A 57,671-nucleotide genomic window follows, 5' to 3' on the forward strand; every position below is an offset into this window, starting at 1 on the left:
ACACGCTCCTCCCGGAGCCCGATCATGTCCCACCCGACCAGAACCTGATCATTTACGGCGCTGTCGGGTAATCTGCCGAAATGGACGCCGACCCCCGGATCGACCACACGAAACCGCATTCCGCACGGGTCTGGAACTACCTGCTCGGCGGCTCCGACAACTTCCCGGCCGACCGCGAGGCCGGTGACGGGTTGCTGCACATGTTCCCCGACTTCGCGCAAGTGGCCGGGCTGCAACGCGAGTTCCTGCGGCGGGCCGTGACCTACCTCGTCGCCGAGGCCGGCGTACGCCAGTTCCTCGACCTCGGCTCGGGCCTGCCCACCGCGGACAACACCCACGAGGTCGCGCAGCGCCTGGCTCCCGAGTGCCGCGTCGTCTACGTCGACAACGATCCGCTGGTGCTCCCGCACGCCCGCGCCCTGCTGTCCGGCACGCCCGAGGGCAGGACCGACTACATCGAGGCCGACGTCCGCGACGTGGACGCCGTGCTCGGGCAGGCCGCCGCGACGCTCGACCTGTCGCGGCCGGTCGGCCTGATGATGCTGAGCATCGTCGGCCAGGTGCCGGGCACGGGACCGGCCACCGACCTCGTCCGCCGGTACGTGGCGGCGCTGGCGCCGGGCAGCCATCTGGCCCTGTCGGACGGCGTGAACGTCAATCCGGCGCTGGTGGAGGCGGTGAGCGCCTACAACGCGCGAGCCGCCTTCCCCTACACGCTGCGCACTCCCGGCCAGCTGGCCGGCCTGTTCGACGGGCTCGACCTCGTGCCGCCGGGCGTGGTGTCCACGCCGCTGTGGCGCCCGCCGCCCGGCCAGGACCCGCCGCCGGCGGTCAACGCGGTCTGCGGCGTGGCACGCAAGCCCTGATCGACACACCCGAGGGGTGGTCAGCGTCTGAAGGTGGACAGGAGCCGGGCGAGCGCCGGCCGGCGCGGTGCCAGCCAGTCGGCGATGCCGGCGACCACGGCCGCGTCGACGTGCTGGGGCCAGCCGTAGTCCGCGGGCTCGAACAGCCACCCTTCGACGCCGAGTCGTCCTGACCTGGGTACGCGACGCCGGGCCCTCGGCGGCCTCTATATACACGGGGTATATACCCCTGGTGTATAGTCCCGAGCCATGAGCGTTCCCCTTGCGCTGCTCGGCCTGCTGGAGCGCGAGCCCAGCCACGGTTACGACCTCAAGCGCGACTACGACACCTACTTCGGCCGGGGCAAGGCGCTGCCGTTCGGCCAGGTGTACTCCACGCTCGGCCGGCTGGCCAGAGACGGGAAGGTCACGGCGGGCATGAGCGAGCCGGGCGACGGGCCCGACCGCAAGCGCTACGCCATCACCCCCCTCGGTCAACAGCAGGTCGAGGAGTGGCTGTCGGAGCCGGTCGCGGCCGAGCCGTACCTGCAGACGGTGCTGTTCACCAAGGTCGTGCTGGCGCTGATGCTCGGGCGCGACGCGGCGGCCTACCTCGACCTGCAACGGGCCACGCACCTGCGGCGCATGCGGGAGTTCACCCAGATCAAGCGCACCGGCTCGCTGGCCGACGCGCTGCTCGCCGACCACGGCATGTTCCACCTGGAGGCCGACCTGCGCTGGATCGACGTCACGCAGGCGCGGCTCGGGGCGCTGGCCGACATGGTGCGCGAGTCATGATCATCGAAGCGCGCAGACTCAGCCGCTCGTACGGGAACACCCTGGCGCTGCGCGAGGCCGACCTGGCCGTGGAGGCCGGGGAGATCCTGGCCGTCATGGGGCCGAGCGGCTCGGGCAAGTCGACGCTGCTGCACTGCCTGGCCGGGATCTTCACCCCCGACAGCGGCGAGGTGTGGTTCGGCGGGCGGCGCCTGGACACGATGAGCGACGCCCGGCGCACCAAGCTGCGGCGCACCGCGTTCGGGTTCGTCTTCCAGTTCGGGCAGCTGGTGCCGGAGCTGACCGTGGCCGACAACGTCGCGCTGCCGCTGCTGCTGGGCCGGGTCAGGCGTAAGGAGGCCTACGCGCGGGCGGCCGGCTGGCTGGAGCGGCTGGGGCTGGGAGAGCTGGGCGGCCGGCGTACCGGGCAGTTGTCGGGCGGCCAGGCGCAGCGGGTGGCGATCGCCCGCGCGCTGGTGCTCGGGCCCCGGGTGCTGTTCGCCGACGAGCCGACCGGCGCGCTCGACTCGCTCACCGGCGAGCACGTCATGGAGCTGCTGGTCGGCCTGGCCCGCGAGGAGGGCACGACGGTGATCGTGGTGACCCATGACGCCCGCGTGGCCGCGTTCGCCGACCGGGAGGTCATCGTCCGCGACGGCCAGGTCACCAACCCGTTCGCCGGCCAGGCCGTACGATGATCGCCCTGGGCCTGCGCCTGTCGCTGCGCGGCGGCGGGGAGGCGGTGGCCAGGCTCGCGCTGATCGTGGCGGGGGTCGCGGCCGGCGTCACCGTGCTGCTGGTCACGCTCTCGCTCTTCAACGCCTTCCAGGCCACCTCCGCCCGCCCCTGCTGGGAGTGCACCACCGGCACCGCGCCCAGCGGCTGGGCCCTCGACGCCACCGCCGACGGCGCGCTGTGGAACTACCGCCTGGACTACTACGCCGGTCAGAGCATCAAGCGCCTGGACGCCGCCGCGCTCGGCCCGCGGGCGCCGGTCGTGCCAGGGCTGGCGCGCATGCCCGCCCCCGGCCAGTACTACGCCTCCCCCGCGCTGGCCAGACTGCTCGCCTCGGTGCCGCCCGAGCAGCTGGGCGACCGCTTCCCCGGCACGCTCGCGGGCACCGTCGGCCGGGCCGCCCTGTCCGGGCCCGACGAGCTGACCGTCGTGGTGGGGCGCACCCCGCTGGAGGTCGCCGCCATCACCGGGACGCGGCAGGTGGACACGGTGGAGACCGGCACCGGCTACGACGACTTCGGCGACCTCTACCGGTTCGGGTTCGCCGTCGCGGCCATCGGATTGTTCGTCCCGCTGCTCGTGCTCGTCGGCACCGCCACCCGGCTGGCCGCCGCCCGCCGCGAGGCGCGCTTCGCCGCGATCCGGCTCGTCGGCGCCACGTCCCGCCAGATCAGCGTGATCGCCGCGATGGACGCGGCGATCGGCGCCTTCCTGGGCGCGCTGCTCGGTCTCGCGCTCTTCCCGCTGGTACGCCCGGCCGTCGCGGACCTGCGCATCACCGGCGCCCGCTTCTACCCCGACCTGGTCACCCCCGAGCCCTGGCAGTACGCGGCCGTGCTCGTCGGCGTGCCCCTCCTGGCCGGTGGCACCGCCCTGTGGTCGCTGCGCCGGGTACGGGTCTCGCCGCTCGGCACCGTGAGGAAGGCCGCGCCGCGGCCGCCGCGGATCTGGCGGGTGATCCCGCTGCTGGCCGGGCTCGGGCTGTTCGCCGGGCCGGTGTTCCGTGACGAGGGCCACAAGGCCGACGAGGGGCTGGCCGCGGTGGCACTCGCGCTGGTCATGGTCGGACTGGTGCTGGCCGGTCCGTGGGTGACGATGCTGGCCGCGCGGCTCGCGGCCCGCGTGACCGGGGGCGCGGCCACCCTGCTCGCCTCGCAGCGGCTGGCGGCCGATCCCAGGGGCGCCTTCCGCTCGGTGAGCGGGCTCGTGCTGGCGGTCTTCCTGGGTACGGCCATCGCGGGCATCGTCCCGGCCGTCGTCTCCGGGCAGCAGGCCGTGGCCGGCGGCGCGCTGACCGGCGTGCTGCGTGCCCCGCTGGGCCTCGGCGGGCTGCCGCCGCGCGAGGGGGCCGAGCTGCTCGACCGGCTGCGCTCGTACCCGGGGGTCGGCGTGCTGCCCGTCTACGCGCTGGCGGAGCCGGCCGAGAACCACCTGATCAGCCCCGACGGGCCGCCGCCGAGGACGGCCGTCGGGTGCGCGGAGCTGGCCCGCCTTCCCGTCATCGGGACGTGCCCGGCGGGCGCGCGGGCCGTCATGGGCAACTTCGAGCGCCTGGTGGGAGCCGACAACCCCCTCACCGTCGACCGGATCCTGCCCCTCGCCGGCCCCTCCAGCCGCCCCGCCACCACCACCGGCCTCAGCCTCGCGGCGGTCCTGGTCCGCCTCGACGCCACGAACGGCGCCGACGCGAGCGGCACCGGGACGGGCGACGTGGAGCCGGGCGGAGAGCGTACCGGCGCGGACGGAGCCGCGACCTTGGAGCGGGTGCGGACGCTGCTGGCGCGTTACGGCGCCGACGCGCCGATGACCTTCGCCGAGGTCGCCCAGACCAGGGCGACGCTGTTCACCCAGATCGAGAACATCGCGCTGGGCATCGTGGCGCTGACCCTGCTGACCGGCGGGTGCAGTCTCGTCGTGGCGGTCGGCGGCGGGCTGATGGAGCGCAGGCAGCCGTTCACCCTGCTGCGCCTGGCGGGCACGCCCGCCCGCACCCTGGCCTCGGTGGTGCTGCTGGAGTCGGCGCTGCCGCTGGTCCTGGCCGCCGCCGTCGCCGCCGCGGCCGGTTTCGGCGTCGCGGGCCCGATGATCGACGGGCTCGCCATGAAGAACGCGTCACCGGCCATGCCGGGACCCGTCTACTTCGCCACCGTCGGCGCGGGACTGGCCGCGTCGCTGCTGGTCATCCTCATGGCGCTGCCGTTGCTGCGGCACATGACCGCGCCGGACAACGCGCGTTTCGAATAGGAGCCCCCTTGAAGTTCAGACCCTGGCCGGCCGCGGTGACGGCCCTGGCCCTGGCCGCCACCGTCACGGTGGCGGCCCCGGACACGCCGGCCGCCGCGACCTCGATCGGACTCACCGTCTCGGCCGCGGACGGACCCGTCCCCTCGGAGCAGGACGGGCCCGCCACGACGGAGGACCTGCCCGCCGCCGGTGGCTACGCGGCCGAGATCCGGCGCACCGAGTACGGCATCCCGCACATCTCCGCCAAGGACCACGGCGGGCTCGGCTTCGGCTACGGCTACGCGTTCGCCCAGGACAACCTGTGCGTCCTGGCCTCGTGGGTGACGACGCTGCGGGGCGAGCGGTCGATGTTCTTCGGCCCCGAGGCGGAGTCGGACGACCCGGTCCGCCCGGTCGCGAACCTCACCAGCGACATCTACTTCAAGAGCGTCGCCGACTCGGGCGTCGTACCGCGGCTGCTGGCCAGGCCCGCGCCGATCGGCCCCACCGAGGACATGCGCCGGCTCGTGGCCGGTTACGCCGCCGGCTACAACGCGTACCTGCGCGACACCGGAGTGGCGAACCTGCCCGATCCCACCTGCCGCGGCCAGGCATGGGTGCGGCCCATCACCGCCACCGACGTCTGGCACAACCTGCTCGACCTCAACCGCCTGGCGGGCGGCTCCGGCCTCAAGGAGGCCGTCGCCGGAGGCGGCGGGGCCGGGCCGGACGGGCCGGCCCCCGGCAGCAACGCCTGGGCGCTGGGCCGTCAGGCCACCAGGGACGGCCACGGCATGCTGCTGGCCGACCCGCACTTCCCGTGGAACGGCATCCGCCGCTTCTACCAGGTGCAGCTCACCATCCCCGGCGTGCTCGACGTGGCGGGCGCCAGCCTGTACGGCACTCCGGTCGTCCAGATCGGCCACAACGCGAGCATCGCCTGGACGCACACCGTCTCCCACGCCCACCGCTTCAGCGTCTACCGGCTGAAGCCGGCCGGCGGGCGCGGCGGCTACCTGGTGGACGGAAAGACCGAGCCGATGGGACGCCAGGAGATCGAGGTACGCCTGAAGGACGGCGGCATCGTCACCCGGGCCCTGCCCACCTCCCGCTACGGCCCGGTGCTGGCCGCCGGCCAGAGCGACGAGTACGCCTACGCGCTGGCCGACGTCAACGCCGCCAACCTGCGCTCGGCGGACACGTGGCTGGCGATGGCCAAGGCGCGAAACCTCAAGGAACTGCGCGCCGCCCAGGACACCTACCAGGGCCTGCCGTTCGTCTACACGCTGGCCACCGACATCGGCGGCACCACCACGTTCGCCGACGCCTCGGTGGTCCCCCACGTGACCGACGCCATGGCGCGCCGCTGCACCGTGCCGTCGCCGGATCCGTCGCTGGAGGCGTACGTGCTGGACGGCTCCACGTCGGCGTGCCAGTGGGGTGAGGACGGCGACGCCGTCGTGCCCGGCATCTTCGGTCCGGGCAGCCAGCCCCGGCTGACCAGGGCCGACTACGTCGCCAACAGCAACAACACCCCGTGGATGACGAACCCGGCGGCGCCGATGACCGGCTACGACGAGGTGTGGGGCAAGGTCCGCACCGACGTCGAGCCGCGGCCCCGGGTGAGCCTCGACATGATCGCCCGGCGGCTGGCCGGCACCGACGGGCTCGGCCCGCGCGGCTTCACCCTGGACACCCTGAGCGCCACCGTCCGCTCGAAGCGCAACTACACGTTCGAGCTGCTGCGCAAGGACGTGGCGGCGCTGTGCCGGGACCATCGCGTGCTGAAGACGGCCGCCGGCGAGCGGGTGGACGTGCGCGCGGCCTGCCGGACGCTGACGGCCTGGGACGGGCGCGCCACCCTGGACGGCGAGGGGGCGATCCTGTGGCGCGAGTTCTACACCGGGCTGGAGCGCCCGACGAAGCCGGGTGAGCCCATCTGGCGCTGGTGGCGGGTGCCGTTCGATCCCGATCATCCGCTCACCACGCCGCGCGGGCTCAAGCGGGACGCCCCGCAGGTGCGGCAGGCGCTGGCCGAGGCGGTGAAGTCGTTCGAGGACGGCGGCATGCCGCTCACCCTCACCCCCGGCCAAGCCCAGCGTTACGGCTCGCACCCGATCCCCGGCTGCACCGAGGCCGAGGGCTGCTTCGACCGGGTACGCATGCGCGGCAGGCTCAGCGGCGGGCGTTATCCGGACGTGGACACCGGCTCCACCTTCATGATGGCCGTCGAGCTCACCCCTGACGGACCGAGGACGCGGACGATCCTCACCTACTCGCTGTCCGCGAACCCCTCCTCGCCGCACCACGCCGACCAGACGGCCCTGTTCTCGCGCGGCGGATGGGTGACGGAGCGTTTCACCGAGGCGGAGATCAAGGCGGATCCGCGGCTGCGCGTCACCACCGTACGGGGATGAGAGAACGGCCCCGTACGGTTCGGCCGGCGATCTCCGGGTGGTTCAGCTGGTGATCTCCCGGATGAACGCCGGCCATCCGCCAATTAGCAATTAACCGCGCAGTTAAGGGACGCCGAATGGCGTGAGGTGCTCCCGGCAAGGCGTCGCCGAGGGCCGCGGCTAATGGCGAAGAAAGGAAGTCAGGCGAAACTCGTGGCCCGCGGGCGGGGCCCCGGCCGAATCAAGCCGGCCGAATCGGGGCGGCCGGTTGAACGCGCCGGGCGGGGCGGGACCCCGGACGCTCGCTCAGTGGGCCGCCTCGTACTGCTCCACGACCGTGGAGGCGATCCGGCCGCGCTCGCTCACCGGCAGCCCCTGCGCCTTGGCCCACCGCCTGATCTCGGTCGACTTCTCCCTGCTTACGGCCCTGGAGGAGACGGCGCCCGCACGACGGCCGCGCGCGCCCCTGTCGGCGCGGACGGCACGCGCCTTGGTGATGAAGGGGGCCAGGGCCCGCTCCAGCTTCTCCCGGTTGGAACCGGACAGGTCGATCTCGTAGTTGGTGCCGTCGAGGGAGAACCTCGTGGTCCCCTCGGCGTCACTGCCGTCGATGTCATCGAGAAAGGACTCAACAATACGCTTCGCCATAAGGGTGCTCCAATTTACGTCACGGTTGCACGTACTGTAGCCACCTTCAGCAGATCATGCACCTCTCGGGGGTGCCTTCGCGATGAAAAAGCACGGATGCGCCGCGGCCTTCGGGCATGAAAGACACTTGCGCAAAGGGGCCCGCGTCTGTACGGATCCGGCATGGCAGCACCGTGTTGAAGGGCAATTCAATGGCCGTTCCGGCCGCCGTCTCCGTCAGCCCGCGCGCCGGTTCTCGCTCAGGTCCTCACTCAGGTGCTCGCGCCGCTACTCGCGACGGTCCTCGCGGCGGTAATGGTAGTGGTGTGACGTCGTGAAGCCGAGCCCTTCGTAGAGCGCGCGGGCCGGGTGGTTGTCCTCCTCGACCTGAAGATAGAGGCGGGGCGCGTCCCGCTCCCGCGACCACCGGGCGAGCTCCGCCATGACGGCTCCGGCCACGCCCCGGCGCCGCCGATCGGGATGGGTGGCCATGCAGAACACGCCCGTCCAGCCGTCGTCCATGACCGCCAGCCCCAGACCGGCGCCGTCAGCGGCGACCAGCAGCATCGTCTCGGGCTCGATCCGCCGGACGACCGGCATGCTGTCCGCCGCACCGGTCACGGCCGCGAACAGCTCGGCCCAGCGCCCCCGATCGGCGACCCGCTCGACACCGCCGGCGCCGGCCGGGCCCGGCTCTCCCGCCGGACGTGGATCTCCCGTCGGACCGGTTGCCGGACCCCCGTCCAAGGCGGCGGGCTCGTTCTTCGTGGCGGCGGCGATGACCGTATCGGCGTCCGCGGTCATGACCAGTGTCTCGCCTGTCTTGGCGTAGCCGCGGGCGGCGAGGGCCGCGTCCAGTTCGGCGTGCTGCTCCGCCGGGCTGACCTGGACGATCGCGGGCAGTCCGCGGTCGGCGTAGAAGGTCTCCATGGCGGCGACGGACGGGGACGAGGTCGCGAGCGGGAGCGCCGAGTTGGAGCGCTTGCGGTCGACGCCGGGTGTGTGGCGCAGCAGCCAGCCGTCACGTTCCTCCGCGTGCGAGGCGGGCCAGGCCGCGACGGCCCGCCGCTCGATCTGCCGGGCGCCGGAGCCCGCGCACAGCCGGACCAGCTCGGGCACCAGCCACTTGAGCAGGTCCTCGTCGGCGGGGTCCGCGGGGGCGTACTCGGTGATGCCGAGCCCGACGACCTCGTGCCGGGCGGCCAGTTCGGCGACGGCCGCGATCAGGGCGTCGGGGCTCAGGCCGTCGGGCTCGGGATAGCCGACGGAGCTGAAGCCGTCGAGGACGTCGAGATCGACGTGGACGTAGACGAGAGCGCCGTCGGCGACGCCGGCCGGGCCGCCGATGCCGGCCAGGCGGATGTAGTCGGCCTCGGCGGGGTCCAGCGCCCGCGTTCCGGCGAGGGCGAGCCGGTCGGGGCGCAGCGCGGGTGAGGGGACCAGGTCCGGCGGGCCCTCGCCCAGCAGCGTACGGACGATCATGCCGTGGAAGGCGCCCGACGGGGAGGAATCCGGGGTGTTCAGGTCGCCGTGGGCGTCGAACCACACGACGTGCAGCCGGTCGCCGTACCGGCGCAGCGCGGCCGCGACCGGTTCGAGCTCGACGCCGCAGTCACCGCCGACCGTGACGGTGAAGCCGCCGGCCGGCAACGCGTGCCGGACCCGGGCGGCGGTCTCGGCCAGGGTGCCGCCCGTCTCCACCCGGACGTGCGCGTCGGCCGGGACCATCGCCGCCAGCCGGGCCGCGCCTTCGACCAGCTTCGGCGCCGTGGGCGAGCGCGAGCCCTGCCACTGGGGCACCTCGACGACGGTCCGCATCACGTTTCTCCTCGCCTCGATCTCCGGTGCAAGCCGGTGCTGGTGTCCCGTGCTGATTTTCCGGTGGTGCGACGACAGTCTCGCGTGGTCGAATCGGCAACGTCCACTTAGTAATCGTGCGCTGATCTGTAAGGATCGCTTGATGCTGGATCCCACCAGACTCCGCCTGCTGCGCGAGTTCGCCGAGCACGGCACGATGACGGCCGTGGGCGAGGTCTGCGGAATGACCTCCTCGGCCGTCTCCCAGCAACTGGCCACGCTCGAACGCGAGGCCGGGGTGCCGCTGTTCGAGCGTTCCGGGCGCCGGGTCCGGCTCACGGCGGAAGGACGGCGGCTCGTACGGCACGCGCACATCGTGCTCAACGCCCTGGACGCGGCGGAGGAGGACCTCCGCTCGGCCACGACCCCGCGCGGCCCCGTCCGCGTGGCCTGTTTCGCCACCGCCGCCGTGCACCGCCTGCTGCCCGCGATGGCCGTGGCCAGGACCCGTCATCCGGGCCTGCGGGTCATCATGGCCGAGCTCGAACCCCGCGAGACCGTCGAAGCGCTCCGCCGCGGCGCCTGCGACCTCGGGATCTCCTTCTCCTACAACCTCATCCCCGAGGATCTGCCACCGGGCATCTCCCGCTGGTTCGTCGGCGCCGAGCCGATCCTGCTCGCCCTTCCCGCCACCCATCCGGCGGCGGGCCCAGCGGACGACAGCTCGGTGGATCTGGGCACGCTGCGCGGCGACCCGTGGATCGCGGGCTCGCGGGGCACCACCGATCACGTGCTGCTCGGGCGGGCCTGCGCCATGGCGGGCTTCCATCCGGACGTCATCCACACCGCCGACGACTACGCGCTGGTCCTGCGCATGGTGCGCGAGGGCCTGGGCGTCGCGCTGGTGCCCGAGCTGGTCGCCTCCGTGGTCGGCGTGCCCGACGGCGTGGTGCTCAGGCCGATCGCCACGGTCGAGATCACCCGGACCACGTACGCGCTGGTCCGCACCGTGACGCCGGCCGTCACCGCCGTGCTCGACCTGCTCGGCGCCCACCCCGACGCCGAGCGTCCGTGACGGGCGGCCCGACGTTCAGACGGGCAGGCGGTAGACGGAGACGTGGGAGCGAGACTCCGCGGTGAACTCGGCTCGGGTCCAGTCGGCGTGCCTGCTCTCCAGCTCGAACCCGGCCAGCTGGGCCATGAGGTCGAGCTCGGCCGGCCAGATGTAGCGGTGCGGGCTGCGGAACAGCTCGGCCCGCCCGCTGTCGTCGAACCTGAAGTGGTGGGAGACGACGTGCTGGCGCAGCACGTCGACGGTGTCGAGCCCGATGTAGCCCGGCTCGGACGCGAACACGACCGCCTGCTGGCCCGGGGGCAGCTTACGCAGGTCGGGCACCCAGAGCTCGATCACGAAGCGTCCGCCCGGCACCAGGTGCCGGGCGGCGTTGCGGAAGCACTCGACCTGCTCGGCCTGCGTGAGCAGGTTGGAGATCGTGTTGTAGACGAGGTAGACGAGCGTGTGGTCGCCCGGCACGAAGACGGTCGCCATGTCGCCTTCGACCACGGGGATGACGGCTTCGCTCACCTTGGTCCGCAGCTGCGCGATCATCGCGGGTGACAGCTCGACGCCGGTGACGGGCACACCGCGCTCGGCCAGCGGCACGCCCACCCGTCCAGTGCCGATGGCGAACTCCAGCGCCCGCCCTCCCTCCGCGAGCTCGGCCAGGCGGTCCACGGCGGGGCCCAGCACCTCGGGCGCGAACATGCCGGTGCCCGGCGTGTCGTAGCCCTGGGCGACTTCGTCGTTCCAGATCTCCTGCTGTCGCATCCGCCCACCATGGTCATCCGGATGCGCGATGTCCACCGGATTTCACCGGCCGGGCGCGGCGTGGGCCAGATAGTCCCTGGTCGAGGTGGCGTAGGCGGAGCAGAGCACGCTGCCCACGCGGGTCGCCCGGCCGTCGCCGAAGCGCCGGGTGCGCACGCCCATGCCGTTCACGATCCGTTCCACGGCCACGCTGGAGACCGCGACGACCGTGTCGCCGTGCCGATCGACCCAGCGGAACGCCTCCCAGATCAGCGCGCGGGCGAAAGGTCCGAAACCCGCCGACACCGTACGCGACCAGCCCCGGCCGATGGCCAGCCGGCTCATCTCCCACGTGGCCGGATCACGCGGCGCGGGCCCGCCGCGCAGCGTCTCGGGGAAGACCTCGGGCAGCATGTACGGGCCGTCGGTGCGCAGCAGGCGGCAGCAGCCCGTGACCTCCCGGCGCTCCTCGGCGTAACCGATCGCGTAGACCGGGTCGCAGTCGTCGTAGCCGTCGCGTTCCCTGCCGTCCCTGCTGCCGACGTCCCAGCGCAGGCGTTCGCGGAACACCTCGTGACGGAGCCGGTACATGCCGTCGAGCAGCCATCCGGGCACGTCGTCCGCCCGGCCGACGACGATCTGCTGCGCGCGCTGATCCACGGACACCCCCAGGAAGGAATCGGCGTCTTCGCCGATCACTGGTTCGCCGGAACGGGGGCGCCGGATGACGCTCGACAGCACTGGGCGGCGGGATCAGTCGAACTCCTCGACGTACTCCTCCGGCGGACCCAGCTCCGGCCGGTCACGCAGTTCGAGGACGGCGCCGGGGCGTTCGAGTTCGAGCACGGTGACGACGTTGTCCCCCTCGCGCAGCAGCGGCGCGGGGCAGTACAGCGTGACCTGGGGGCCGATGTCCCAGTAGCGGCCGAGCAGGAAACCGTTCACCCAGACCAGGCCGCGGCCCGATCCCGGCAGGGCGAGGAAGGTGTCGGCGGGCGTCCCGACGCGCACGATCGCCTCGGCGAACCCGCCGCCGGCCGGCGCGAGCTCTCCGGCGGCGGGGCCGGCGGCAGCGGAGTCTCCGGCGGTGGAGTCTCCGGCAGCCAAGTCTTCTGCGGCGGCTTCTCCGGCGGCGGTCGCGGTGGCGAGGTCGGCAGGGGTCCACTCCTGGAGGGCGATCGGGGTGCTCTCCCAGCCCTGGACGATGCGCCGGTCGATGAGGACCGGGCCGAGCAGGCCCTTGTGCCGGCCGAGGCCGGGGCCGTAGTTCACCCGGCCGAGGCTCTCGACCAGAATCTCCAGCCGTACGACGGCGCCGGTCCCGCGTACGGACAGCTCAGGCAGGCCGGGAGCGGCCACGCCGAGGAACGTGCCGTCGCAGTAGACCATGGCCCGGTCGCGCACGTCGATGAGCGTGAGCCGATGCTCCCCCTCGGGGACGCGCGGATGCGCGGTGTGCAGGACCATGCCGGCGTCGAGCCCGAGCCGTTCGAACGAGGCCGGCCGCGGCTCGACCGTGGCGGGCGCGGACACGGCGCGCAGGCCGGGCAGCAGTCCGGCGCGGCGGACGAGCGGCACCCGCGCCGGCGGCAGCACCGGCGGGCGTTCGGACACCCGGACGGGCCCGCGGGCGCCGAGGGCCGCGCGCATGGCGTGGAACTTGGGGGTGAGGCTGCCGTCCTCGGCCACGGGCGCGTCGGAGTCGTAGCTGGTCACGGTGGGTTGCAGCCGGCCCTCGTGCTCGTTGGCACCGGCCCAGAGCCCGAAGTTGGTGCCGCCGTGGGCCATGTAGACGCTCACGCTGCCGCCGTCGGCGATGATCCCTTCGAGGGTGCGCACGGCGCTGTCCACGCCGCGCACGTGGTGCCGTTCGCCCCAGTGGTCGAACCAGCCGTTCCAGAACTCGGCGACGACGAACGGCTCGTCCGGCCGCCGCGCCGCCTGCAGCCGCCGGGCGGCGGCGGGTTTGGAGCCCAGGGTGACGGCGGCCAGCGTGCCGGGCAGGGTGCCGCCGTCCAGCATCAGCTCGGTGGGGCCGTCGGCGGTGAACAGCAGCTCACCGATGCCGCGTGAGGTGAGCGCCTCGCGGTTCCAGCGCAGGTAGGCCTGGTCGTCGCCGTAGCTGCCGAACTCGTTCTCGATCTGCACCGCCACGACGGGCCCGCCCGCGCCGGCCTGGAGCGCGGCCAGGCGCGGGATCAGCTCGTCGAACCAGCGGCCGACGGCCGCGGTGAAGGCGGGGTCGGAGCTGCGCAGCGCGACGTCGCGGGCGGTGAGCCAGCTCGGCAGGCCGCCGTTCGACCATTCGGCGCAGATGTACGGCCCCGGCCGCACGACGACGTCGAGCCCCTCCTCCCCCACCAGCCGGATGAACCGTTCGACGTCGCGCCAGCCGTCGAAGCGCGGAGCCGCGTCCTCGCGGGGCTGGTGGAAGTTCCACGCGACGTAGGTGTCGATGGTGTTGAGCCCGAGGTCGGCCAGGCGGCGGATGCGGTCCCGCCAGAGATCGGGGTGGACGCGGAAGTAGTGCAGCCCCCCGGACAGGATGCGGTGCGGGACCCCGTGCCGGTGCAGGCGCCGTCCGCGCCAGGTGAGCGCGCTCGTGGCCGATCCGGCCGGCCCGCCGGCCTTCACGCCGGCCTTCACGCCGGCCTCCGCGTTGGCCTCCGCGTCGGACGGCGCTTCAGCCGGGGCCGCGAATGCAGCGGACGCAGAAAACGCCGTGGACGCCGGAGGTGCCGTGGATGCCGTGGGTGCCGCGGAGGTCGTCGGGGTTCGCGTCGCAGGGAGCTCGATCACGAGGGGAGACCCTATGTTATCGATGCCATATGTAACAAGCGCGGTAGGATCCCCCTGACGAAGCCGCGAGAGAGGAGCGCCGTGACCAAAGCCACCGAGCGGCCGACGAGGCAGCCCAGCATGGCTGACGTGGCCAGGACCGCCGGGGTGTCGGCGCAGACCGTCTCGCGCGCGCTGCGCGATTCCCCCAACGTCAACCCGGAGACCAGGAAACGCGTGCTGGCCGCCGTGGAGCGGCTGGGCTACCGGTTCAACAACGCCGCGCGGGTGCTGTCGTCCGGCCGCAGCCACACCATCGGGCTCGTGCTGCTCCAGTCCGGCGGCTACTACTCGCGCTCGGCGGTGACCGCCGGCGTCGAGGCGGCCGCGGGCGAGGCGGGCTACGCGGTGAGCATCGCGACCATCGCCAGGCTCGACACGGGCCTGATGGAGCGCTCCCTGTCCAAGCTGGCCGACCAGGGCGTGGACGGCATCGTCATCGCCGTGCCGCTCATCTCCGTGACGCAGAAGATGGAGGACATCACCCGCGACATCCCCACGGTCACGCTCGACGGCTCCCGTACGGCCAGCGCCAGGGTGCTCGGCATCGACCAGAAGGAGGCGGGCCGCCTGGCCACCCAGCACCTGCTCGACCTGGGCCACCGCCAGGTGTGGCACGTCGCGGGCCCCGACGAGTGGATCGAGGCCCGCCAGCGCCGCCAGGGCTGGCAGGAGTGCCTGGCCGCGGCCGGGATCCCGGCGCCGCCCCCGCTGGAGGGCGACTGGTCGCCCGACTCCGGCTACCGGCAGGGCCAGGTCCTGGCGATGATCCCCGACGTGACCGCCGTCTTCGCGGCCAGCGACGAGATGGCCTTCGGCGTGATCCGCGCGCTGCGCGAGCGCGGCAGGAGCGTGCCCGATGACGTCTCCATCGTCAGCGTGGACGACATCGAGCTGGCCGCCTACTGCTCGCCGCCGCTGACCACCGTGCGGCAGGACTTCTACCGTTCCGGCGAGGCGGCGGTCGCCCTGCTACTGCGTGAGGACGGGGCCGAGTCGGAGGAATCCCTGGTCACGGCCACGCTCTCCGTGCGCGCGTCCACGGGCCCGCCCCGCGCCTCCTGAACCCCGGGTGAGCGGCACTTGGACAAGTGCCACTTGCGCCAGCCATGTTATCGATGCCACTGTAACAACGTCCGGCTCCGGACTCGTTCCTCCGCCCCAGTCAGGTGGGCAGAGTGCCCACGGAAGGATCCCAGAACCATGAGGAGATCACTCGTCCTCGCGACCGCCGCGGTCGCGACGCTCGGACTGCTCACCGGCTGCTCGGCCGAGGGGGACGGCTCGGACACCGGCGGCAAGACGACCCTCAACGTCGCCGCACTCGAAGGCGGCTACGGCCGCGACATGTACACGCAGGTCATCCAGGCCTACGAGAGCGCCCACCCGAATGTGGACGTGCAGCTGCAGATCTCGAAGAGCATCGAGGACGAGATCACGCCGAACATGAAGGCCGGGCGCTTCCCCGACGTGGTGGTGCTCGGCCAGGGCCGCAAGGCCGCGCTCACCGAGACCCTGATCAAGGACAAGGCGCTCGAAGACCTCACGCCCGTGCTGCGGGCGAAGGTGCCGGGTGAGGACAAGACGGTCGGCGACAAGCTGATCGACGGCATCGTCGGCAACCTCAACACCAACCCGTACGGTGACGGCAAGACGTACACGATGCCGATGTACTACGCGCCGACCGGCCTGTTCTACAACAAGGGCCTGTTCGACAAGAAGGGCTGGAAGGTCCCGGCCACCTGGGACGAGATGTTCGCGCTCGGCGAGACGGCCAAGAAGGACAAGATCTCGCTGTTCACCTACCCGACCGCGGGCTACCTCGACTCCTACTTCTTCGCGCTGCTGGCCGACGTGGGCGGGGAGCAGTTCTACACCGACGTGATGACGTACAAGCAGGGCGTGTGGCAGACGCCGCAGGCCAAGCAGGTGCTCGACCTCACCACCCGGCTGCTGAAGTACGCCGCGCCGACCACCGTCGGGTACGCCAACGAGCAGGACTTCACCAAGAACCAGCAGTCCATCCTGGACGACAAGGCCCTGTTCATGCCGAACGGCACCTGGATCGTCGGCGAGATGGCCGACGCCCCGCGCGCCGACGGCTTCGCCTGGGGCCTGACGCCGCTGCCCGCGGTCACCGAGGGCGGCAAGCGTTACATCACCACCTCGGTCGAGTCGGTCTGGGTGCCCGCCGCCGCCAAGAACAAGGACGCGGCCAAGGAGTTCGTCGCCTACCTCTACTCCGACGCGGCGGCCGCGATCTTCGCGAAGTCGGACGCGATCCAGCCGATCGACGGCATCGTGAGCAGCCTGACCGGGGAGAACGCCGAGTTCTACCGGGTCTACGAGGACCCGTCGGTCTCCGCGCTCGTCGGCGGCTTCGCCGGCACCGCGCCGGTCGAGGGCGTCGACATCAAGGGCACGCTCTTCGACACCGCCAACAGCATCATCAGCGGCGACAAGACCCAGGAGCAGTGGCAGGCCGCGCTGAACGACGCCAGCGAGAAGCTGCGCCAGGCGGGTAACTGAGGTGGCCGGTCCCGCGGCCCGCAGGCGGGGCAGCGGCCCGTTCGTGCTCGCCTGCCTCCTGCCCGCGCTCGTGCTCTTCGTGCTGTTCATGATCGTCCCGACCGTGAACGTGTTCCGGATGTCGTTCTACACGTGGAGCGGCTTCTCCCCGGACATGCGCTTCGTGGGGCTCGACAACTTCGTCCGCCTGCTCGACGACACCCAGTTCGTCCGCGCGTTCCAGAACACCGTGGCGCTCCTGGTCGTCGTGACCGTCGTGACGATGGGCATGGGCCTGTTCCTGGCGGCGATCATGACACGGCAGCGGCTGCGGGGCCGGACCCTCTACCGGTTCGTCCTCTACGTCCCGAGTGTGCTGTCCGTGGTCGTCATCGCGGCCATCTTCTCGGCCCTCTACGACCAGGAGAACGGCCTGATCAACGGCACCCTGCGGCTGCTGTCGCTGGACGGCCTGCGCCAGGTCTGGCTCGGCGACCAGGACATCGTGCTCTGGTCGCTGGCCATCGCCATGGTCTGGCAGTCGCTCGGCTACTACATGGTGCTCTACATGTCCGGCATGGCGAGCATCCCCGAGGAGGTGTACGAGGCGTCCGCGCTCGACGGCGCCTCGGCCGGCCGCCAGTTCTTCGCCGTCACGCTGCCGCTCATCTGGCAGAACCTGCGCACGACGCTGACGTTCTTCGTGATGAGCGCGGTCAACCTCAGCTTCGTCCTCGTCCGCGCGATGACCGGCGGCGGGCCCGACGGCTCCTCCGAGGTGCTGCTGAGCTACATGTACAAGCAGGCGTACACGAACTCGTCGTACGGCTACGGCATGGCCATCGGCGTCGTCATCTTCGCCTTCTCGTTCCTCGTGTCGCTGCTGGTGAGCCGCGCGACGCGGCGCGAGCCCCTCCAGTTCTGAGGACTTCTCCCACCATGACACCTTTCACCAAGGCGAGGACGGGCCGCGCGCTCACCTACGTCCTCGTCACGGCGATCGCGCTGGCCATCGCGGTGCCGGTCGCCTGGGTGCTGTTCGCCTCGGTCAAGCGCAAGGGCGAGTTCTACGGCAGCCCGTGGGCGCTGCCCGAGGGCCTGCACCTGCAGAACTACGTGGACGCGTTCGTGGGCGCCCGCATGGGCCAGTACTTCTTCACCTCGCTGCTGGTCACCGTGCTCGGGCTGGTGTTCGTCGTGGCGGTGTCGGTGCCGGCCGCGTACGTCATCGCCCGCTACGAGTTCCGCGGCCGGAGCCTGGTCGAGGTCGCGCTGCTCGCGGGGTTGTTCGTCAACGTCAACTACATCGTGGTGCCGATCTTCCTGATGCTCGTCGACTGGGACCGCGCGCTGGTGGACGTCCTGCCCGGCGGCTTCTTCATCGACAACCCCGGGGTCCTGTCGCTCGTGTACGCGGCCACGTCGATCCCGTTCACCGTCTACCTGCTGACCGCGTACTTCCGCTCGATCCCCGCCGACTACGAGGAGGCCGCGGCCCTGGACGGGGCCTCGCGCTTCCAGATCATGACCAGGGTCATGCTGCCGATGGCGCGGCCGGCGCTCACCACCGTGATCCTGTTCAACTTCCTGGCCTACTGGAACGACTTCATCATCGCGCTCACCCTGCTGCCGGGCGAGGGCAAGACGCTGCAGGTCGGGCTGCTCAACCTGATGACCGCACAGAAGGCGGCGGCCGACTACGGGCGTCTGTACGCCGGCATGGTCATCGTCATCGTCCCCGTCCTCATCCTGTACGCGCTCATCCAGCGCCGGCTCATCGAGGGCATGGCCGCCGGCGGCGTGAAGGGCTAGAAGGAGACACTCATGAAGGATTCGACGCGCGGCGTGCTGCTCGTCACCGCCCGGACGATCATCGCGGCGGCCTGCGTGGCGGCGGTCGTCGTCGCCCGCACCACCGTCGGGTGGGACAGCCTGGCGATCATGCTGGTCGCGCTGGCGGTGCTGCTGGGCGTGCTGGCCTCCTACAACCGGCGGTTCCGGTGACAGCGATCCCTGATTCGCCCCCGGAGCCGGCCCCGGAGCTGGCCTCGGTCCGGCCGAGTGCCCGTCAGCTCGCCTGGCAGGAGATGGAGTTCTACGGGTTCGTCCACTTCGGCATGAACACGATGACCGACCGGGAGTGGGGCGAGGGGCACGACGACCCGGCCGGCTTCGACCCGGCCGACCTGGACGCCGACCAGTGGGTCAGGGCGCTCAAGGCGGCCGGGATGACCGGGGTGATCCTGACCTGCAAGCACCACGACGGGTTCTGCCTGTGGCCGAGCGACGTCACCTCGTACACGGTGGCGTCGTCGCCGTGGCGGGGCGGCCGGGGCGACGTGGTGGACGAGGTCGCGCGGGCGGCGCGGCGGCACGGGCTGAAGTTCGGGGTCTACCTGTCGCCGTGGGACCGCACGGAGGCGTCGTACGGAGCCGGGGGCGCGTACGACGACTTCTACGTCGCCCAGCTCACCGAGCTGCTGACCCGCTACGGGCCGGTGTTCACGGTGTGGCTGGACGGCGCGAACGGCGAGGGCCCGAACGGCAGACGGCAGGTCTACGACTGGGAGCGCTACTACGCGGTGGTCCGCGACCTGCAGCCGGACGCGGTCATCAACGTGTGCGGCCCGGACGTGCGCTGGTGCGGCAACGAGGCCGGCGCGACCCGTCCCGACGAGTGGAGCGTGGTCCCGCGCGCGTTGCAGGACGCCGAACGGATCGCGGACCGCTCGCAGCAGGCGGACGACGGCGCCTTCGCCCGGCTCGTCCGCAGCGACGAGCGCGACCTGGGCAGCCGGGCCGCCCTGGCCGGGCACGAGGACGACCTGGTCTGGTATCCGGCCGAGGTGAACACCTCGATCCGCCCCGGGTGGTTCCACCATCCGGCCGAGGACGGCCGGGTCCGCTCCGCCGACGAGCTGTTCGAGATCTACCTGCGTTCCGTCGGCGGCAACGCGTGCTTCCTGCTCAATGTCCCGCCGGCCCGCGACGGGCTGGTGCGCGCGGCCGACGTGGCGGTGCTGGCGGAGCTGGGCCGGCGGATCGAGGACTTCCGCGCCCGGCGCGTCGAGGCGTCCGTGACGGTGACGTCCGGCAGCCCCGGCGACGTCACGGCCGCCTGGCCCGGAGGGAAGCAGGCTCCGGGTGGGGCGGACGACGCCGGACGACGGCCCGCCGGAGCGCGGACGCCGTGGCGGCCGGACGCCACCGACCCGCGGCCCGGACTCACGCTCTTTTTCGACCGGGCGCGACCGGTCGAGGCGGTCGTCGTGGGCGAGGACATCGCTGAGGGGCAGCGCGTCGAGCACGTGGTCGTACGGGGCCGGGCGGACGGCCGGTGGACGACGCTGGCCGAAGCGAACGCGGTGGGCTACCAGCGCATCCTCACCTTCTCGCCGGCGGAGGTGGACGCCGTGCGGGTCGAGATCACCCGCACCAGGGACACACCCGTCATCGCCCGAATCGCCGCCATCGGGACGACCACCCCAGAGACGGCCACCCCGGGAACGGCCACCCTAGAGACGGCCGACTCAGAGACGGCCGGCTCATGAAGGTCGCCTCGACGAAAGCCCGCGCGCGAGGGAGCAAGCAGCCCCGCCACCCGGCACGCTTCCACCCCGCACACCCCCGCCCATCGAGCGGCCGTCCGTCGCGGCGGGTGCTGGTCGTGGCGGGTGTGCTGGTCGTGCTCGCCGCCCTCCTGGTCACCGGCGCGGTCGTGCTCGCCCAGCGCACCGACCAGGTCGCCGCCATCGACGGCCGGCCGGTGACCCGGGACGAGCTGCTCTTCCACATGCGCAGGCTCGCCCCCCGGGTGCAGAACGAGTTACGGAACACGTACCACCTCCAGAGCCCGGCCGACTGGAACGCGAAGGCCGGCGACCGCACCGCGCTCCAGCGGCTCGCCGCCCGCGCGCTCGACCAGATCGAGCGGGACCGGGCGGTGCTCGCCCTGGCCGGGGAGCAGGGCCTGCCCGCGGCCGCCGACCACGCGGGTTTCCTGGCCGAACTGGCCGCCGAGAACGAGCGCCGCTCGGCCGCCATCGCCAAGGGCGAGGTCGTGTACGGCCTGGCGGAGTTCTCCCCCGAGGAGTTCTACTCGCACCGGCTCACCGAGCTGACCACGACGCTGAAGCAGCGGCTCAGCGCGAGCCGGGACGGGCCGCTGCACGTCACCGACGCCGACGTCAGGAAGGCGTTCGAGCAGGACAGGGACGCGTGGAGCGCCAACGCGACCACGTACACGTACGCCAAGCTCGTCGTCCCGGTGCCGGAAGGAGCCGCGGGCGACTACGCGGAGAAGCTGCGGCGGCGGGTGGCCGCCGCGGACCGGCTGGCGCGGGTCGCCGAGCGCGAGCCCGGCGCCGAGCTCACCACCGACACCCGGCGCGGCGGCGGCTCGGCCGTGCACGACCAGGACCTCATGGCGGTGCTCGGCGCCCTCGATCCGGGCCAGATCTCCGCCCCGGTCACCGGCGCCGGCCAGATCACCTACTACGAGCTCACCGGCAAGACCGTCGACGAGGACGCGGCGTTCGCCGAGTACGCCCGGCGGATCAGGCAGTCGCTCGTCGAGGAGAAGTTCGACCAGTTCATCCGCCGCCGCGTCGACGCCGGCGACGTCGAGATCGACGCGGCGGCGGTGGACGCCATCAACGCAGAGGATGTGCAACAGTGAAACCTGTCGGTACCGCACCCCCCGAGCCGGCCCGCCGCCGGCCTGTGGCGCGGGCGCTGCGCGCGGGCCTGACCGCCCTGCTCGCCACGCTCGTCGCGGGCTCGCTCGCCCCCGCGGCCGCCTCGGCCGCGCAGGCGCCCGGCCGCCCCTCCCCCGCCACCGAGCGCGCGTTGCCGGGCAACACCCCGAACAGGACCGGCGGCACGGACTACTACATCGACGCCACGAACGGCCGCGACGAGGCGGCCGGCACCTCGCGCAAGACCGCCTGGCGCACCTTGGCCAAGGCGAGCGCGACGACGTTCCGGCCCGGCGACCGCATCCTGCTCAAGGCCGGCGAGGAGTGGCACGACGAGCAGCTGTGGCCCAAGGGCTCCGGCCGGGCGGGCAAGCCGATCACCATCTCGGCGTACGGCGACCCGCGCGCCCGCCGCCCGTACATCGCGGCGAACGGCAAGGTGCCGAACCCGTTCAAGGCGGACGGCACGAAGAACCCGGAGACGGTCGGCCTGACCGGCGCCATCGTGCTGCGCAACCAGCAGTACTTCGAGATCGACCACGTCGAGCTGTCCAACGACGACGACTTCGCCACGAACATCACCACCGGCACGTACGTCAGGGACGGCATCGCGGTCTCCATCAACGCCGACCTCCTCCCGCCGGGCGCGGACAGCGTCATGGACCACTTCCGCATCACCGACGTGTACGTCCACGACCTCGACGGCCCCAGCACCTGGCAGAAGATCCACTACGGCGGCGTCAACTTCCAGGTCTTCGGCGCCAAGAGCTACAAGGAGTACGGCACCGGCGGCCATCACTTCAAGGACGTCAAGATCGAGGACAACACGTTCGAGAACGTCGAGCTGCACGCGGTGCAGTTCGCGTTCAACTGGTTCGCCGCCGACGGCCAGGACGCCGGCGAGTACGACGAGGCAGGCAAGTTCCACGAGGGCTGGGAGCAGCTCTGGGTGCGCACCCGCGACCTGTACAGCCGGGACGTCTCCATCAGCCACAACTACGCCGAGAGCATCGGCCAGGGCGCGTTCCAGTTCGCCAACAGCAAGAACATGACGGCCGAGTACAACGAGGTCAACGGGTTCCTGCAGCGCTACGACGCGGTCTCGTGCGGGCTCTACCTCTGGGCCGGCGCCGACTCGGTGATGCAGTTCAACGAGGTGTACGGCGGCCCCGACAACGAGTACGACGGCACCCCCTGGGACCTGGAGTACACCAACTTCAACGTCACCTACCAGTTCAACTACTCGCACGACAACGCGGCGGGCTGGATGGCCTACATGGGCAACAGCTCGAACTCGGTCGCCCGCTACAACCTGAGCGTCAACGACAACGGCGTGCTCGTGAAGAACATGCTCTCGACGAACTACACGCCGACGTACTTCACGAACAACACCTTCGTGTACGACGGCGCCGACCTGGACTACGTCCACGACGAGACGTTCCTGAGCCGGGTCTACTTCCTGAACAACATCTTCTACAACACCTCTGAGTCTGCGGCGACGCCCTGGTACCGCCGCACCGGCGCCCTGCGCCAGGCGGTCTTCTCCAACAACGCCTTCTACGAGGCCGGCGGCACGCACTCCACCCAGGAGCCGGCCGACCAGGCGGGCGTACGCGCCGATCCGAAGTTCGCCGGCGACCCGGCGAAGTACGTGACCGGGGCGGGCGTGGACCGCATCCGCACCGCGGCGGCCCACTTCAAGCTGCGCAAGGACTCCCCGCTCATCGACGCCGGCCGCTACAACCCCCACCTCGGCACCGAGGACTTCCTCGGCACCCACATCTACTACGGGGACGCGCCCGACATCGGCATGGCGGAGAGCCGGATCGGCAGAAAGGTGCGCAATCCGGTCGACGAGCATCCCATCGAGGACGAGCAGGGCGGCCGTCCCAACCTCGCCCTGGGCAAGCCGGTCACCGCGAGCTCGACCCATCCCGGCGCGAACGGCACCCTAGTGGCCGCGAACCTGACCGACGGCGACCCGGCGACCCGCTGGGCGGCGGCCGACGACGCGGCGTACCCGATCACCCTGGACGTCGACTTCGGCGCGGACACGACGTTCGACGAGGTGTATCTCGACGAGTACACCGACTCGGGCACCAACCCGCGGGTGCGGACGTTCGACCTGCAACGATGGGACGCCGGAAGCGGCGCCTGGGTCACCTTCGCGAGCGGCTCGGACGGCGTCGGCCACGACCGGTCGGTGACCGGTTTCGGCGACGTCACCACCGCGAAGCTGCGGGTGGCGCTCACCGGCCTGCTGCCGTCGGAGGTCTACAGCCCGACCCTCACGGAGATCGCCGTGCACCGCGCCGCGCGTAGAGCCCCGGCGCAAGGCAGATGAACGGGTGGGCGCTATGGTGTCCACCCGTTTACCTTTCGTCAACAAGTCGTATATGTGAAAGGTCTATCTTCGAGCGCCATGTCCCATCACCAGGTCGCGGTTCATGACCGCACCGATATACCCCAGCCTCCCGCGTCCGACACCTCCGCCGAGGAAGAGGGCAGCAGCAGCGTTCTCGGAGTGCTGGAGAGCATCAGCTCGGTCATCGTCCCCATCGGCGTGACGCTCTACGCGGTGCTCTACCTCGGGGTCGAGCAGATGTACGGCATCTTCGGCATCACCCCCCAGCAGGCGGGCATCGACCAGTCCGTGCTCCTGGGCCGGCTGATGGGCACTCTGATCCTGATGCTGCTGATCCTGCTGCCCACGATCGGCCTCGTCGTCGGGCTCTGCTGGCTCGCCGACAAGGTCACCTTCGGCCTGCTCAGCAAGATGATCACCGGCATCAGGCGGCGGCCGTGGATCGCCGCGCTGGTCGCGGCCCTGTGGTGCGGCGCCACCTACTGGGGTCTGTTCAACCTCGTCGGCGACCTCAACCTCGCCGTCATGGTGCTCATCGCGGGCGGGCTCGGCGTGGCCGCGTTCGTGGTGCCGTTCCGGCTGCTGCGCAGGAAGCCCGTCGGCCGCGCCGCCACGAAGGTCCTCGTCGGCGCCCTCACCGGCGTCGGGCTGGGCTTCCTGCTGATCCTCGCGATGATCCAGGGCGCGGTCGAGGTCCAGGAGACCGGCCAGGCCAACGAGCTGCTCGGCTACGTCGGCTTCCAGGACCAGTGGACGGTGATCAAGAACGCGGAGGACGACAAACCGCTCTACGACGGCCGCTGGATGATGCTGCTGGGCGAGAGCGAGGGCACGTACGTCTTCTTCGACTGCGACAAGCTGGAGACCATGCGCCGCCCGATCGAGACGACCAACCTCTCCGACATCCAGCTCGACCCGGAGCGGGAGAAGGGCTTCACCTGCGGCGGGTTGGCCGACAAGGAAGAGTAGCCACCCGACCGGCAGCCGGGCGGCCGAACCCTGGGATCAGCCGCCCGAGGATCAGCCGCCTATGGATCGGGCGCTCGGGGATCGGGTGTCCGGGGGTCGGGCGCTCGGGGGTCGGGTGTCCGGGGATCGGCTCCCCCAGGATCAGGCGCCCGGGGACGGGAGCTCGGCCAGCAGGACGCGCACGTCGTCCGCGTCGGGGAGGCGCTGGCGCTCCAGGATCTCCAGCGCCTCCGACAGGCAGGCCCGGCCCCTCGCGGCGCGGCCCAGCTCAATGAGCGCCCAGCCGAGCAGGGCGAGCACCCTGCCCCGCGCCCACACCTGAGCCACCTCCGACAGAATCGCCAGCGCCTCCTCAGCACGTTCGACAGCGCTGTCAGCCCGGCCCGTGCGGAGGTGGATCTCGGCGATCCGGCGCAGCGCCAGCCCCACCCAGGTGTGCTGCTTGAGCCGGCGGAACTCCGCGAGACACTCCTCGAACCGGGCGAGCGCCTCATCCGGCCGGCCGGCCGCGCCGAGGGCCACGGCGAGCTGGTAGACGATCTGCGGATGGGGCCGGCCCGCACCCAGGTCGCGCGAGATGCCCACCGCCGTCTCCGCGACCCGCACCGCCTCCGCTCCTGAGCCGGCCTCGGCCAGCACGAGCGCCAGGTTGCCGAGCACGACGGCCTCTTCCGAGCGGTGGCCGAGCGAGCGCCAGACCTCGATCGACTCGTTGTACATCGCGGCCGCCTCGTCGTACGCCCGCCGCTCGTGCGCGATCATGGCCAGCAGGTTGACCGCGTAGGCGTGGTGCAGGGCCAGCCCGCCGGCCCGGCCGGCCACGCGGACGGCCATGCCCTCCTCGACCGCCGCCTCGATCGCCCGGCGGGCGTGCAGGATCTCGCCGCGCTTGCGCCGGGCGTACACCTCGGCGGCCAGGTCGCCGCGGGCGGCCGCCGCCTCGATGATCCGGCCCACGACCTGCTCGTAGCCGCTCGTGTCGGACTCGAAGTCGAAGACGTCGGTCATCATGTCGATCAGGGAGACGGCGTCGTACAGCGCCGATCCCGGCGTCTCGGCGACCTGGTTCACGCAGCAGAGCATGCCGTACTCCTCGGCCGTCCCCCATTCGAGGCCCGCCTCCAGGTCCGCGAACGCCGGGCCCGCGCCGGTCAGCCTGACCGTGTCGAGCAGGGGCGCGCCGGGGTACATCATGCCGAAGATCTCCGCCATGGCGGTGAGGAAGTGGCCGAGCATCCGGTCCAGCGCCACCCGCCGCGACTCCTCGTCCAGCCGGCAGCGGGCGAAGATCTTGAGCAGGTCGTGGTGGCGGTAGCGGCCGGGGGCGGGCGACTCCAGCAGGCTCACGTTCACCAGGGCCTCGCAGAGCTCCTCGGCCTCCGCCTCGTCCATGCCGAGCACGGCCGCCGCCATCGCCAGCGGCAGGTCGGGCCCGTTCGGCGCGGCCAGCAGCCGGAACGCGGACGCGTGCGCCTCGTCGAGCTGGTCATACCCGAGCGCGAACGTGGCCTCGACGGCCAGGTCGTCCACCCGCAGCTCGGCCAGCCGGCGGCGTTCGTCGGCCATCCGGTCGCGCATCCTGGCCAGGCTCCATCCCGGCCGCGCCGCGAGCCGCGCGGCCACGATCCTGATCGCCAGCGGCAGGTGCCCGCAGGCCCGCATCAGGTCGTACGCGGCCTCGCGCTCCGCCGCCACCCTGGACTCGCCGACCACCTTGACCAGCAGCTCCATCGCCTCGTCCGGGGGCATGACCTCCAGGTCGACGTGGTGGGCGCCGGCCAGGCCGGTCAGCCTGGCCCTGCTGGTCACCAGCACCGCGCAACCGGCCGCGCCGGGCAGCAGCGGGCGTACCTGGACCGTGCCGGCCGCGTTGTCCAGCACCACCAGCACCCGCCGCTCGGCCAGGATCGAACGGTAGAGCGCGGCCCGCTCGCCGGCGTCGTCGGGCAGCGACGCGGCGTCCACGCCGAGCGCGCGCAGGAACGCGCCCAGCACGGCCTCGGGCGCCAGCGGACGCGGCCCCGCGCCCTGGAGGTCCACGAAGAGCCGGCCGTCGGGATAGGCGTCGGCCAGCCGGTGCGCCACGTGCACGGCCAGCGCGGTCTTGCCCATGCCGCCCGCGCCCGCCACGGCCGCAATGACCAGCGCGGAGCCGTCGGCGGGGAGCAGGGTCCGCGTCACCTGCTCGATGTGCGCCCGCCTGCCGGTGAAGTCGGCGGTGTCGGCGGGCAGCTGGCGCGGCACCGGGGTCGAGACCGCCCGGTCCTCCTGCGGCCCGGCTCCGAGGCTCGGATCCGCGGTGATGATCCGCTGGTGCAGCCGGACCAGGTCGGCGGACGGGTCGAGGCCGAGCTCCCCGGCCAGCAGTTCGCGGGTGTCGGTGAACACCCCGATCGCCTCCGCCTGCCTGCCCGAGCGGTACAGGGCCAGCATCAGCAGGCCGGCCAGCCGTTCCCTGGTGGGATGCTCGGCGCAGAGCGGGGTCAGCTCGGCGACGGCCTCGGCGTGCCGGCCCTGCTCGACGTCCTCGCAAATCCTGCGCTCCAGCAGGGTGAGCCGGCGCTCGGCGAGGTGCGCCCGCTGTGCCTGCGCGTAGGCGCCCTCCAGGCCGCCCAGCGGCTCGCCCTGCCAGAGCGCCAGGGCCTCGCCGTACCTGCCCTCCTGCGCCAGCCGCTCCATCGCGGCCAGGTCGGACGTGCTGTCGGACGTGCCATCGGACGGGCCGGAGCCGAGGGCGTACCCGTGCCCGGCGGAGACGATCGCGCCGGCGCCGAGCGCGGCGCGCAGGCGGGAGACGTAGGTCCGCAGGGTGCTGAGGGCGGTACGGGGCCGCCGGTCGCCCCAGACGGCGTCGAGCAGCAGGTCATGGCCGACCACCCGGCCACGGGCCAGCAGCAGCGCCGCCAGGACCAGCCGTTGCTGGGGCGAGCCGAGGTCGATCTCGGCCCCGTTCCGGCGGGCGCGCACAGGGCCCAGCACCGACAGCCACAGCTCGGGTTCGCTCACCGGCAAAGGCAAGCAGGTGAGCCTGATGATCGGTATCGATTCCACCGAATCGTGACCTGCTCACTCGGGTATCCGCCTGCGGTGAAGGTGACGTTCGTCCGGCTTCGGAGGATCCGGCCGGCCGCCGGGCGGGCGTCGCTCGTGCGGTAGGGTGCTCCGGCACGTGACCGCGTCGGCAAGGGAGGTTGATGAATATGGCTCGCCGAGAGCTTCATCGGCATGCCCTTGACCGGGTCGCGCGAGTCTGAGAAGCGGCTCGCCTGCCGCGTCCCGGTCGTCACTCGACAACGACCAGGAGTGTCACGTGTCCACATATTTCCTGACCGGTGCAGATCTGACCACCGACCGCCTCGTGCTGCGTCCGTGGCCCGCCGATGACCTCACCGCCGTCCTCGACGGCAGCCGCTCCGCCGGCTGGGCGGACGACTTCCCCGCCGAGGGCGACCGCGTGATCGCGGGCGTCATCGACGGGCAGCCGGACCTGCTCGGCGCCTACGGCCACCGCCAGATCGTCGAGCGCGAGAGCGGGCTGGTGGTCGGCTCCATCGGCCTGTTCTGGCCGCCGAGCGACGGTGTCGTGGAGCTCGGGTACGGGGTCGTGCCCTCGCGGCGCGGCCTCGGCTACGCGCCGGAGGCCACCCGGGCGCTGGTCGAGTTCGCCCTGACCGCACCGGAGGTCTCCGTCGTCCGGGCCACGGTCGAACCGGCCAACCCCGCCTCGGTCCGCGTACTGGAGAAGGCCGGCCTCCGTCGCACCGGCGGTGACGCGGCGACCGCCGAGTACCGCAGCGTCCGGTAACACCACCTCGCCGGCCGGCGGCGCCCTGCCCGGTCGCGGCGCCTCGCTGTGGAGGCGGCTCTCCTCCCCCTCGGAGGAGAGCCGCCATCCATCCTTCAGGGAACGGCGCGCCCCGTGCCGATCACCTGGTGGGAGACCGTATCCGGCGGTGGTATGCCGGGGGTATGCGTGCGGGCGGCCCGGCCGCCAGGACCCCCACGTCCTGAAAGGGACGGCAAAGATGCGCAACGGGGCGACAAGCGATGACTAACCGCTTGTAATGTGGCGACTACACACATCCGTCGGGGGCAGAGCATGGGCCGGATGATGTGGGAGGACTCGCCGTACCCCATGCTGACGATCGACGCCACGGGCGTCGTCGCGCAGGCGAACGAGGCTGCCCGGCTGCTGCTCGCCGGCACGGCCGACGGCGACCGGTCTCCGCGGACCGCACCCGGCTGGCTCACCCGCGCCCACGACGGGCACGGCGCGGTCGAGGGCGAGATCGGCGGACGCACCTTCCAGGCCCACCCCGTCCACTCCGGCGGCGGCCGGATCGTCTGGTGGCTCGTGGACGTCACCGAGCAGCGAGTGGAGGCCGCGGCGCGACAGGCCGAGCACGAACGGGCCGTGTCCGCCACGGAGACCGGGACGCGGCGGGGTGAGCGGGAGTGGGCCGCGTGCATGGTGGAGGCCGCCAACGAGCTGCTGCCGTCGCTGAACCTCGATCGCTGCCTGGACTCCGTCGCCCGGCTGGCCGTCCGGTACCTGGCCGACGTCGCGTTGGTCGTGCTGCCGGTGTCCGGTCGTAAACAGCTGCTCACCTGGTACGAGCCGGATCGCGGCGTGCTGCGCGAAAGCGTGAGCGTCGATCCGCGGACGATGCCGGGGCTCGCCGAGGCCCTGCAGTCCCTTCCGCCGGCGTCCGTGCACTGGATCGACCCGGCCGAGCTGCCCGCGTGGCTGCTCCCCCACCGGCCCGATGAACACCAGCCCGATGAACACCAGCCCGATGAACACCAGCCCGATGAACGCCGGCCTGACGAACGCCGGCCTGACGAACACCGGCCCGATGGAGTGACGTCCGTGGCGGTGACCACGCTGCCCGGGCACGGGCTGCCCGTGGGCGCGCTCGTGCTGCTGCGCCACGGACGCCCGGCCGCGTTCGAGGCCGGGGAGCAGGTGTTCCTGCGGCTGTTCACCGCGCTGGCCGGGTCGGCGATCTCGGCCGCCCGCCTCTACACCGAGCAGGTGACCATCACCGAGGTCCTCATGGCCGAGCTGCTGCCACCGCCGACACCCCGGCTACAGGGGGTGGAGCTGGCGGCGCTCTACCGGCCCGCGGGGCCGGCCGAGCGGGTCGGGGGCGACTTCTACGACGTGCACGCCGTCGCCGGCACGGGCGGCGAGTCGCTGGTGGTGCTCGGGGACGTGGCCGGGAAGGGGCTGGAGGCCGCCGTGCTCACCGGTCGCATCCGTAACACCCTGCGCGCGCTGCTGCCCCTGGCCGACGATCACCGGTGCGTGCTGGAGCGGCTGAACAGCGTGCTGGTCAACGATGGCGATCCGACCCGTTACGTCACTCTCGTCCTGGTCTCGTTCGAGCGACACGGCCGGCGCGTCTCGCTGCGGGTGACCAGCGCCGGCCATCCGCCACCGCTGATCATCAGGAACGACGGCCGCGTCGAGACGGTGCCCGCCGAGGGCACGCTGATCGGCGCGATCGAGGAGGTCTCCAGCGTCACCACGCCCGTCGTGCTGGAGCCGGGAGAGACGTGCCTGCTCTACAGCGACGGCATCATCGAGGCCAGGGGCGGCCCGCTCGGCCAGGAGTTCTTCGGCGAGGAACGGTTGTGCGAGCAGTTGCTCATGTGCGCGGGCATGCCGCCGGAGGCGCTGGCGGAACGGGTCCAGATGCTGGCCTCCCAGTGGGTCCGCGGGGGCGAGCACGACGACATGGCCGTCGTCGCCATCACCGCCCCACGCGACTCCCCGCCGAACGGGCCGGCCCAGGACACATCAGCGCAGGGGGCGTCCTCGCAGGGCACGCCCGCTCATGGGGTGCCTGCTCAGGGGGTGCCTGCTCAGGGGACACCCACGCAGGGGACACCCGCGCAGGGCACGCCGACGGGAGGAACGCGGTGAGGCACGACATCGAGGAGCGCGCCGAGGCGTTGTGGGCGGCGGCGACGGCCGGCGACGAGTACGCCGCCACCGGCGTGGCGATGGCCGCCCTCGACGCCGGCGTCCCCATGGAGACGTTGCTGCTGGACATCGTCGCGGCGGTGCAGTCGCGCGTCGGCCAGGAGTGGGCGGCCAACCGGATCACGGTGGCCCAGGAGCACACCACGACCGCCGTCAACGAACGCGTGCTCACCGCCCTCGCCGACCGCACCACGGAACGCATCGCCGGCCAGAGCGCCGACCGGACCGCCGGCCACACTCCTGGTCGTGGCGTCGAACGCGCCGGCGCCCGTGCCAACGGCCGTGACGCCGAACGGGGTGCCGAGCGTGACGCCGAGCGGGGTGCCGAGCGGGGTGCCGAACGAGGTGGCGCGGCGGGGCTGGGGCGGGTGGCGGTGGCGTGCATCGACGGTGAGTGGCACGCCTTCCCCGCCCGGCTGCTGACCGAGGTGCTACGGGCGCGGGGATGGGACGTGGACTACCTGGGCTCGCAGGTGTCCACGCCGCAGCTGGTCGCGCACCTGCACCGGACGAACCCCGACGCGGTGGCCCTGTCCAGTTCGCTGGCCGTCCGGCTGCCCGCCGCGCACACGGCGATCACCGCCTCCCGGGCGGCGGGCATGCCGGTGCTGGCCGGGGGACCCGCGTTCGGGGTGGACGGCCGCTACGCCCGCCTGCTCGGGGCCGACGCCTGGGCGCCCGACGCGCGGGCCGCGGCCGACCTCCTGGCCGCCGGGCCGCTGCCCCGCCGTTCCGCTCATGCCCAGGACGACCTGCCGAGCCTGGACGGCCGCGAGTACCGCCACGTGACCCGATCCGCCGCCGACCTCGTACGGGCCGTGCTGGACGACCTGACCCAGCGGCTTCCGGAAACCGCGTCCCGGAACGAGCGGCAGACCGAACAGCGGGCCCCGCAGCCGGCGGAGCAGCGGGACGGGCGGTGGTTCGAGCAGACGGCCGAGGAGGTCGCTCACACCGTCGACTTCCTGCGGGCCGCCCTGTACGTCGAGGACCCCGAGATCCTCTCGTCCTTCGTGCGCTGGATGGCCGACACGCACGAGGCACGTGGCGTCCCCCCGCACCTGCTGCGGTCGATCCTGGGGTCGCTGGCCGCCCGCCTCGCCGGTTTCCCGCACGCCCTCGACGCCCTCTCCCGAGCCGAAGCCGCCCTGCGTCTCCCCCACCACACCGAGCCGCCCGGCGCATGACCGGGCTCGACGGGCGCGGCTCAGGCGACCTCGACGGCGGGTCGCGGCCGCGGGAACAGGTCGTCGAAGACCGCCGCCCGGTCGAAGCGCATCGCGCGGGCACGGGCGCGCCGTTCGAGGTCGCCCCGCTCGGCCGGGGACATGTCGAGGACCACCCGGTCGAGGGCCGCGGCCAGGCCGGTGACGTCCTCGGGCGCGACGATGACGGCGGTGTCGCCGACCGCCTCCAGGGTTCCGCCCGTCATGGTGGTGATGATCGGCCCGCCACCGGCCAGCATCTTCTCGGCGAGCGCGATCCCGAACGTCTCGACGAACTCGGGCACGGGCTTGGTCGGCAGGACGTAGGCCGCGCAGCCGCGCATGAGCAGCGCCTTCTCCTGGTCGTCGACGTCGGTCATGAAGACCACCCGCTCGTCGCCCGCGGCCAGCGCGCGTACCTGCTCCAGAGCGGGCCCGGTGCCGGCGACGACGAGTTTGACCCGCGACCGGCAGCGCGCCCTGCCGAAGGCGGCGATCAGGTCGTGGACGCCCTTGGCCCGGGTCACCCGGGACAGGAAGAGCACGTATCCGTCACGCGAGAGGCCGCGTCGTTCGAGCGCGGCGTCCATCCGCGCGGGGTCCAGGCCGAGGAAGGCGGAGGAGTCGATCGGCGGGTAGCTGACGCTGACGCGGCGCCGGCACTGCTCGGCGAACGTGGTGCCGCACCGGGCGTCCACCTGCTCGGCGGAGGCGATGATCTCCTGCCGGGTGTACTCGGAGACGGCGACGACCTCGTCGTTGGCCAGGAACGTGGTGAACAGCACGGTCGCCGCCCCGAACCGGCCCTCCCGCAGGCACGACCGGATCACGTTCGTCACGTCGGAGCCGACCGCCTTGGCCACGGTCCGCACGTCGGGCGCGAACCCGGCCGCGCGGGCCGCCGCCACCGCGTCCACGACCACCGCGGTGTGCGGCGCGAGGTACATGGACAGGCAGACCGTGGGCACCGGCTCGGCGAGCAGTTCGACGAGCCGCCCGGTGAGCCCGGCCTGGTGGCGTCCGTCCGGGACCCGGTAGTCGCCGACCGCGTCCGGCCGCTCCACGGTGATCCCGGCGCTGTACGGCAGCAGCCGGTCCAGCGGCTTGAGCGGTAACCCGGCCGCCTGGAGTGTGGGGATCGGCCAGGTCAGCAGGCGTACGTCGGTGAACCCGCGGGTGAGGGCCACCTCGGCGAGATTGCGCGCCTCGCCGGAGTGGCCGCAGATGACCGGATCGGCCCTGACCACGATGACGAGACGACGAGGGGGGTGGGTCATCGCGTTTCCTCCGGTGTCGCGGGCGGATGGGAGAGGGAGGGCGGGCGGACGGCCCGCCCCCACGCCGACGGCTCCGGGCCCAGCCGCAGGTGCAGCCGGCCGCCGCGGTGCAGCGTGGTGGCGCTCAGGTGGGTCGCGTGCAGGGGTTCGCCGTTGAGCGTCGCCGCCTGGACGTACTGCGCCGGCGGGTCGCGGTCGAGGCCGTCGGCGCCGATCGGCGTCTCGCGGTGCCCGCTGGTCTCGATGACGAACTCGTTGTCACCGGCCCTGAGCACGGCCCGGTCGAACGCGGGCGCGTTGACGAGGAACAGGTTCTGCCCGGCGACGGGGAAGAGCCCCAGTGACGCCCAGACGTACCAGGAGCTCAGGCCGCCCGAGTCGTCGTTGCCCGGGAGCCCGCCGGGCCCGGTGCCGAACTGCCAGGTCAGCGCCGCCTGCACCACCTGGGCCGTGCGCTCGGGCCGGCCCGCGTAGTGGTAGGCCCACGGCGCCTCCATGTCGGGCTCGTTGTTCAGCCCCTCGAACCGGTTGAGCGCGTAGCCGGCCAGCATCTCCGCCGGATGGGGACGCCGGCCCGGCTGCCGCACCGGCGGGGCGCCGAACCCGAAGAAGCGGTCGAGTTTGCCGGTGAAGGCCTCGTCGCCGCCGGCCAGGGCGATCCGCGGCGCCATGTCGTGCAGCAGGCGGAAGGAGTAGTTCCACTTGCCGCCCTCGTAGAACTCCGAGTCGCGCAGCAGCCCGGTGCCGGGGTCGAAGGCGTTGGACCACCGGCGGCCGCGGTCCTCCAGGTCGTCGGCCAGGCCGCGGTCGTTGAGCGCTCTGGCGACCCGCGCCGTGCAGTGGTAGGCGTAGGCCAGGTCGAGAGTGTGCGTGATCGGGTGCACCAGGCCGTGCTCGAAGAAGTCCTCGCCGTACATCCGGCGCAGGTCGCCGACCATGTGCACGAGCGCCCAGTTCCAGTCGAAGCTCTCCCAGCCGAGCGCGTGGGCGTCGGCCAGCGCGGTGTGCACGAGCGCGCTGGCCTGCCGGAAGAACCGGTCGGCGCCGCGGGCCATGCGGTAGCCGATGGGGAAGTTGCCCTCCTCCTCGCACACCCTGATCAGCGATTCGAGCAGGTCGGCGGCCCGGCCGGGGGCGATGGCGGCGAGCAGGGGGAGCTGCGTCTTATAGATGTCCCACATGGTGCAGACGTCGAACGCGAACGGCCCCGAGGCCGGCCAGAACGGGCTCTCGTCGTCGGCGAAACACGGCTTGACCAGCGCGTGGTAGAGCGCGGTCGCCATCACGGTACGCCGGGCCGGGGTTCCGCCTTCGACCTGGACCCGGCCGAGGTGGTCGGCCCAGCGGGCCCTGGTACGCGCGCGTACGGCGTCGAAGGCGGGCAGGGCGGACCCGCACTCGCGTTCCAGGTTCCGCCGGGCCTGGTCGCACCCGCGCAGCGAGAATCCGAGCCGCACCTCGATGGTCTGTCCCGCCGCGGCCGGACCCATGAAGAGCAGGCCGAAGGGCCGCAGGGTGGTGTGCCGGATGCTGTCGAAGTCGAGGCGGGTGCCGCCGTCGATGAGGCGCCGGTCGTACCAGAGCATCTGCCGCCAGCCCGGGCTGTCGACGTCGACGCAGACCGACAGCGGGACGCCCTCCATCACCACCGTGGCCTGGGCCCGGCCGTGCCCTGCGCTCTCGACCTGGGCCCGCAGCGGCACGGTGCGGCCGAGATCGATGTCGAGGCCGCCGCAGGACAGGTCGACGACGACGCGGGCGCTGCCGTGCTCGGGGAAGGTGTAGCGGTGGACGGCCACCTTGGCGCCGACGGTCAGCTCGCAGCGGATCCCGGTGTCCAGGGTGGCCGCGTAGTAGCCCGCCTCCGCCACCTCGTCGCGCAGCGGCCACGCCTGGCCGAGCACGTCGAGTGCCTGCACCATCGGGGTGACCCGGACGTAGTTGTAGTACTTGCGGATCGCGCCGGTGCCGGACTGCTGGAAGTGGGTGAAGCCGGACGCCTGCAGCCGCTCGTACATCTCCTCGGGCACGCCCTCGGTGTTCTTGGCGTAGCGGCCGTAGCCGGTGGGGTAGGCCCCGGAGTAGGCGCAGGCCGACACCATGCCGAGCGGCGACGTGGCGCCCGGGTGGGTGTTTCCCACCTGCGGTTTCGGCCACCACCAGGTGGCGGCCAGACCGCGGGCGCGTGGCAGGTCGGTGGCCGCTGTGCCGATGAAGGGGTCAACGTTGTCCAGGATGCGGGGACTCTACCCAGCGTGACCTCGTCGTAGGTTTCGCCGAGATGAAATCCCGCACCACGATTCCGTCCGCCTTCCCGCGGGTCAGCGGCGGGCCCGCCACTCGGGCGCGAGCACCGACCAGATCTCCATGTCCGCCCGTACGCCCCGGTACGGGTAGCTCTCGCGCAGCACCCCGTCCCTGGTCATGCCGAGCCGCCTGGCCACGGCGATGCTGGGCTCGTTGACCGAGGAGACCACCCACTCGACGCGGTGGATGCCGCGCTCCTCGACGGCCCAGTCGATGAGCACGCGTACGGCCCTGGTCACCAGCCCCTTGCCCGCCGCCGACGGCTCCAGCCAGCAGCCCGCCTCGGCGTTGCCCCGCGGGACGTCCATGGTGCGGAAGATGACCCCGCCGACGAGCTTGGCCTCGGCCCAGATGCCGTACAGGCGCGCGGTGTCGTCCACCGCCTTGAGCGCGTACTCCCGCAGGAAGGCCCGCGCCGACTCCAGGTCCTGGACCCGGTCGGGCAGCCCGACGTGGCGCCCGATGAACTCGCGCCCGCGCTCGAGGTGGGCCAGGAACTCCTCGGCCTGCCACGGTTCGAGCGGGCGCAGCTCGGCGCCGTCGTCCCCCAGGGACACTGCGAACATTCTTCATCTCCAAAGATCGACATAGAGGCGTACGGAAGCAACGTACGCCGCCCGGTGCCCACGCGGCACGCCTCTCATCAGGGCAACCTTCGCACTCGTGCTCATATGAGCAAAATCTGGCTCAAGTGTTGCGATCAGGTTAATAGCCGACTTACGGTGCGTTACCTACGTCACATACGGAGGCCCCCATGAGTGCATTCCGGTCGTTCACCATTCCCGCCCTGCTCCTGGTCACCGCCTTGACCGCGTGCTCGGTGTCCACCTCCCCTGGTGGCTCCACCAGTAGCTCCACCGGGGCTGCCGGGCAGAAGGACGACGGTCCCGTCGCCATCGGCTTCAGCCAGGCGACCCAGCAGTCCCCCTTCTACGTACAGCTGCGCGAGGGCGCGGAGGCCGCCGCCGAGAAGGCCGGTGGAACGCTCTATTTCGCCGACTCGGGCGGCGACGTCACCAAGCAGAACAACGACATCCAGGACCTCATCACCCGCCAGGTGGACGTCCTGCTGATCAACCCGGTGGACCCGAAGGGCGTCCAGCCCGGCCTCGCCGCGGCCAAGGCGGCCGGGATCCCGGTCGTGACCGTGGACCGGCCGGTGCCGGAAGGCGCGGTCGCGCACGTCGGGCGGGACAACAAGGCGATGGGCGCGCTCGTCGGCAAGCGGCTGAGCGAGCAGCTCGGCGCCAAGGGCGGCACCGTCATCGAGATCCGCGGTGACGCGGGCGGCGCGGTCGCGCGTGACCGCGGCGCCGGATTCCACGAGGCCGTGGCGGGCAACCCCAAGATCAAGATCGTCGAGGGGCCGTACTCGGACTACGTGCGCTCCAAGGCCGTCACCGCGATGCAGGACCTGCTCCAGGTCCACCCCGACGTCGCCGCCGTGTACGCGCACAACGACGACATGGCCCTCGGCGCGCTCCAGGTACTGAAGGAGAACGGCAAGGACAAGGTCCTGGTCGCCGGGGTCGACGGCCTCATGGAGGCGGTCAAGCAGATCCCCTCGGGCCAGTACGTGGCCACCGCGCTCAACGACCCCATCTCCCTCGGCTCCAAGGCCGTCGAGACGGTGCTCAAGGTGCAGAAGGGCGAGCAGGTCGAGCCGAACATCGACGCGGGCACGGCGCTGATCGACACGGACAACGCGGCCGAGTACGCGGGCTCGGGTGAGTTCGCCCAGGCCGCCAAGTAAGGCCGGAAAACGAAGGATGGAAGGCGCAAGGATGTCGGAAACCATGCAGGCCGCGGTGCTCCACGCCCCCGGCGACATCAGGGTCGAGCAGGTGCCCGTGCCGGAGCCGGGTCCCGGCGAGGCGCTCGTCCGCGTCGCGGTCTGCGGCGTCTGCGGCTCGGACGTCCCCCGCATGCTGCACGCCGGGGCGTACCACTTCCCGATCATCTGCGGCCACGAGTTCTCCGGGCACGTCGTACGGCTCGGCGCGGACCTGGCCGCCGCCGGCCGCGTCCACGAGGGCGACCTGGTCACGGTGCCCCCGCTGATCCCGTGCCACGAGTGCGCCCCCTGCAGCCAGGGTCACTTCAGCCTGTGCAAGAACTACGGCTACTTCGGCAGCCGCCGCGACGGGGCGTACGCGCAGTACGTCACCGTGCCCGCGGAGAACCTGATGGTGCTGCCCGCGGACCTCGACCCGCGCGCGGCGGCCATGCTGGACCCGGCCGCGATCGCGCTGCACGCCCTGTGGCGGACGAAGATGCGCGGCGGCAAGCGGGTGGCGGTGGTGGGCGCGGGCCCCATCGGGCTGTTCGCCGCGCAGTGGGCCAGGCTCGCCGGGGCCGCCGAGGTGCTGGTCATCGAGCTGAACGAGCAGAAGGCGGCCATGGCCACGGAGGCGGGCGCCACGCACACGGCGACCAGCGCGCAGGCCGCGGCGGAGACGGCCGGTGACGGCTACGACGTGGTCATCGAGTCGGCGGGCGTGCCCGCCACCGTCGACCAGGCCGTGGCGCTGACCGCCCGGCACGGCGAGGCCGTCTTCATCGGCATCCCGCACGAGCCCGTGGTGCTGCCCAAGGCCACGTTCAGTTCGTTCCTGCGCCGCGAGGTCACCCTGCACGGTGCCTGGAACTCCTTCTCCGCGCCCTTCCCCGGCGACGAGTGGCGGGTGGCGGCGCGGTCGCTGGCCTCGGGCGACCTGGCCTGGAAGTTCATGATCACGCACGAGCTGGGGCTGGACGCGCTGCCCGAGACCATCGCGAGCCTCGGCGACCGCTCGATCTTCAGCTCCAAGGTCCTCTTCCTGCCGAACGAGGGCTGACGATGGCTGCCTTCCTCGCCCTCGACCTGGGGACCGAAGGCGCCCGCGCGGCGGTCTACGGCGTCGACGGCACGGTCATGGGGTCGGGCGCCGACCGGTATCCGACCCGTTTCCCCCGGCCCGGCTGGGCCGAGCAGGATCCGGACGACTGGTGGCGGGCGGGCGCGCACGCCGTCAGGCAGGCGCTCGCCGAGGCGGGCGGCCCGTCGATCGACGGGATCGCGGTGGCGACCACGGCCTCGACCGTGGCCGTGCTCGACCGGGACGGCCGCCCGCTGCGGCCGGCCCTGCTCTGGATGGACGGCAGGGCCGGCGCGGAGTCCGAGCTCACCGCCGAGACCGGCCATCCGGTCCTGCGGTACTCCGGTGGCCGCGACGCGGTGGAGTGGCTGGTGCCCAAGGCCATGTGGCTGGCCCGGCACGAGCCCGCCACCTACCGCGCCGCCGCCCGCATCGTCGAGGCGGCGGACTACCTGGTCTGGCGGCTCACCGGGCGGTGGGCGGGATCGCGGATGAACGCGGTCTGCAAGAGCAACTACGATCCGCGCGGCGCCGGTCATCCGCACGACCTGTACGAGGCACTCGGCATCGGCGACCTGGCCGCCAAGCTGCCCGACGAGATCGTGCCCGTCGGCGAACCGGTCGGGCCGCTCGGCGCGGCGGCCCGAGCGGAGCTCGGCATCACCGGACCGGCCACCGTCGTGTCCGGCGGGATCGACGCGCACCTGTCGCTGCTGGCCGTCGGCGGCGGGCACGAGGGCCAGGTGTCGATCGTCTGCGGCACGTCCAACGCCTTCGTCACGGAGATCGCCGAGCCGGTCTTCCCCGCCACCGTGTGGGGGCCGTACCCGGACGCGCTGCGCACGGGCCGCTGGCTCGTCGAGGGCGGCCAGGTGAGCGCGGGCTCCGTCCTGGCGTGGACGGGCGAGGGGCTCATCGGCCGGCCGCGGTCCGAGATCGGCGGGCTGATCAAGGCGGCGGCGCAGCTGCCGCCGGTGGAGCACGGCCTGATCGTCCTGGACTACTTCATGGGCAACCGCACGCCGCTGCGCGACCCGCACCTGCGCGGCGCGGTGCTCGGCCTGACCCTGGCCAGCACGCCCGAGCAGGTCTACCGGGCGGCGGTGGAGGGCGTCGCGTACGGCACCCGCCAGGTCGTCGACTCCTTCACCGACGGCGGGATCGCCGTGGACGAGATCTTCCTGTCGGGCGGCATCCAGCACAACGAGCTGTGGCTGCAGACCACCGCCGACGTGCTCGGCCGGCCGGTGCACCTGGTCGGCGGCGACAACCTGACGCTGCGGGCCTGCTCGGTGCTGGCCGCGGCCGGCTCGGGCCGGCACGGCTCGCTGGCGGAGGCGGCGGCACACTACGCGCCCAAGGTGCGCACGGTCGAGCCGGTCCCCGGCAACGTGGCGGCCTACCGCGACGGCTACGCCGACTACCGCGCCGCCACCGCCGCCACCACCGGCATCTCCCACCGCCTCAGCGGAAGGAGGCCGGGCGCATGAGCCACCGCAACCCGAGGGCCCTGCGCATGAGCCACCGCAACCGGAGGAGGCCCGGCGCATGAGTGACGACGACCAGCTCTACCAGGTGGCCGTCCGCTACTACGAGAGCGGCGAGACCCAGGAGCAGATCGCCACCGCGATGCACCTCACCCGCTGGAAGGTGGGCCGCATGCTGGCCGAGGCGCGCGAGGTCGGCATCGTCCGGATCGAGGTGCTGCACCCGCGCTCCCGGGTCCGCACGCTGGAGCGTTCGCTCAGGGAGCGCTTCGGCCTGCGCGACGCCGTCGTGGTCGCCGCGGTCGGCGGCGACGACGCCGAGCAGATGCGCGACCGGGTGGCCGCGGCGGGCGCCGAGCACCTGATGGAGATGCGGCCCGCGCCGAACCTGATCGGCGTCTCCTGGGGCCGCACGCTCGACCGGCTGGCCGGCGGGCTGACCCCCGGCTGGGCCACCGGCGTCAACGTGGTGCAGATCAACGGCGCGCTCAGCCGGTCGCGCCACCCCACCAGCGCGCACAGCATGGCCAGTCTGATGGCCCACCACGGCGGCGGCACCGCGACGCTGCTGGCCGCCCCCGCGATCCTGGAGCAGGAGAGCACCCGCGCGGTGCTGGAGAGCGACCGGGCCATCGCCGACGTGCTGTCCCTGGCCGCCCGCGCCGACCTGTTCCTGTTCAGCCCCGGCGGCATGGACAGCGACTCGGTGCTGGTGGACTCGGGCCAGATCGACGCCGCCCACCTGTCCAGGCTCGCCCGGGCGGGCGCGGTCGGCGACGTGCTCGGGCGCTTCATCGACGCCGAGGGCAAGATCGTCGATCCCGCCCTGGACGGGCGCACCCTCGGGCTCTCCCTGGACGTCCTGCGCTCGGCCACCACCTCCGTCGCGCTGGTCAGCGGCGCGGCCAAGCGCGCCGTGTGCCGGGCCGTCGTCTCCAGCGGCCTGTGCGACGTGCTGATCACCGACGACCACAACGCCCGCCATCTCCTGGAGGCCGCATGAGCACGGAACGCCTGCGCATGACCGGGATCGTGAAACGGTTCCCCGGCACCGTCGCCCTGGACGGCGTCGAGCTGAGCGTGCGTCCCGGCGAGGTGCACTGCCTGCTGGGCGAGAACGGGGCCGGCAAGAGCACGCTGATGAAGATCCTGTCGGGCTCGTACCGGCCGGACGAGGGGACGATCCTGCTGGACGGGCAGCCGTACACGCCGGCCACCCCGCACGCGGGACTGGCCGCCGGCGTCGCGGTGATCTACCAGGAGCTGGACCTGCTGCCCGACCTGACCGTGGCGCAGAACCTGCTGCTGGGCCGCACGCCCCGGCTGGGCCCGTTCGTCCGCAGGGCCGAACGGGCGCGGCTGGCCCGCCGGGCGCTGGACCGGGTCGGCGCCCGCTTCCCGGTGACCGCCAAGGTCAGGGACCTGCCGATCGCGGCCCAGCAGCTCACGGCCATCGCCAAGGCGCTGACCGCGGACGCGCGGGTGATCGTCATGGACGAGCCGTCGGCCACGCTCGGCGAGAGTGAGCTGCTCGCCGTGTTCGAGGTCATCAGGTCCCTCGTCGCGGAAGGACGCTCGGTGATCTTCATCTCGCACCGGATGGACGAGGTGATGGAGATCGGCGACCGCGCGACCGTGCTGCGTGACGGCCGCGCCGTCGGCGTCTACGACCTGGCCGTCACCGGCGCGGACGAGATCGTCGCGGCCATGATCGGCGAGGCCGGTGAGCTCGTGGGCGCCACCGACAGGCCCGCGCCCGGGGGCGAGCCGCTGCTGAGCGTCGAACGCGTGCACGTCCCCGGGCTGCTCGACGTGCGCGGCATCGAGGTGCGGCCAGGCGAGGTGGTCGGGCTCGCCGGGCTCGGCGGCGCTGGCCGCACCACACTGCTGCGCGCCCTGTTCGGCGACGTCAAGGCCCAGGTCACGGCCCGCCTGGACGGCCGCCCGCTCAAGGTGGGCAGCCCGGCCGCGGCTGTGCGGGCCGGGCTCGCGCTGGTGCCGGAGAGCCGCAAGGAGCAGGGGCTGATGCTGGGCCTGTCGGTGAGCCGCAACGCCGCCGTCGGCGCGCTCGGCAGGCCGCCGTGGCTGCTGCCCGGCCGGCTCGGCCGGCGCCTGACCGCGCCCGCCCTGGCCGACCTCGGCGTCAGGGCGGCCGGTCCCGGCCAGCCGGTGGGCCAGCTCTCCGGCGGCAACCAGCAGAAGGTCGTGCTGGCCAAGTGGATCACCCGCGGCGGGATCAGGGTCCTGCTGCTGGACGAGCCCACGCGCGGCCTCGACGTGGGCGCCAAGGCCGACCTCTACCGCCAGGTGCGCCACCTGGCCGACCAGGGCGTGGCCGTCCTGCTCGCCAGCAGCGAGCTCAACGAGCTGACCGCCAACGCCGACCGGATCCAGGTCCTGTACGAGGGCCGCAACGTCGCGCGCTTCGATCCCCGGGTCAGCGCCGAGAACGTCATCGCGCACACCGTCATCACAGGAGCGACACCATGACCGCATCCATCGGATCCTCGGTGACCTCGGCCACCGGGGAGCCGGGCACGCGCTCACGCCGCGGCGCCGACCTGATCGTCAAGTCCAATCTGCTGCTGGTCTTCCTCGGCCTGTGCGTGGTCGCCTCGCTGCTGGCCCCGCAGTTCCTCACCGGCCGCAACATCGCCAACCTGCTGCAGCAGTCGTCGCTGACCGGGATCGTGGCCATCGGCATGACCATGGTGGTGCTGACGGCCGGGATCGACCTGTCCGTGGGCAGCGTGGCGGCCTTCGGCGGGATGACGGTCGCGCTGCTCATGACCTCGGGCGTGCCGGTCCTGCCGGCGATCCTGCTCAGCGTGGTCGCCGGCGCGGCGTTCGGCGCGTTCATGGGCGGGCTGTCGGCGTACCTGACGCTGCCGTCGTTCATGACCACGCTGGCCGGGCTGACCGCCGTGCGCGGGCTCACGTACCTGCTGACCGACGGCAAGCCGGCCGAGGCCGGCGGGTCGGAGGGGTTCCAGCTGCTCGGCGGCGGATTCATCGGTTACGTCCCGATCGTCGGGATCATCTTCGTGGTGGTCACGCTGCTCGCCGCCGGGATCCTGCGCGGCACCACGTTCGGCGAGTACGTCTACGCGGTCGGCAGCAACAAGGAGGCGGCCCGGCTGTCCGGGCTGCCCGTGCGCGGAGTGATCACCACGGTGTTCGCCGTGTCGGGCGGGCTGGCCGCGCTGGCCGGGGTGCTGCTCACCTCCCGCCTGACCGTGGGCCAGCCCACCGCGTTCAACGGGCTGGAGTTGGACGCCATCGCGGCGGTGGTGCTCGGCGGCACGAACCTGTTCGGCGGGCGGGGCGGCGTGTTCGGCACGTTCGTGGCCGTGCTGCTGCTGTCGGTGCTGCGGAACCTGTGCAACCTGCTCGGCCTCGGCTCCTTCTTCCAGATGGTGGTGACCGGTCTCATCCTGCTGGTCGCCCTCGTGCTCAACCTGCTCATCGAAAGGCGTGGCGCCCGTGCCTGACACCCTGCCCGGCCCCCTGAGGGGCTATCTGCACGGTTTGCCCGGTGTGGACGAGGTCGGGGTGGCCCGCAGGGCCGCCGGCCTGTCCACCCGGTCGATCAAGACGACCGCGAAGCGGCAGGCGATCGACCTGGCCATCCGGATGGTCGACCTGACCACGCTGGAGGGGTCGGACACCCCCGGCAAGGTACGCGCGCTGGCGGCCAAGGCCGTGCGGCCCGACCCCGCCGATCCCACCGCCCCCTCGGTGGCAGCCCTCTGCGTCTACCCCGACATGATCGCCACGGCCGCGCCGGCGCTGGCGGGCACCGGCGTCGGGCTCGCCTCGGTCGCCACCGGCTTCCCCGCCGGGCGTACGTCGCTGGAGGTCAAGCTGGCCGACACCCGCGCGGCGGTGACCGCCGGAGCCACCGAGATCGACATGGTCATCGACCGGGGGGCGTTCCTGGCCGGCGACTACGGCAAGGTCTTCGACGAGATCACCGCGGTCAAGGAGCAGTGCGGCCGGGCGCACCTGAAGGTCATCCTGGAGACCGGCGAGCTGGTCACCTACGACAACGTGCGCCGGGCGTCGTGGCTGGCGCTGCACGCCGGGGCCGACTTCATCAAGACCTCCACCGGCAAGGTCTCCCCCGCCGCCACCCTGCCGGTCACGCTGATCATGCTGGAGGCCGTCAGGGACTACCGGGCCGCGACCGGGCGGCAGGCCGGGGTGAAGCCGGCCGGCGGCATCCGTACCACCAAGGACGCCGTCCGCTACCTGGTGCTGGTCAAGGAGATCGCCGGGGACGACTGGCTGGACCCAGCGTGGTTCCGGCTCGGCGCGTCGACGCTGCTGAACGACCTGCTCATGCAGCGCACCAAGCTCGCCACCGGGCACTACTCAGGCCCCGACTACTACACCATCGACTAGGGAGAGGCGTGGAGATCTTCGAGTACGCGCCGGCGCCGGAGTCACGTTCGATCGTGTCCATCCGGCCGTCGTACGACCTGTTCATCGACGGGGAGTTCGTCGAGGCGAAGAACGACGAGCGCATCGTCACCGTCAACCCGGCCGACGAGGAACCCCTCGCCGAGGTGGCCGCCGCCGGCGAGGCCGACGTGGAGCGGGCGTTCACCGCGGCGCGGCGGGCGTACGAGCACGTGTGGTCCCGCCTGCCGGGCGCCGAACGCGGCAAGTACCTGTTCCGCATCGCCCGCGTCATCCAGGAACGCGCCCGCGAGCTGGCCGTGCTGGAGTCGCTGGACAACGGCAAGCCGATCAAGGAGACGAGGGACGTCGACCTGCCCCTGGTCGCGGCCCACTTCTTCTACTACGCCGGCTGGGCGGACAAGCTGGCCCACGCCGGGCTCGGCGGTGCCCGGCCGCTGGGCGTGGCCGCGCAGGTCATCCCGTGGAACTTCCCGCTGCTGATGCTGGCCTGGAAGGTCGCGCCCGCGCTGGCCACCGGGAACACGGTCGTGCTCAAGCCGGCCGAGACCACGCCGCTGACGGCGCTGGCCTTCGCCGAGATCTGCCAGGAGGCGGAGCTGCCGCCCGGCGTGGTCAACATCGTGACCGGCGCCGGCGACACCGGCCGGGCCGTGGTCTCCCACCCGGACGCCGACAAGGTCGCCTTCACCGGCTCGACCGAGGTGGGCCGGCAGATCGCCCGCGCCGTGGCGGGCACGGACAAGCGGCTCACCCTCGAACTGGGCGGCAAGGGCGCCAACATCGTCTACGACGACGCCGCCCTCGACCAGGCCGTGGAGGGGATCGTCACCGGCATCTTCTTCAACCAGGGCCACGTGTGCTGCGCCGGGTCGCGGTTGCTGGTGCAGGAGTCGATTCAGGAGGAGCTGCTGGCGCGGCTGCGGGCCAGGATCGAGCTGCTGCGGCTCGGCGATCCGCTGGACAAGAACACCGACATCGGGGCGATCAACTCGGCCGCCCAGCTGGCCAGGATCCGCGAGCTGTCCGCCGCCGGGCAGGCCGAGGGTGCCACGGGCTGGTCGCCGGTCTGCCCGCTGCCCGAGCGCGGCTACTGGTTCCCGCCGACCGTGTTCACCGGTGTCACGCAGGCGCACCGGATCGCCCGCGAGGAGATCTTCGGTCCTGTGCTGTCGGTGCTCACCTTCCGTACGCCGGAGGAGGCCGTGGCCAAGGCGAACAACACGCCGTACGGGCTGTCGGCGGGGGTGTGGACGGAGAAGGGCTCGCTGATGCTCTGGACCGCCGCCCGGCTGCGGGCCGGGGTGGTGTGGTCCAACACGTTCAACGTGTTCGACCCCACCAGCCCGTTCGGCGGTTACAAGGAGTCGGGGTACGGCCGCGAGGGCGGGCTGATCGGGTTGGAGGCTTACGTCAGTGACTCCTCCGCCCCCTGAAGGAGGCGGCTTCTCGCTAAGCCGCTTGCGCAGATGCACGAAGGGCAAGCCCTGCCCTCAAGATGTTGATCGCCGCGTTCACGTCGGCGTGCGCCTCATGCCCGCACCGCTGACACCGGAACCCGGCTTGGCTGACGCGGTTCTCCTTCGCACAGTGACCACACTGGGCGCACGTGCGGGAGGTGTTGGCAGGGTTCACCGCGATCACTTCTCGACCGGCGCTTTCAGCCTTGTGCGCGAGGACCGTCAGGAACACCCCCCAACCCGCGTCGAGAATCGAACGGTTCAGGCCGGACTTGGCCGACCCGCCATTGCACAGATAGCCACCCTCACCGTCCGGCTTGGGCGCTGCCCGCTTGGTCATGTTCGCGACCTGAAGCGCCTCGTGAGCGATGAGGTCGTAGTCGCGGACCAGCGCGTTCGCGGCCTTGTGCGCCCCGTCGAGCCGTTGACGCCGCACCTTGGCGAGCAGGACGGCGACGCGGGCGACGGCCTTACGCCGCCGCTTGCCGCCTCGCTTCTTGCGGGCCAGATCCCGCTGAGCCATCGCGAGACGATCGGCGATCGCTGCGAGGTGGCGCGGACTGGCGATATGCGTGCCGTCCGAGGTGGTGACGAGCGAGGCCACGCCCATGTCCACGCCTGCCACCGCTCCGGTGGCGGGCAGGGTCTCCGCGGGCACGTCATCACACGAAAGGACGACATACCAGCGCGATCCCTCCCGCTTCACGCTGATCGTCTTCACCGTGCCCTTGACGGGACGGTGCCGGTGAACACGGACGTGGCCGATGCCGAGCAGGTAGACCCGGGTGACCGGGTCGTGCGGCTGAGAGTCCCACGCCGCGCCGTTCTTCAGCGCGGGCCACTCGATCGTGTCGAACCATCTCCTGCCCTTGAAGCGCGGATATCCAGGCGCCTGTCCTGCCTTGACACGGCGGAAGAACGCCTGGAACGCCTTGTCGAGGCGGCGGAGGGTCTGCTGCTGCGAACCCGCCGACCAGCGCCCCTGCCCGTCCGGGTCAGCCTTGCGGATCTCTTTCAACTCGGCCGACTGGTCGCCGTACCGGATCGTCACGCCCGCCTTGCAGTAGGCGGTGCGGCGGTGCTCAAGGGCGGCGTTGTACAGGTCGCGGTGGTCGTAGAGACAGGCGGTGAGGGCGATCTCCTGGCGGCGGGTGGGGCGCAGCAGGAACTTGAACGACCTACGCACGGCCGCTCCCCTTGGGGGCGGGCCCGTCCTGGGTCTCGATGGAGCGCTGCACCGTCTCGGCGGACACCGCGCCAACCGTGGCCACGAAGTACGACCGCGACCACAGTGTGGGCAGTTGGGAGCTCAGAAGCGGGCGGCGGTACTTCGGGCACCACACCACGTGGTAGCCGAGGTTGTACGCCGCACCAGGGGAAGTGCGCACCTGACCAATCACACGATCATTACAACAGCGTCATCTATCTAACGTGCGATGAACGGAGATCTCTGATGCGCAGACCTGACAGGTCAATACACGCTCGAGCCTTGACGGCCCTCCCGCTCCCGATTCCCCCGTCGCCTGAAGACGACGGTCCCCTCAGGAGGATCTGATGGCTGAGCTGACCTCGACGGGCGAGACGGCGGCGGCGCGGGTCGGCGTGCGCAGGACGTACAAGCTCTACATCGGTGGCGCGTTCCCGCGCTCGGAATCAGGGAGGTCGTATCCCGTGACGTCCGCGGCCGGAGATCACCTCGCCAACGCGGCCCTGGCCTCCCGCAAGGACGTGCGGGACGCCGTCGTGGCGGCGCGGAAGGCGTTCCCCGGCTGGTCGGGGCGGACCGCGTACAACCGGGGTCAGATCCTCTACCGGATCGCCGAGATGATGGAGGGGCGGCGGGACCAGTTCGCGGCCGAGGTGGCCGCGGCCGAGGGCGTGAAAGCGGGGCGGGCGCAGGCGCTGGTCTCGGCGGCGGTGGACCGCTGGGTCTACTACGCCGGGTGGGCCGACAAGATCGGTCAGGTGCTCGGCGGCGCGAACCCGGTGTCCGGCCCCTACTTCAACGTGTCGGATCCCGAGCCGACCGGCGTCGTGGGCGTGCTGGCCCCGGCCGGATCGTCGCTGCTCGGGCTCGTGTCCGTGCTCGCGCCGGTGATCACCTCGGGCAACACGGCCGTCCTGGTGGCGGGCGAGCGCGTCCCGCTGCCGGCCGTGACGCTGGCCGAGGCGCTGGCCACCTCCGACCTGCCGGCCGGCGTGGCGAACATCCTGACCGGCCGGGTCGCCGAGCTGGCCCCGCCGCTGGCCGGGCACGCCGACGTGAACGCCCTGGACCTGACCGGCGCCGGCGCGCTCGCGGCCGAGCTGGAGGAGCTGGCGGCCGGCACGCTCAAGCGGGTGCTGCGGCCGGGCCGGGACGACTGGGCCGACGCCGATCCCGGGCTGGCGCGGATCCGCCCCTTCCTGGAGGTCAAGACGGTCTGGCACCCGATCGGCCGCTGAATCCCGGCCTGGCGCCGAAGGCGGCTGAGCACCTGGCCTGGCGGTCAACGACCGGGCACCCGGCCTGGCGCTGAAGGCGGCTGTCAACGGAAACCCGCCAGGCCCGTCCGGCCAGGTCACGGCCAGGGGCGGGCGCGGGACCGGCGGTGCGCGGAGGTAGGTTCGCGCCATGCACACCGTCGCGGTCCTCGCGCTCGACCAGGTGATCCCGTTCGACCTGTCCACCCCGATCGAGGCCTTCAGCCGGGCGCGGCTGCCCGGCGGCCGGCCCGGCTACCGGATCCGGGTGTGCGCGCAGCGGCCGGAGATCGACGCCGGGGCGTTCACGCTGCGCGCGCCCTGGGGCCTGGACGGGCTCAAGGGCGCGGACACGATCATCGTGCCGGGCACCGCGACGCCGTTCGCGCCGCTGCCCGGCGCCGTCCGCGACGCGCTGCGCGCGGCCGCCGCGGCCGGCACCCGGATGGCCTCCATCTGCTCAGGCGCGTTCCCCCTGGCCGCGACCGGGCTGCTGGACGGCCTGCGGGTGACCACCCACTGGATCCTGGCCGACCGGCTGGCCGCCGGCCACCCCCGGCTCGAGGTCGCCCCCGACGTCCTGTACGTCGACAACGGCCAGTTCCTCACCTCGGCCGGCGCCGCCGCCGGGCTGGACCTGTGCCTGCACCTGATCCGCCGCGACTACGGCTCGGCCGTGGCCGCCGACGCCGCCCGGCTGTCCGTGATGCCGCTGGAACGCGAGGGCGGGCAGGCCCAGTTCATCGCGCACGACCACCAGGTCACGCCCCGGGGCGCCGAGCTGGAGCCGCTGCTCGTCTGGCTCCAGGACAACCTCGCCCGCACGCTCACCCTCGACGACATCTCCGCCCAGGCCGGGATGAGCACCCGTACGCTGATCCGCCGCTTCCGCGAGCAGACCGGCACGACCCCGCTGCGGTGGCTGCACCGCGCCCGCGTCCGGCAGGCCCAGCACCTGCTGGAGACCACCCGTCATCCCGTCGAGCGCATCGGCGCGCAGGTCGGCTTCGGCTCGCCGACCGCCTTCCGCGACCGCTTCAAGAAGACGACCGGCGTCAGCCCCAACGCCTACCGGCGGGCCTTCGGCTCATGAGACCCGAGTTGACGTGCTCCGGGGTCCGGGCGCAGGGTGAGCCTCGTGCAGGATGGTGACGCCGCCCGGCTGGCGGACTTCGAGGCCCACCGCGCCCACCTGTGGGGGGTGGCGTACCGGATCATGGGCACCCGCGCCGACGCCGACGACGCGCTCCAGGAGGCGTGGCTGCGCTGGCAGCGGGCGACTCCGGGTGCCGTCGAGGACGTGCGCGCCTATCTGACCACGACCGTGAGCCGGATCTGCTACGACGCGCTCACCTCCGCCCGGGCCCGGCGCGAGTCGTACGTCGGGGAGTGGCTGCCCGAGCCGGTGGTGCGGGAACCGGGCCCGGAGGACCGGGCCACCATGGACGAATCGGTCAGCCTGGCGCTGCTGGCCGTGCTGGAGCGGCTGTCGGCGGCCGAGCGGACCGCGTTCGTGCTGCACGACGTGTTCGCGGTGCCGTTCGACGAGATCGCCCGCGTGCTCGGGCGCAGCGACGACGCGGTGCGGCAGCTCGCCTCGCGGGCCCGCGGCCGGGTGCGCGAGTACGCGCCGCGCCGCACGGGTGACCGGGTGGCCCACCGCAAGGCGGTGGCGGCGTTCGCCGCCGCCGCGACCACCGGCGATCTGAGCGGGCTGGTCGCGGTGCTCGATCCCGACGTGGTGTGGCGGGCCGACGGCGGCGGCGTGGTCGGCGCGGCGCTGGTGCCCGTGGTGGGCGCGCAGCGGGTGGCCCGGCTGGTGCGCGGCCTGGTCGAACGCTGGTACGCGGGCATGACCTCCGAGTTCACCGAGGTCAACGACGCTCCCGGCGTGGTGGTCAGGAACGCGGACGGCACCGTGGACTCCGTGCTGGCCTTCACCGTCGCCGACGGCCGTATCACCGAGGTGTGTCACGTGCGGAACCCGGCCAAGCTCACCGGCGTGTGACCCGACTCACGCTCACGTTCTCCTCCGCCGTGCCGTCTGTCCCGCAGATGGAATTCTCAAGGAGGCGGACATGGACATCCTGGTCATCGGAGCGGGCTACGCGGGCCTCACCACGGCGCTGCGGCTGGACCGTACCCACCGGATCACGCTGATCAGCGCGGACTCGTCCTTCCGGCAGCGGATCAGGCTGCACGAGCTGGCGGCGGGACGGCCGAGCGTGACGATCCCGCTGGCCGAGCTGACCGCGGGCACCGGCATCGCCACGGTCCAGGCACGGGTGAGCGGCATCGATCCGCAGGCGCGGCGGGTGCGCACGGACGACGGGCGGGTCTTCCCGTACGACACGCTCGTGTACGCCCTGGGCAGCGGGACCGACGTGAGCGCCCCCGGCGTCGCCGAACACGCCTACACCGCCGAGAGGGCCGGTGAGCTGCGCGCCCGGCTCGAAGCGGGCAGTGGCGAGGTGGCCGTGGTCGGCGGCGGGCTGACCGGCGTCGAGATGGCCGCGGAGCTGGCCGAGCGCCATCCGTCCTGGCGGGTGTCGCTGGTCACCGGCGGCGAGCCGGGGGCCGGGCTGTCGGAGAAGGGCCGGCGGCATCTGGCCCGCACCTTCGCCAGGCTCGGCGTCCGCACGCACGCGGGGACGCGGGCGACGGGAGCGGGACCCGGCGTGCTCAGGACGGATCGGGGCGACCTGGCGGCCGACGTGGTGGTCTGGGCCGCGTCGTTCGTGGTGCCGCCGCTGGCCGCAGAGGCGGGGCTGGCCGTGGACCCGCGCGGGCGGGCCCTGGTGGACGAGACGCTGCGGTCGGTGTCGCATCCCGAGGTGTACGTCGTCGGCGACGCGGCGGCCGTTCGGGTGCCCGGCGGGGCGTCCCGGATGTCGTGCGCGGCCGGGATGCCGATCGCGGCGCACGCGGCCGACGTCGTCAACGCCAGGGCCGCCGGTCGCGCCGCGCGGCCGTTCCGGTTCCGGTACCTGATCCAGTGCGTCAGCCTGGGGCGGCGCGACGGCCTGATCCAGTTCGTCAGGAGCGACGACTCGCCGGTGGAGTTCGTCCTGCGCGGCCGGGTGGCCGCCTGGGTGAAGGAGCTGGTGTGCCGGTTCACGGTCGGGTCGCTGCGGCTGGAGCGCCGCCGTCCCGGCAGCTACCTCTGGCCCAAGGGCTCCGCGCGCCCGTCGTCCGCACCGGTCAGCGCGTCCAGCTCGGCGGCGTAGAGCAGCACGGTGGCTGTGGAACGCGCTGCCCGACCGCCGCCGGGCCCGCTTCTCCAACATCCGGGCCGGGCGGGCCCTGGCGAAGGACCGGTTCCGCGCCGACCTCACCCAGGTCTTCGCGGCGGTCGAACGCGGCGGCGCTCCCCGGACCGGATCCGGAAGGCGCCGCCGCGTCCGGCCGGCTAGGCCGCCGCCCGCTCGCGGAGCTCGTGAACCCGCTCCAGGGGCTCGCGGACCGGGACCAGGCGGGCGCCGAGCGCGCGGGCCGCGATCACCATGGCCGCGGCGGCCAGGACGATGTCCTTGAAGATGTACTGCGCCTCCAGCGTCGGCGCGCCGGGGAACAGATCGGTGAAGAAGAGCGCGTACGGGGCGAAGAACCCGGCCAGCGCGCCGGTCATCACCACGAGGCCGGTCTTGAGCAGCTTGCCGGTCACCAGCGTGAGGCCGATGAAGACCTCCATGGCGGCGATCACGGCCTGCGCCGCGTAGCCCGACAGCAGGCCCAGGGACAACTTCTCCAGCGTGGCCACGGACAGCGCCTCCGCCGGGCTGACTCCTGGGAAGAATTTCAGCGTGCCGAAGGCCACGAAGACCAGCCCGAGGCTGACCCGCAGGACGTCGATGCTGTGCCGGCTCAGCCAGGCGGCCAGTCTGGAGATCATGGTGTCGATGGTGGCGGTCATCCCGGGCTCCCTCGTCGAGGTCGTCGATTTCGTCTGCGTTCAGCGTCGCGAAACCGGCGCCGGGGAACGTCAGGCCCAGGGAGGCAACCGGGATACGTCTTCGCACGTACGCGATGGCCCGCCCGTACCACCCCAGGCCTCGGGAATCACCCCTAGGGGAGTCCTTTCGCCGCCTTTCCCGCCGCCCGGAGCCGCCTTCCCGGCGCCCGGCGAGATTCTCCTGAGATTCGTCGCGCCGGATGTCGATCCGGCGTTCCGCCGTTCGACGCCCTGGTGAAAGCGCAACACGGGCGGGGACACCCCGCGGACGTCAAGGAGACGCGAATGAGCACGGTGATCATGCACAACGTCGTTTCGGTCGACGGTTTCATCGCCGACCGGAAGGACGAGGTCGGCCCGCTGTTCGACTGGTACTTCAACGGCGACGTCGCACTCGTCGAAGGCGGCCCGATGAAGGTCTCGCGGGCCTCGGCCGACTACGTCCGGCCGATCTGGGCGGGCGTCGGGTCGATGGTGATCGGGCGGCGGCTGTTCGACCTCACCAACGGCTGGGAGGGCAGGCCGGCGACGGGTGAGCACGTGGTCGTCGTGTCGCACCGGCCCAGGCCGGAGGGATGGCACCCGGAGGCGCCGTACCACTTCGTCGCCGACGTGGCGCAGGCCGTGGCCAAGGCCGCGGAGCTGGCCGGTGAGCGCACCGTCGCCGTGGCGGCCGGCGACATCGGCGGCCAGGCGCTGGCGCTCGGGCTGGTGGACGAGGTCGCGATGGACGTCGTGCCCGTTGTCCTCGGCTCGGGCCGGCGCTACTTCGGGTCGATCGACGCCCAGCACCTGCTGGAGGATCCGCACGCGGTGGTCCAGGGCGACCGGGTGCTGCACCTGCGCTACCGCGTCCGCCGCTGAATCCCCTGTCGGCGGCTTCGCCCGGATCAGCCGTTCAGGCCCTTGACGACCTCCTTGGCGATCTCCTCCACGCCCTTGAGCATCTCCGCCTCGGGCACCGGGCGGCTGTTCTCGTCGGACAGGATCTCGCGGCCCTTGTTGTCGGCGCCGGTGAACCTGATGTCGACCGTGACGTTCCCCCGCACGACGTAGATCCAGGCGGTCGAGGTGCGTCTGACGGTGTGCTCGCTGTAGATCATGTACGCCGAGTCGCCCAGCCCGGAAACCTCCTTGATCTCCCCATATTTCGTGTTGTAGGGATCTTCGCGCGTCTGGCCGGAGAAGTCGCGCATCGAGTCCCACATGAAGTCGGCGTCCTCCAGGGCGTTGTCATGATCCTGGAAGGCGTTGACCTTGACGTTGATCGACCGCGACAGGTTGTAGCCGCCGACCATGTGGTAACCCTTCTGGTCCCAGCGGCAGTCCTTCCGCTTGGCGCCGTAGCCGTCCTTGGCGACGCCGGGCGCCGACGAGCTCTTGGGCGCCAGCCGCGAGGTCAGGCTCTCCGGCAGCAGGTCGCACACCTCGGGCACGTCCGCGACCGGCGCGAAGGTGGAGGTGGCGGTCGCGGAAGGGGACGCCTCGGGGGTCTCCTCAGAGGTCTCCTCGGGGGCGGCGGACGAGGGCTCGAGCGACGGCCTCGCGGACGGCCCTTCGGAAGGCGGGGAGACGGGAAGCTCCACCTCGGGGGGAGGCTGCGCGACGGGCGTGCCGGAGCCCGCGTCACGGGTGGCGAGGACCGTGCCGCCGATCAGCGCCACCACCGCGGCCGCGGACATGATGCCCACCGCCCAGCCCGGCGGCTTCGACGTCGCCGGCCGGGTGCTGCCCCCGTCCGGCCAGTACGACGCGGGAGGCACGGGAGGTCCAGTGGTCATCTTCGCTCCGAAGGGTCGGTCGTCAGAGGGATTGGGGCGAAATATAGCGAAGTGAAAGGGGGTCTCAATACTGTTGCCATTGTGCCTGGACTTCCTCAAGAGAGAATCGCCTCCCGTTACCGCGTGCTCGGAGCACTCGGTCAAGGAGGCATGGGAACCATCTGGCACGCCCACGACGAACTCCTCGACCGCGAGGTCGCGATCAAGGAAGTGCGGCTCCCCGACTCGCTCTCCCCCGCCGAGCGGGAGGAGGCGCTGCAACGCTCGATCCGCGAGGCGATGGCCGCGGCCCAGCTCCGCCATCCGGAGATCATCAAGATCCACGACGTGCTGACCCACAACGGCATGCCCTGGATCGTCATGGAGTTGCTGAAGGGCCGCGACCTCAAGGACGCGGTGGCCGCCGAGGGTCCCTGGGCCCCGCAGCGGGTGGCGGCGCTCGGGCTGCGGGTGCTGGACGCGCTGTCCACCGCGCACGCCCACGGCATCCAGCACCGTGACGTGAAGCCGGCCAACGTGTTCCTGTCCGACGACGGGAGGGTGGTGCTGACCGACTTCGGCATCGCCCGGCTGGAGGACCTGGCCACGATCACCGAGTCCGGCCTGCTCATCGGCTCGCCCGGATACATCGCTCCCGAACGGCTGCGCGGCGAGCGCGGCGGCCCGGCCTCCGACCTGTGGTCGCTGGCCGCCACCCTGTACTCGGCCGTCGAGGGGCAGGCCCCCTACGTCGGCACCTCCCCCATGGCCGTGCTGCGCGACGCGCTCACCCTGCCGCCCCGGCCGCCGGTCCGGGCCGGGAGCCTCGGGCCGGTGCTCATGCACATGCTGGCGCGCGAGCCGCACGAACGTCCCGATCCGCGTTCGGCGGCGTACCTGCTGCAACGGGTGGCGGAGGGCCAGGAGCCGATGGCGCCGCTGCCCGCGCCCCCGCGGAAGAGCGGGCGCCGGCCGCTCATCATCGGAGTGGCGGCGACCGCGGCGGCCGCGGTCGTCACGGTGGCGGCCGTGGCCGGCACCACGCTGCTCAAGCCGGAGCCGACCCCGCGGCCGTCCACGCCGGAGACCGCCGCGCCGCCCGCCACCTCCGCCCCGTCCACCCCCGAGCCGTCGGAGCCGGCCACCGCGAAGCCCACCGTGGCGGAGGCGAAGTTCGAGGTCCCGGTGAGCCCGTGTACGCTCCTGACGCCGACCCAGGTGCGGCGGCTGGTCCCGGCCGCGCCGGCCAAGGGCAAGCAGAGGGACGAGGGCTGCGAGTGGACGACGCGCGGCAAGGGCGTCGCGGTGGTTCCGCTGCGCCCGGAGCCGCTGGAGAGCGCCTGGGGCCGCAGCGTGGACGAGGCGTCGGAGAAGTTCGTCAACACGCTCAACGTGGCCGAGTCGGGGGCCGAGCTCTCCTGGAACTGGCCGGGCATCGGCCTGGACAAGCTGATCACCCAGAAGCGCAGGTCGTACGAGGAGGTCAACGGGATCGGGGACGAGGCGTTCAGCTACGAGCTGGTCAACCCGAAGGGCCAGGTGGAGCGGCACGACGTCGTCTTCCGGATGAGCAACGTCGTTATGGAGATCAAGTACATCGACGCCGGGAAGATCGGCGACGATGAGGCCATGCGCAAAGGCGCGCGTGACGCCGCCCGATGGATCGCGGCGGCGCTAGGACGCCAGGAGTGATGCGATGAACCAGCCACGACTCGTGGGCGGGCGCTACCAGCTGCTCGCGCCCATCGGCCGCGGCGGGATGGGTGTGGTGTGGCGGGCCCTCGACACCGGGATCGGGCGCGAGGTGGCGATCAAGCAGGTGCACCTGCCGCCGAACCTGTCGCCCGACGACCAGGCGCGGCTGCGCATGCGCACCCTGCACGAGGCACGGACGGCCGCCGAGGTCAGGCACCCGGCCGTGGTCGCGATCCACGACGTGGTCGAGGACGGGGGTGAGCCGTGGATCGTGATGGAGCTGGTCGACGGGCGCTCCCTCGACCAGGTGGTGAAGTCGGGCGGGCCGATGTCGCCGGAGTGGGCCGCCTCGATCGGCCTGTTCGTGCTGTCGGCCCTGGCCGCCGCGCACGCGCGCGGCCTGCTGCACCGTGACGTCAAGCCGGGCAACGTGCTGCTGGCCGACGACGGCCGCATCCTGCTGTCCGACTTCGGCATCGCCACGCGGACCGGCGGCGGGCCGCAGGGCGGCGCGCCCATGGGCACGCCCGGGTTCACCGCTCCCGAGACGCTCACCGAGGAGCCGGGCCGGGCCGCCGGGCCCGCCTCCGACCTGTGGTCGCTCGGGGCGACGCTCTACACGGCCGTCGAGGGCGTGCCGCCCTTCGCGCGTCCGACCGCCATGGCCACGCACGGCGCGGTGATGACCGAGCCGCCCAGGCCGCCGCAGCGGGCCGGCGCCCTCACGCCCGTGCTCATGCGGCTGCTGGAGAAGAACCCGATGCAGCGCCCCGACACGGTGGCGCTCAGGGAGTCGCTGCAGCACCTCACCGGCCGCACCGCCGCCACCGTCCCGTCGGCGCTCCCGGCGTCCTGGACGCTGCCCCGGATCCCGGTGTACGGCTCCGCGGCGGCCGTGACCGTCGCCTTCGTCGCGGCCCTGGCGATCATCCTGGCCACCTCGTCCGGGCCCGCCGCACCGGCCACCACGCCGGTCGCCGCCCCGACCGTCACGGCGAAGACCGAGCGGCCCACGCCCGCCGCGACGCCGACCGGCACCTCCGCACCGTCCGCCACCCCGGCGCCCACCGGCTCGCCGGTCGCGCGTACCCCCGGCAAGTTCACCGCGGTCCCGAGGCCGTGCCAGCTGCTCACCCGGCAGCAGGCCACCGAGCTGGTGGGCCGGTACGTGACCTCCAGCACCGAGCCCAGCGTCAGGTGCGGCTGGGGCGCGCTGCGCGACAGCGGCGACCTCGCCATCTACGCCACCTTCTACCTGTACGCCCAGCAGGGCGACGGTTACGAGACCAAGCTCGCCGAGGAGCACGTGCAGGGCGCCAAGGCGAAGGCCGAGTCGGAGGCGGGCCGGGGCGGCAGCGGCGCCAAGCACGGCGAGGTCTTCGAGATCCCCGACGCCGGTGACCAGGCGGTCGCCTGGGAGGTGCAGGAGACGACGTTCAGCTCCAAGAGGGTCACGGTCTACTCGGTGTTCAGCACCGGCAACATCGTGGGCGAGGTCCGCTACACCCGTGACGTCAAGGAGGACCCCACGCTGCGGCAGAAGATCCCGAAGGCGATCAAGTACCTCGCCGAGAACCTCGACGCCAAGGGCTGACGCATGCACGTAGTCGCCGGGCGTTACCACCTGGTCGCACCGCTGGGGGCGGGCGGCGCCGGCACGGTCTGGCGGGCGCAGGACGCGGTGCTGCGCCGCGAGGTCGCGGTCAAGCAGGTACGCCTGCCCTCCGACCCGGCCCGCAGGGACAAGGCGCTCGCGGACACCCTGCGCGAGGCCCGCGCCGCCGCCGCGCTGAACCATCCCGCGATCATCACCGTGCACGACGTCATCGCCGAGCAGGGGCAGCCGTGGATCGTCATGGACCTGCTCGCGGGCCGGTCGCTGGCCGACCTGATCAAGGAGTCCGGCCGGCTCCCCGCCGGGCAGGTGGCCACCATCGGGCTGCGGGTGCTCGACGCGCTCGACGCGGCGCACCGGCGCGGGATCCTGCACCGTGACGTGAAGCCCGGCAACGTGATCATCACGGACGCGGGCGAGGCCATCCTCACCGACTTCGGCATCGCCGCCCAGATCGACCCGCAGATCGACCCCCGGACCGGCCCCGGGCACGGCCCGCAGGCCGATCCGCGGAGCGGCGCGTGGACCGGCGGCGGCCCCGGCGCCGCCTCGGCGCTCGCTGCGGCCGAGCAGTCGGGCACGCCCGGGTATATCGC

47 protein-coding genes (1 of these 47 cut by a window edge) are annotated in these 57,671 nt (G+C 72.4%); 34 read left to right on the top strand and 13 right to left on the bottom strand.

The genetic code is table 11. The annotated features are described in order from the left end of the window. The first annotated feature begins 80 nt into the window (after nucleotides 1-80). The 5 genes from B0I32_RS13675 to B0I32_RS13695 all read left to right on the top strand — a co-directional run bounded on the left by B0I32_RS13675 (nucleotide 81) and on the right by B0I32_RS13695 (nucleotide 6,998). Nucleotides 81-866, top strand: coding sequence for an SAM-dependent methyltransferase (locus B0I32_RS13675; RefSeq protein WP_106238634.1), 786 nt, complete (start codon nucleotides 81-83; stop codon nucleotides 864-866). 249 nt (nucleotides 867-1,115) lie between these two features. After that, complete coding sequence (locus B0I32_RS13680) at nucleotides 1,116-1,643, top strand: PadR family transcriptional regulator (protein ID WP_106238636.1); 528 nt, start codon at nucleotides 1,116-1,118, stop codon at nucleotides 1,641-1,643. Next, nucleotides 1,640-2,320 (top strand): ABC transporter ATP-binding protein, encoded by a 681-nt coding sequence (locus B0I32_RS13685; RefSeq protein ID WP_106238638.1) that lies wholly within the window; start codon nucleotides 1,640-1,642, stop codon nucleotides 2,318-2,320. Before B0I32_RS13680 ends, B0I32_RS13685 begins: the two co-directional genes overlap by 4 nt. Then, a complete protein-coding gene (locus B0I32_RS13690; RefSeq protein WP_106238639.1) occupies nucleotides 2,317-4,602 on the top strand; it encodes an FtsX-like permease family protein in 2,286 nt (761 codons plus the stop codon). Before B0I32_RS13685 ends, B0I32_RS13690 begins: the two co-directional genes overlap by 4 nt. 8 nt (nucleotides 4,603-4,610) lie before the next feature. Beyond that, nucleotides 4,611-6,998: a penicillin acylase family protein gene (locus B0I32_RS13695; RefSeq protein WP_245955813.1), complete on the top strand. Its 2,388-nt coding sequence runs from the start codon at nucleotides 4,611-4,613 to the stop codon at nucleotides 6,996-6,998. A gap of 285 nt (nucleotides 6,999-7,283) precedes the next feature. On the opposite strand, the gene B0I32_RS13700 is transcribed toward B0I32_RS13695, so the two are convergent. Beyond that, nucleotides 7,284-7,625, bottom strand: coding sequence for a histone-like nucleoid-structuring protein Lsr2 (locus B0I32_RS13700; RefSeq protein ID WP_106238642.1), 342 nt, complete (start codon nucleotides 7,623-7,625; stop codon nucleotides 7,284-7,286). Between the two features lie 267 nt (nucleotides 7,626-7,892). Continuing rightward, nucleotides 7,893-9,422, bottom strand: a complete 1,530-nt coding sequence (locus B0I32_RS58800) for a GNAT family N-acetyltransferase (protein ID WP_219911780.1) — start codon at nucleotides 9,420-9,422, stop codon at nucleotides 7,893-7,895. A gap of 142 nt (nucleotides 9,423-9,564) precedes the next feature. Between B0I32_RS58800 and B0I32_RS13715 the strand changes: the two genes are divergently transcribed. After that, a complete protein-coding gene (locus B0I32_RS13715) occupies nucleotides 9,565-10,476 on the top strand; it encodes a LysR family transcriptional regulator (protein ID WP_106238645.1) in 912 nt (303 codons plus the stop codon). Between the two features lie 15 nt (nucleotides 10,477-10,491). On the opposite strand, the gene B0I32_RS13720 is transcribed toward B0I32_RS13715, so the two are convergent. From B0I32_RS13720 to B0I32_RS13730, 3 genes are all read right to left on the bottom strand, one after another. Next, nucleotides 10,492-11,229 (bottom strand): class I SAM-dependent DNA methyltransferase, encoded by a 738-nt coding sequence (locus B0I32_RS13720; protein WP_106238647.1) that lies wholly within the window; start codon nucleotides 11,227-11,229, stop codon nucleotides 10,492-10,494. Nucleotides 11,230-11,271: 42 nt separating this feature from the next. Continuing rightward, nucleotides 11,272-11,868, bottom strand: coding sequence for an acyl-homoserine-lactone synthase (locus B0I32_RS13725; protein WP_146178148.1), 597 nt, complete (start codon nucleotides 11,866-11,868; stop codon nucleotides 11,272-11,274). A 93-nt stretch (nucleotides 11,869-11,961) separates the two neighbouring features. Then, nucleotides 11,962-13,854, bottom strand: a complete 1,893-nt coding sequence (locus tag B0I32_RS13730) for a glycoside hydrolase family 35 protein (RefSeq protein WP_106238653.1) — start codon at nucleotides 13,852-13,854, stop codon at nucleotides 11,962-11,964. A 234-nt stretch (nucleotides 13,855-14,088) separates the two neighbouring features. Here B0I32_RS13730 and B0I32_RS13735 point away from each other — a divergent pair, with 234 nt between their 5' ends. The 9 genes from B0I32_RS13735 to B0I32_RS13775 all read left to right on the top strand — a co-directional run bounded on the left by B0I32_RS13735 (nucleotide 14,089) and on the right by B0I32_RS13775 (nucleotide 24,585). Then, nucleotides 14,089-15,111 carry a LacI family DNA-binding transcriptional regulator gene (locus B0I32_RS13735; RefSeq protein ID WP_245955814.1) on the top strand — a complete coding sequence of 341 codons (1,023 nt, stop codon included), beginning with the start codon at nucleotides 14,089-14,091 and terminating at the stop codon, nucleotides 15,109-15,111. A gap of 138 nt (nucleotides 15,112-15,249) precedes the next feature. Next, a complete protein-coding gene (locus tag B0I32_RS13740) occupies nucleotides 15,250-16,575 on the top strand; it encodes a carbohydrate ABC transporter substrate-binding protein (RefSeq protein ID WP_106238655.1) in 1,326 nt (441 codons plus the stop codon). Between the two features lies 1 nt (nucleotide 16,576). Further along, nucleotides 16,577-17,479 (top strand): carbohydrate ABC transporter permease, encoded by a 903-nt coding sequence (locus tag B0I32_RS13745; protein WP_106238657.1) that lies wholly within the window; start codon nucleotides 16,577-16,579, stop codon nucleotides 17,477-17,479. 14 nt (nucleotides 17,480-17,493) lie between these two features. After that, the gene (locus B0I32_RS13750; protein WP_106238660.1) at nucleotides 17,494-18,366 is read left to right on the top strand and encodes a carbohydrate ABC transporter permease; all 873 of its coding nucleotides are present in this window, start codon (nucleotides 17,494-17,496) and stop codon (nucleotides 18,364-18,366) included. A 12-nt stretch (nucleotides 18,367-18,378) separates the two neighbouring features. Then, nucleotides 18,379-18,558, top strand: coding sequence for a DUF6903 family protein (locus B0I32_RS13755; RefSeq protein ID WP_106238662.1), 180 nt, complete (start codon nucleotides 18,379-18,381; stop codon nucleotides 18,556-18,558). Next, nucleotides 18,555-20,105 (top strand): alpha-L-fucosidase, encoded by a 1,551-nt coding sequence (locus B0I32_RS13760; RefSeq protein WP_219911781.1) that lies wholly within the window; start codon nucleotides 18,555-18,557, stop codon nucleotides 20,103-20,105. Before B0I32_RS13755 ends, B0I32_RS13760 begins: the two co-directional genes overlap by 4 nt. 116 nt (nucleotides 20,106-20,221) lie before the next feature. Beyond that, nucleotides 20,222-21,232 (top strand): peptidyl-prolyl cis-trans isomerase, encoded by a 1,011-nt coding sequence (locus B0I32_RS13765; RefSeq protein WP_146178149.1) that lies wholly within the window; start codon nucleotides 20,222-20,224, stop codon nucleotides 21,230-21,232. Then, nucleotides 21,229-23,595: a discoidin domain-containing protein gene (locus B0I32_RS13770; protein ID WP_146178150.1), complete on the top strand. Its 2,367-nt coding sequence runs from the start codon at nucleotides 21,229-21,231 to the stop codon at nucleotides 23,593-23,595. The genes B0I32_RS13765 and B0I32_RS13770 overlap by 4 nt, the downstream gene beginning before the upstream one ends. 78 nt (nucleotides 23,596-23,673) lie before the next feature. Next, nucleotides 23,674-24,585 (top strand): hypothetical protein, encoded by a 912-nt coding sequence (locus tag B0I32_RS13775; protein WP_106238671.1) that lies wholly within the window; start codon nucleotides 23,674-23,676, stop codon nucleotides 24,583-24,585. Nucleotides 24,586-24,726: 141 nt separating this feature from the next. On the opposite strand, the gene B0I32_RS13780 is transcribed toward B0I32_RS13775, so the two are convergent. After that, nucleotides 24,727-27,591: an AfsR/SARP family transcriptional regulator gene (locus tag B0I32_RS13780; RefSeq protein WP_181307353.1), complete on the bottom strand. Its 2,865-nt coding sequence runs from the start codon at nucleotides 27,589-27,591 to the stop codon at nucleotides 24,727-24,729. A gap of 304 nt (nucleotides 27,592-27,895) precedes the next feature. On the opposite strand from B0I32_RS13780, the gene B0I32_RS13785 reads away from it, so the two are divergent. The 3 genes from B0I32_RS13785 to B0I32_RS13795 all read left to right on the top strand — a co-directional run bounded on the left by B0I32_RS13785 (nucleotide 27,896) and on the right by B0I32_RS13795 (nucleotide 31,761). Then, entirely contained in the window at nucleotides 27,896-28,390 is a 495-nt protein-coding gene (locus B0I32_RS13785; protein ID WP_219911782.1) for a GNAT family N-acetyltransferase, read from the top strand. A gap of 303 nt (nucleotides 28,391-28,693) precedes the next feature. Continuing rightward, nucleotides 28,694-30,514: a PP2C family protein-serine/threonine phosphatase gene (locus tag B0I32_RS13790; protein WP_106238676.1), complete on the top strand. Its 1,821-nt coding sequence runs from the start codon at nucleotides 28,694-28,696 to the stop codon at nucleotides 30,512-30,514. Continuing rightward, on the top strand, nucleotides 30,511-31,761 hold the full coding sequence (locus tag B0I32_RS13795) for a cobalamin B12-binding domain-containing protein (protein ID WP_245955815.1): 1,251 nt from the start codon (nucleotides 30,511-30,513) through the stop codon (nucleotides 31,759-31,761). Before B0I32_RS13790 ends, B0I32_RS13795 begins: the two co-directional genes overlap by 4 nt. A gap of 20 nt (nucleotides 31,762-31,781) precedes the next feature. On the opposite strand, the gene B0I32_RS13800 is transcribed toward B0I32_RS13795, so the two are convergent. From B0I32_RS13800 to B0I32_RS13810, 3 genes are all read right to left on the bottom strand, one after another. Further along, nucleotides 31,782-33,056: a glycosyltransferase gene (locus B0I32_RS13800; protein ID WP_106238679.1), complete on the bottom strand. Its 1,275-nt coding sequence runs from the start codon at nucleotides 33,054-33,056 to the stop codon at nucleotides 31,782-31,784. Continuing rightward, complete coding sequence (locus tag B0I32_RS13805; protein ID WP_181307402.1) at nucleotides 33,053-35,293, bottom strand: glycoside hydrolase domain-containing protein; 2,241 nt, start codon at nucleotides 35,291-35,293, stop codon at nucleotides 33,053-33,055. Before B0I32_RS13805 ends, B0I32_RS13800 begins: the two co-directional genes overlap by 4 nt. An 84-nt stretch (nucleotides 35,294-35,377) precedes the next feature. Next, nucleotides 35,378-35,929: a GNAT family N-acetyltransferase gene (locus B0I32_RS13810; RefSeq protein WP_106238680.1), complete on the bottom strand. Its 552-nt coding sequence runs from the start codon at nucleotides 35,927-35,929 to the stop codon at nucleotides 35,378-35,380. Between the two features lie 188 nt (nucleotides 35,930-36,117). Here B0I32_RS13810 and B0I32_RS13815 point away from each other — a divergent pair, with 188 nt between their 5' ends. Genes B0I32_RS13815 through B0I32_RS13850 form a run of 8 tightly spaced genes read left to right on the top strand, consistent with a single transcriptional unit; the run spans nucleotide 36,118 to nucleotide 45,566 of the window. After that, nucleotides 36,118-37,116 carry a substrate-binding domain-containing protein gene (locus tag B0I32_RS13815; protein WP_106238683.1) on the top strand — a complete coding sequence of 333 codons (999 nt, stop codon included), beginning with the start codon at nucleotides 36,118-36,120 and terminating at the stop codon, nucleotides 37,114-37,116. Between the two features lie 31 nt (nucleotides 37,117-37,147). Further along, a complete protein-coding gene (locus tag B0I32_RS13820; protein WP_219911783.1) occupies nucleotides 37,148-38,200 on the top strand; it encodes a galactitol-1-phosphate 5-dehydrogenase in 1,053 nt (350 codons plus the stop codon). A 2-nt stretch (nucleotides 38,201-38,202) separates the two neighbouring features. Continuing rightward, on the top strand, nucleotides 38,203-39,711 hold the full coding sequence (locus tag B0I32_RS13825; RefSeq protein WP_106238689.1) for an FGGY-family carbohydrate kinase: 1,509 nt from the start codon (nucleotides 38,203-38,205) through the stop codon (nucleotides 39,709-39,711). A 58-nt stretch (nucleotides 39,712-39,769) separates the two neighbouring features. Next, a complete protein-coding gene (locus tag B0I32_RS13830) occupies nucleotides 39,770-40,711 on the top strand; it encodes a sugar-binding transcriptional regulator (protein WP_106238691.1) in 942 nt (313 codons plus the stop codon). After that, the gene (locus B0I32_RS13835) at nucleotides 40,708-42,198 is read left to right on the top strand and encodes a sugar ABC transporter ATP-binding protein (RefSeq protein ID WP_106238693.1); all 1,491 of its coding nucleotides are present in this window, start codon (nucleotides 40,708-40,710) and stop codon (nucleotides 42,196-42,198) included. The genes B0I32_RS13830 and B0I32_RS13835 overlap by 4 nt, the downstream gene beginning before the upstream one ends. Beyond that, on the top strand, nucleotides 42,195-43,199 hold the full coding sequence (locus tag B0I32_RS13840) for an ABC transporter permease (protein WP_106238695.1): 1,005 nt from the start codon (nucleotides 42,195-42,197) through the stop codon (nucleotides 43,197-43,199). The genes B0I32_RS13835 and B0I32_RS13840 overlap by 4 nt, the downstream gene beginning before the upstream one ends. Next, complete coding sequence (deoC, locus tag B0I32_RS13845) at nucleotides 43,183-44,112, top strand: deoxyribose-phosphate aldolase (protein ID WP_106238697.1); 930 nt, start codon at nucleotides 43,183-43,185, stop codon at nucleotides 44,110-44,112. Before B0I32_RS13840 ends, deoC begins: the two co-directional genes overlap by 17 nt. Nucleotides 44,113-44,126: 14 nt before the next feature. Next, nucleotides 44,127-45,566, top strand: coding sequence for an aldehyde dehydrogenase family protein (locus B0I32_RS13850; RefSeq protein WP_219911809.1), 1,440 nt, complete (start codon nucleotides 44,127-44,129; stop codon nucleotides 45,564-45,566). Between the two features lie 16 nt (nucleotides 45,567-45,582). Here B0I32_RS13850 and B0I32_RS13855 read toward each other — a convergent pair whose 3' ends face one another. Both B0I32_RS13855 and B0I32_RS13860 read right to left on the bottom strand, forming a co-directional pair. Beyond that, nucleotides 45,583-46,776 carry an RNA-guided endonuclease InsQ/TnpB family protein gene (locus tag B0I32_RS13855; RefSeq protein ID WP_106238702.1) on the bottom strand — a complete coding sequence of 398 codons (1,194 nt, stop codon included), beginning with the start codon at nucleotides 46,774-46,776 and terminating at the stop codon, nucleotides 45,583-45,585. Further along, nucleotides 46,769-46,978: a transposase gene (locus B0I32_RS13860; RefSeq protein WP_181307355.1), complete on the bottom strand. Its 210-nt coding sequence runs from the start codon at nucleotides 46,976-46,978 to the stop codon at nucleotides 46,769-46,771. Before B0I32_RS13860 ends, B0I32_RS13855 begins: the two co-directional genes overlap by 8 nt. A 166-nt stretch (nucleotides 46,979-47,144) precedes the next feature. Here B0I32_RS13860 and B0I32_RS13865 point away from each other — a divergent pair, with 166 nt between their 5' ends. The 4 genes from B0I32_RS13865 (at nucleotide 47,145) to B0I32_RS13880 (ending at nucleotide 51,280) form a co-directional block, all read left to right on the top strand. Next, nucleotides 47,145-48,035 (top strand): aldehyde dehydrogenase family protein, encoded by an 891-nt coding sequence (locus B0I32_RS13865; RefSeq protein ID WP_106238707.1) that lies wholly within the window; start codon nucleotides 47,145-47,147, stop codon nucleotides 48,033-48,035. Nucleotides 48,036-48,204: 169 nt separating this feature from the next. Then, a complete protein-coding gene (locus tag B0I32_RS13870; RefSeq protein WP_106238710.1) occupies nucleotides 48,205-49,146 on the top strand; it encodes a GlxA family transcriptional regulator in 942 nt (313 codons plus the stop codon). A gap of 45 nt (nucleotides 49,147-49,191) precedes the next feature. Next, complete coding sequence (gene sigJ / locus B0I32_RS13875) at nucleotides 49,192-50,061, top strand: RNA polymerase sigma factor SigJ (RefSeq protein ID WP_106238712.1); 870 nt, start codon at nucleotides 49,192-49,194, stop codon at nucleotides 50,059-50,061. 70 nt (nucleotides 50,062-50,131) lie between these two features. Continuing rightward, complete coding sequence (locus tag B0I32_RS13880) at nucleotides 50,132-51,280, top strand: NAD(P)/FAD-dependent oxidoreductase (RefSeq protein ID WP_106238714.1); 1,149 nt, start codon at nucleotides 50,132-50,134, stop codon at nucleotides 51,278-51,280. A 182-nt stretch (nucleotides 51,281-51,462) separates the two neighbouring features. On the opposite strand, the gene B0I32_RS13890 is transcribed toward B0I32_RS13880, so the two are convergent. Beyond that, nucleotides 51,463-51,966: a DoxX family protein gene (locus B0I32_RS13890; protein WP_106238717.1), complete on the bottom strand. Its 504-nt coding sequence runs from the start codon at nucleotides 51,964-51,966 to the stop codon at nucleotides 51,463-51,465. Between the two features lie 324 nt (nucleotides 51,967-52,290). Here B0I32_RS13890 and B0I32_RS13895 point away from each other — a divergent pair, with 324 nt between their 5' ends. Further along, complete coding sequence (locus B0I32_RS13895; protein ID WP_106238720.1) at nucleotides 52,291-52,869, top strand: dihydrofolate reductase family protein; 579 nt, start codon at nucleotides 52,291-52,293, stop codon at nucleotides 52,867-52,869. A gap of 26 nt (nucleotides 52,870-52,895) precedes the next feature. Here B0I32_RS13895 and B0I32_RS13900 read toward each other — a convergent pair whose 3' ends face one another. Further along, nucleotides 52,896-53,786, bottom strand: a complete 891-nt coding sequence (locus B0I32_RS13900) for a hypothetical protein (protein ID WP_146178151.1) — start codon at nucleotides 53,784-53,786, stop codon at nucleotides 52,896-52,898. Nucleotides 53,787-53,909: 123 nt separating this feature from the next. Between B0I32_RS13900 and B0I32_RS13905 the strand changes: the two genes are divergently transcribed. The 3 genes in view from B0I32_RS13905 to B0I32_RS13915 are tightly spaced (at most 4 nt apart) and all read left to right on the top strand, a layout consistent with a single transcriptional unit that may run on beyond the window. Beyond that, nucleotides 53,910-55,457, top strand: a complete 1,548-nt coding sequence (locus B0I32_RS13905) for a serine/threonine-protein kinase (RefSeq protein WP_281262594.1) — start codon at nucleotides 53,910-53,912, stop codon at nucleotides 55,455-55,457. 4 nt (nucleotides 55,458-55,461) lie between these two features. Then, entirely contained in the window at nucleotides 55,462-57,054 is a 1,593-nt protein-coding gene (locus B0I32_RS13910; protein WP_106238727.1) for a serine/threonine-protein kinase, read from the top strand. A gap of 3 nt (nucleotides 57,055-57,057) precedes the next feature. Further along, nucleotides 57,058-57,671: the start of a serine/threonine-protein kinase gene (locus B0I32_RS13915; protein ID WP_106238728.1), read on the top strand. Its footprint extends 1,078 nt past the window's final position; 614 of the gene's 1,692 nt are visible here — the first part of the coding sequence; the start codon lies at nucleotides 57,058-57,060; its stop codon lies off the right edge, out of view.

This window comes from Nonomuraea fuscirosea (assembly GCF_003001935.1).
Taxonomy (GTDB): Bacteria; Actinomycetota; Actinomycetes; order Streptosporangiales; family Streptosporangiaceae; genus Nonomuraea; species Nonomuraea fuscirosea.

Bases quoted from the DNA above. Each gene is read 5' to 3' on its own strand.
- B0I32_RS13675 (WP_106238634.1), top strand. From the start codon at position 81: ATGGACGCCGACCCCCGGATCGACCACACGAAACCGCATTCCGCACGG.
- B0I32_RS13680 (WP_106238636.1), top strand. From the start codon at position 1,116: ATGAGCGTTCCCCTTGCGCTGCTCGGCCTGCTGGAGCGCGAGCCCAGC.
- B0I32_RS13685 (WP_106238638.1), top strand. From the start codon at position 1,640: ATGATCATCGAAGCGCGCAGACTCAGCCGCTCGTACGGGAACACCCTG.
- B0I32_RS13690 (WP_106238639.1), top strand. From the start codon at position 2,317: ATGATCGCCCTGGGCCTGCGCCTGTCGCTGCGCGGCGGCGGGGAGGCG.
- B0I32_RS13700 (WP_106238642.1), bottom strand. From the start codon at position 7,625: ATGGCGAAGCGTATTGTTGAGTCCTTTCTCGATGACATCGACGGCAGT.
- B0I32_RS58800 (WP_219911780.1), bottom strand. From the start codon at position 9,422: ATGCGGACCGTCGTCGAGGTGCCCCAGTGGCAGGGCTCGCGCTCGCCC.
- B0I32_RS13715 (WP_106238645.1), top strand. From the start codon at position 9,565: ATGCTGGATCCCACCAGACTCCGCCTGCTGCGCGAGTTCGCCGAGCAC.
- B0I32_RS13720 (WP_106238647.1), bottom strand. From the start codon at position 11,229: ATGCGACAGCAGGAGATCTGGAACGACGAAGTCGCCCAGGGCTACGAC.
- B0I32_RS13740 (WP_106238655.1), top strand. From the start codon at position 15,250: ATGAGGAGATCACTCGTCCTCGCGACCGCCGCGGTCGCGACGCTCGGA.
- B0I32_RS13750 (WP_106238660.1), top strand. From the start codon at position 17,494: ATGACACCTTTCACCAAGGCGAGGACGGGCCGCGCGCTCACCTACGTC.
- B0I32_RS13755 (WP_106238662.1), top strand. From the start codon at position 18,379: ATGAAGGATTCGACGCGCGGCGTGCTGCTCGTCACCGCCCGGACGATC.
- B0I32_RS13775 (WP_106238671.1), top strand. From the start codon at position 23,674: ATGTCCCATCACCAGGTCGCGGTTCATGACCGCACCGATATACCCCAG.
- B0I32_RS13790 (WP_106238676.1), top strand. From the start codon at position 28,694: ATGATGTGGGAGGACTCGCCGTACCCCATGCTGACGATCGACGCCACG.
- B0I32_RS13800 (WP_106238679.1), bottom strand. From the start codon at position 33,056: ATGACCCACCCCCCTCGTCGTCTCGTCATCGTGGTCAGGGCCGATCCG.
- B0I32_RS13810 (WP_106238680.1), bottom strand. From the start codon at position 35,929: ATGTTCGCAGTGTCCCTGGGGGACGACGGCGCCGAGCTGCGCCCGCTC.
- B0I32_RS13815 (WP_106238683.1), top strand. From the start codon at position 36,118: ATGAGTGCATTCCGGTCGTTCACCATTCCCGCCCTGCTCCTGGTCACC.
- B0I32_RS13820 (WP_219911783.1), top strand. From the start codon at position 37,148: ATGTCGGAAACCATGCAGGCCGCGGTGCTCCACGCCCCCGGCGACATC.
- B0I32_RS13825 (WP_106238689.1), top strand. From the start codon at position 38,203: ATGGCTGCCTTCCTCGCCCTCGACCTGGGGACCGAAGGCGCCCGCGCG.
- B0I32_RS13830 (WP_106238691.1), top strand. From the start codon at position 39,770: ATGAGTGACGACGACCAGCTCTACCAGGTGGCCGTCCGCTACTACGAG.
- B0I32_RS13835 (WP_106238693.1), top strand. From the start codon at position 40,708: ATGAGCACGGAACGCCTGCGCATGACCGGGATCGTGAAACGGTTCCCC.
- B0I32_RS13840 (WP_106238695.1), top strand. From the start codon at position 42,195: ATGACCGCATCCATCGGATCCTCGGTGACCTCGGCCACCGGGGAGCCG.
- B0I32_RS13865 (WP_106238707.1), top strand. From the start codon at position 47,145: ATGGCTGAGCTGACCTCGACGGGCGAGACGGCGGCGGCGCGGGTCGGC.
- B0I32_RS13870 (WP_106238710.1), top strand. From the start codon at position 48,205: ATGCACACCGTCGCGGTCCTCGCGCTCGACCAGGTGATCCCGTTCGAC.
- B0I32_RS13880 (WP_106238714.1), top strand. From the start codon at position 50,132: ATGGACATCCTGGTCATCGGAGCGGGCTACGCGGGCCTCACCACGGCG.
- B0I32_RS13890 (WP_106238717.1), bottom strand. From the start codon at position 51,966: ATGACCGCCACCATCGACACCATGATCTCCAGACTGGCCGCCTGGCTG.
- B0I32_RS13895 (WP_106238720.1), top strand. From the start codon at position 52,291: ATGAGCACGGTGATCATGCACAACGTCGTTTCGGTCGACGGTTTCATC.
- B0I32_RS13900 (WP_146178151.1), bottom strand. From the start codon at position 53,786: ATGACCACTGGACCTCCCGTGCCTCCCGCGTCGTACTGGCCGGACGGG.
- B0I32_RS13910 (WP_106238727.1), top strand. From the start codon at position 55,462: ATGAACCAGCCACGACTCGTGGGCGGGCGCTACCAGCTGCTCGCGCCC.